Origin of the sequence: Paracoccus aerius (genome assembly GCF_014656455.1) — a bacterium.
Lineage (GTDB): Bacteria > Pseudomonadota > Alphaproteobacteria > Rhodobacterales > Rhodobacteraceae > Paracoccus > Paracoccus aerius.
In genome coordinates, this window is the sequence record NZ_BNCL01000004.1 from 278667 (window position 1) to 320483 (window position 41817).

43 protein-coding genes are annotated in these 41817 nt (G+C 67.7%); 25 read left to right on the forward strand and 18 right to left on the reverse strand.

Annotated features, from left to right (window positions below):
* Positions 1-38: 38 nt before the first annotated feature.
* Together IE224_RS07375 and IE224_RS07380 are read right to left on the reverse strand one after the other, a co-directional pair.
* Positions 39-1034, reverse strand: coding sequence for an NAD(P)H-quinone oxidoreductase (locus IE224_RS07375; RefSeq protein WP_191309107.1), 996 nt, complete (start codon positions 1032-1034; stop codon positions 39-41).
* A 9-nt stretch (positions 1035-1043) separates the two neighbouring features.
* Complete coding sequence (locus IE224_RS07380) at positions 1044-1700, reverse strand: COQ9 family protein (protein WP_167623082.1); 657 nt, start codon at positions 1698-1700, stop codon at positions 1044-1046.
* A gap of 96 nt (positions 1701-1796) precedes the next feature.
* Here IE224_RS07380 and rpsU point away from each other — a divergent pair, with 96 nt between their 5' ends.
* Positions 1797-2003 carry a 30S ribosomal protein S21 gene (rpsU, locus tag IE224_RS07385; RefSeq protein ID WP_103173489.1) on the forward strand — a complete coding sequence of 69 codons (207 nt, stop codon included), beginning with the start codon at positions 1797-1799 and terminating at the stop codon, positions 2001-2003.
* Between the two features lie 58 nt (positions 2004-2061).
* Here the strand turns inward: rpsU and IE224_RS07390 are convergent, their stop codons facing one another.
* Together IE224_RS07390 and IE224_RS07395 are read right to left on the reverse strand one after the other, a co-directional pair.
* Positions 2062-2913, reverse strand: coding sequence for an alpha/beta hydrolase (locus IE224_RS07390; RefSeq protein WP_191309109.1), 852 nt, complete (start codon positions 2911-2913; stop codon positions 2062-2064).
* A gap of 2 nt (positions 2914-2915) precedes the next feature.
* Positions 2916-3377 (reverse strand): Lrp/AsnC family transcriptional regulator, encoded by a 462-nt coding sequence (locus tag IE224_RS07395; RefSeq protein WP_103173147.1) that lies wholly within the window; start codon positions 3375-3377, stop codon positions 2916-2918.
* A gap of 130 nt (positions 3378-3507) precedes the next feature.
* Here IE224_RS07395 and ald point away from each other — a divergent pair, with 130 nt between their 5' ends.
* A complete protein-coding gene (gene ald, locus IE224_RS07400) occupies positions 3508-4626 on the forward strand; it encodes an alanine dehydrogenase (protein WP_191309111.1) in 1119 nt (372 codons plus the stop codon).
* A 36-nt stretch (positions 4627-4662) separates the two neighbouring features.
* Here the strand turns inward: ald and mscL are convergent, their stop codons facing one another.
* From mscL to IE224_RS07415, 3 genes are all read right to left on the reverse strand, one after another.
* Complete coding sequence (mscL, locus tag IE224_RS07405; protein WP_167623085.1) at positions 4663-5124, reverse strand: large conductance mechanosensitive channel protein MscL; 462 nt, start codon at positions 5122-5124, stop codon at positions 4663-4665.
* Positions 5125-5252: 128 nt separating this feature from the next.
* The gene (locus IE224_RS07410) at positions 5253-5879 is read right to left on the reverse strand and encodes a DsbA family protein (RefSeq protein ID WP_167623086.1); all 627 of its coding nucleotides are present in this window, start codon (positions 5877-5879) and stop codon (positions 5253-5255) included.
* The gene (locus IE224_RS07415; protein WP_229849285.1) at positions 5873-6427 is read right to left on the reverse strand and encodes a DUF721 domain-containing protein; all 555 of its coding nucleotides are present in this window, start codon (positions 6425-6427) and stop codon (positions 5873-5875) included. Before IE224_RS07415 ends, IE224_RS07410 begins: the two co-directional genes overlap by 7 nt.
* A gap of 99 nt (positions 6428-6526) precedes the next feature.
* Here IE224_RS07415 and IE224_RS07420 point away from each other — a divergent pair, with 99 nt between their 5' ends.
* The gene (locus tag IE224_RS07420; RefSeq protein ID WP_229849286.1) at positions 6527-7552 is read left to right on the forward strand and encodes an A/G-specific adenine glycosylase; all 1026 of its coding nucleotides are present in this window, start codon (positions 6527-6529) and stop codon (positions 7550-7552) included.
* A gap of 10 nt (positions 7553-7562) precedes the next feature.
* Entirely contained in the window at positions 7563-8702 is a 1140-nt protein-coding gene (locus IE224_RS07425; RefSeq protein WP_191309113.1) for an alkane 1-monooxygenase, read from the forward strand.
* On the opposite strand, the gene IE224_RS07430 is transcribed toward IE224_RS07425, so the two are convergent.
* On the reverse strand, positions 8699-9193 hold the full coding sequence (locus tag IE224_RS07430) for a L,D-transpeptidase family protein (RefSeq protein ID WP_191309115.1): 495 nt from the start codon (positions 9191-9193) through the stop codon (positions 8699-8701). The two genes, IE224_RS07425 and IE224_RS07430, sit on opposite strands and share 4 nt — an antisense overlap.
* Entirely contained in the window at positions 9190-10248 is a 1059-nt protein-coding gene (ribA, locus tag IE224_RS07435; RefSeq protein ID WP_191309117.1) for a GTP cyclohydrolase II, read from the reverse strand. The genes IE224_RS07430 and ribA overlap by 4 nt, the downstream gene beginning before the upstream one ends.
* 136 nt (positions 10249-10384) lie before the next feature.
* On the opposite strand from ribA, the gene IE224_RS07440 reads away from it, so the two are divergent.
* A complete protein-coding gene (locus IE224_RS07440; RefSeq protein ID WP_167623091.1) occupies positions 10385-11071 on the forward strand; it encodes a response regulator transcription factor in 687 nt (228 codons plus the stop codon).
* Positions 11072-11222: 151 nt separating this feature from the next.
* Positions 11223-11675, forward strand: a complete 453-nt coding sequence (locus tag IE224_RS07445; protein ID WP_308434854.1) for a DUF2267 domain-containing protein — start codon at positions 11223-11225, stop codon at positions 11673-11675.
* 183 nt (positions 11676-11858) lie between these two features.
* On the opposite strand, the gene IE224_RS07450 is transcribed toward IE224_RS07445, so the two are convergent.
* Together IE224_RS07450 and IE224_RS07455 are read right to left on the reverse strand one after the other, a co-directional pair.
* Positions 11859-12833 carry a glutathione S-transferase family protein gene (locus IE224_RS07450; protein WP_191309119.1) on the reverse strand — a complete coding sequence of 325 codons (975 nt, stop codon included), beginning with the start codon at positions 12831-12833 and terminating at the stop codon, positions 11859-11861.
* 54 nt (positions 12834-12887) lie between these two features.
* Positions 12888-14204 (reverse strand): MFS transporter, encoded by a 1317-nt coding sequence (locus IE224_RS07455; protein ID WP_191309121.1) that lies wholly within the window; start codon positions 14202-14204, stop codon positions 12888-12890.
* A gap of 149 nt (positions 14205-14353) precedes the next feature.
* Here IE224_RS07455 and IE224_RS07460 point away from each other — a divergent pair, with 149 nt between their 5' ends.
* From IE224_RS07460 to IE224_RS07480, 5 genes are all read left to right on the forward strand, one after another.
* On the forward strand, positions 14354-15139 hold the full coding sequence (locus IE224_RS07460) for an exodeoxyribonuclease III (protein WP_191309123.1): 786 nt from the start codon (positions 14354-14356) through the stop codon (positions 15137-15139).
* A gap of 155 nt (positions 15140-15294) precedes the next feature.
* Positions 15295-16203 carry a thioredoxin gene (gene trxA / locus IE224_RS07465; protein ID WP_191309207.1) on the forward strand — a complete coding sequence of 303 codons (909 nt, stop codon included), beginning with the start codon at positions 15295-15297 and terminating at the stop codon, positions 16201-16203.
* A gap of 4 nt (positions 16204-16207) precedes the next feature.
* Entirely contained in the window at positions 16208-16834 is a 627-nt protein-coding gene (locus IE224_RS07470) for an LON peptidase substrate-binding domain-containing protein (protein ID WP_167623095.1), read from the forward strand.
* The gene (locus IE224_RS07475; RefSeq protein ID WP_167623096.1) at positions 16831-17025 is read left to right on the forward strand and encodes a Trm112 family protein; all 195 of its coding nucleotides are present in this window, start codon (positions 16831-16833) and stop codon (positions 17023-17025) included. The genes IE224_RS07470 and IE224_RS07475 overlap by 4 nt, the downstream gene beginning before the upstream one ends.
* Complete coding sequence (locus tag IE224_RS07480; protein ID WP_191309125.1) at positions 17025-17696, forward strand: rhomboid family intramembrane serine protease; 672 nt, start codon at positions 17025-17027, stop codon at positions 17694-17696. The genes IE224_RS07475 and IE224_RS07480 overlap by 1 nt, the downstream gene beginning before the upstream one ends.
* On the opposite strand, the gene IE224_RS07485 is transcribed toward IE224_RS07480, so the two are convergent.
* Positions 17685-18365, reverse strand: coding sequence for a DUF2268 domain-containing putative Zn-dependent protease (locus tag IE224_RS07485; RefSeq protein ID WP_191309127.1), 681 nt, complete (start codon positions 18363-18365; stop codon positions 17685-17687). The genes IE224_RS07480 and IE224_RS07485 overlap by 12 nt on opposite strands.
* Before the next feature lie 138 nt (positions 18366-18503).
* Between IE224_RS07485 and IE224_RS07490 the strand changes: the two genes are divergently transcribed.
* Positions 18504-18971, forward strand: a complete 468-nt coding sequence (locus IE224_RS07490) for a GNAT family N-acetyltransferase (protein WP_191309129.1) — start codon at positions 18504-18506, stop codon at positions 18969-18971.
* Positions 18972-19040: 69 nt separating this feature from the next.
* On the opposite strand, the gene IE224_RS07495 is transcribed toward IE224_RS07490, so the two are convergent.
* The 4 genes from IE224_RS07495 to IE224_RS07510 all read right to left on the reverse strand — a co-directional run bounded on the left by IE224_RS07495 (position 19041) and on the right by IE224_RS07510 (position 24546).
* The gene (locus IE224_RS07495; protein WP_191309131.1) at positions 19041-21635 is read right to left on the reverse strand and encodes a DNA translocase FtsK; all 2595 of its coding nucleotides are present in this window, start codon (positions 21633-21635) and stop codon (positions 19041-19043) included.
* 5 nt (positions 21636-21640) lie between these two features.
* Positions 21641-22849, reverse strand: coding sequence for an aminotransferase class I/II-fold pyridoxal phosphate-dependent enzyme (locus tag IE224_RS07500; RefSeq protein WP_191309133.1), 1209 nt, complete (start codon positions 22847-22849; stop codon positions 21641-21643).
* Positions 22850-23019: 170 nt separating this feature from the next.
* Entirely contained in the window at positions 23020-24354 is a 1335-nt protein-coding gene (locus IE224_RS07505; protein WP_191309135.1) for an amidase, read from the reverse strand.
* The gene (locus tag IE224_RS07510) at positions 24355-24546 is read right to left on the reverse strand and encodes a DUF1674 domain-containing protein (RefSeq protein WP_167623103.1); all 192 of its coding nucleotides are present in this window, start codon (positions 24544-24546) and stop codon (positions 24355-24357) included. It lies immediately after the preceding gene.
* Positions 24547-24633: 87 nt separating this feature from the next.
* Between IE224_RS07510 and IE224_RS07515 the strand changes: the two genes are divergently transcribed.
* The 9 genes from IE224_RS07515 to IE224_RS07555 all read left to right on the forward strand — a co-directional run bounded on the left by IE224_RS07515 (position 24634) and on the right by IE224_RS07555 (position 35112).
* Complete coding sequence (locus IE224_RS07515) at positions 24634-25872, forward strand: RsmB/NOP family class I SAM-dependent RNA methyltransferase (protein WP_191309137.1); 1239 nt, start codon at positions 24634-24636, stop codon at positions 25870-25872.
* Between the two features lie 94 nt (positions 25873-25966).
* Complete coding sequence (gene purH, locus IE224_RS07520) at positions 25967-27556, forward strand: bifunctional phosphoribosylaminoimidazolecarboxamide formyltransferase/IMP cyclohydrolase (protein WP_191309139.1); 1590 nt, start codon at positions 25967-25969, stop codon at positions 27554-27556.
* Between the two features lie 110 nt (positions 27557-27666).
* Positions 27667-28203 (forward strand): signal peptidase II, encoded by a 537-nt coding sequence (gene lspA, locus IE224_RS07525; RefSeq protein WP_191309209.1) that lies wholly within the window; start codon positions 27667-27669, stop codon positions 28201-28203.
* Between the two features lie 30 nt (positions 28204-28233).
* A complete protein-coding gene (locus tag IE224_RS07530; RefSeq protein WP_167623106.1) occupies positions 28234-28752 on the forward strand; it encodes a DUF3035 domain-containing protein in 519 nt (172 codons plus the stop codon).
* Positions 28749-29963, forward strand: a complete 1215-nt coding sequence (locus tag IE224_RS07535; protein ID WP_191309141.1) for a cytochrome P450 — start codon at positions 28749-28751, stop codon at positions 29961-29963. Before IE224_RS07530 ends, IE224_RS07535 begins: the two co-directional genes overlap by 4 nt.
* A 69-nt stretch (positions 29964-30032) precedes the next feature.
* Positions 30033-31514 (forward strand): M16 family metallopeptidase, encoded by a 1482-nt coding sequence (locus IE224_RS07540; RefSeq protein ID WP_191309143.1) that lies wholly within the window; start codon positions 30033-30035, stop codon positions 31512-31514.
* Entirely contained in the window at positions 31511-32836 is a 1326-nt protein-coding gene (locus tag IE224_RS07545; RefSeq protein ID WP_191309145.1) for a M16 family metallopeptidase, read from the forward strand. Before IE224_RS07540 ends, IE224_RS07545 begins: the two co-directional genes overlap by 4 nt.
* Positions 32837-32878: 42 nt before the next feature.
* Positions 32879-34693 carry a DNA mismatch repair endonuclease MutL gene (gene mutL / locus IE224_RS07550; RefSeq protein WP_191309147.1) on the forward strand — a complete coding sequence of 605 codons (1815 nt, stop codon included), beginning with the start codon at positions 32879-32881 and terminating at the stop codon, positions 34691-34693.
* A 47-nt stretch (positions 34694-34740) separates the two neighbouring features.
* Positions 34741-35112 carry a DUF3775 domain-containing protein gene (locus IE224_RS07555; RefSeq protein WP_191309149.1) on the forward strand — a complete coding sequence of 124 codons (372 nt, stop codon included), beginning with the start codon at positions 34741-34743 and terminating at the stop codon, positions 35110-35112.
* A 7-nt stretch (positions 35113-35119) separates the two neighbouring features.
* Here IE224_RS07555 and IE224_RS07560 read toward each other — a convergent pair whose 3' ends face one another.
* Both IE224_RS07560 and IE224_RS07565 read right to left on the reverse strand, forming a co-directional pair.
* Complete coding sequence (locus tag IE224_RS07560) at positions 35120-36346, reverse strand: PQQ-dependent sugar dehydrogenase (RefSeq protein WP_191309151.1); 1227 nt, start codon at positions 36344-36346, stop codon at positions 35120-35122.
* A gap of 84 nt (positions 36347-36430) precedes the next feature.
* Entirely contained in the window at positions 36431-37495 is a 1065-nt protein-coding gene (locus IE224_RS07565) for a saccharopine dehydrogenase (RefSeq protein WP_191309153.1), read from the reverse strand.
* Positions 37496-37617: 122 nt separating this feature from the next.
* On the opposite strand from IE224_RS07565, the gene IE224_RS07570 reads away from it, so the two are divergent.
* Genes IE224_RS07570 through IE224_RS07585 form a run of 4 tightly spaced genes read left to right on the forward strand, consistent with a single transcriptional unit; the run spans position 37618 to position 41737 of the window.
* A complete protein-coding gene (locus IE224_RS07570) occupies positions 37618-38397 on the forward strand; it encodes an MBL fold metallo-hydrolase (protein ID WP_191309155.1) in 780 nt (259 codons plus the stop codon).
* 39 nt (positions 38398-38436) lie between these two features.
* Positions 38437-39378, forward strand: coding sequence for an ABC transporter permease (locus tag IE224_RS07575; protein WP_191309157.1), 942 nt, complete (start codon positions 38437-38439; stop codon positions 39376-39378).
* The gene (locus tag IE224_RS07580) at positions 39375-40187 is read left to right on the forward strand and encodes an ABC transporter permease (RefSeq protein ID WP_191309159.1); all 813 of its coding nucleotides are present in this window, start codon (positions 39375-39377) and stop codon (positions 40185-40187) included. The genes IE224_RS07575 and IE224_RS07580 overlap by 4 nt, the downstream gene beginning before the upstream one ends.
* The gene (locus tag IE224_RS07585; protein WP_191309160.1) at positions 40184-41737 is read left to right on the forward strand and encodes an ABC transporter ATP-binding protein; all 1554 of its coding nucleotides are present in this window, start codon (positions 40184-40186) and stop codon (positions 41735-41737) included. The genes IE224_RS07580 and IE224_RS07585 overlap by 4 nt, the downstream gene beginning before the upstream one ends.
* Positions 41738-41817 lie beyond the last annotated feature (80 nt).

Below are 41817 nucleotides of genomic sequence, written 5' to 3' on the forward strand. Positions count from 1 at the left end.
TGCGTCAAATATCCCCGCCCGAGGCACCTGCCCGCGCCTCAGGGGCCGTTACCCGCCACTTTCAGGACGATCTTGCCGATATGCTGGCTGCTTTCCATGCGGCGATGGGCCTCGGCCGCGTCGTCCAGGTCGAATTCGCTGTCGATGCTGACCCGGACCGACCCGGCCGAGATCAGCGGCCACAGTTGCTTGCGCAGGGCCTCGGCGATCTCGGCCTTGGCGGCGTCCGATTGCGGGCGCAGGGTCGAGCCGGTCACGGTCAGCCGCTTGGTCATGATGGGGGCGAAGTTCAGTTCGACCTTGGGGCCTTCAAGGAAGGCGATCATGACCAGCCTGCCGTCCGGCGCCAGCGCCTTAATGTTCCTGGCGATATAGCTGCCGCCCACCATGTCCAGGATCAGGTCGGCGCCGTCCTCGGCCGCCATGACCTTGGTGAAATCCTCGGCGCGGTAGTTGATCGGGGTCGCCCCAAGCGCCGCGATCGCTGCGCATTTCTCGGCGCTGCCGGCGGTCGCGAAGACCCGGGCGCCCAGGGCGCGGGCGATCTGGATCGCCATCATCCCGATCCCCGAGCTGCCGCCGTGGACCAGGAACTTCTCGCCCCCCGTCAGCCCCCCGCGGGTCACGACATTGGACCAGACCGTGAAGGCCGTTTCAGGCAGGCAGGCGCCTTCGCGCAAGCCCAGGCCATAGGGGATGCGCAGCGCGTGGTCGGCGTGGCAGACGGCATATTCCGCATAGCCGCCGCCCGGCAGCAGCGCGCAGACCTGTTCGCCCTTTCTCCAGCGGGTCACGCCCGCGCCCATGCCCACGATCTCGCCCGAAGCTTCAAGCCCCGGCAGGTCCGATGCGTCGGGCGGCGGCGCATAGCTGCCCTGGCGCTGCAGGACATCGGGGCGGTTCACCCCGGCATAAGCCACGCGGATCAGGATCTGGTCGTGGCGGGGCACCGGAACGGGGCGGCTGGCGGGCTTCAGCACGTCGGGACCGCCGGGGCCGGCGATCTCGATGGCCTTCATGGCGTCGGGGAACATCGTTTCTCCTTACGGGCGGGTGCGACCGGGCAGATCGCGCGAGCCGGGCGCCCGGATCCAGCCGAACGCCATCTGCGCCAGCTTTTCCGCCCCCGGCAGCTTGCGCAAGGTCGATTTCACCTGTTCGAACCGCATCACGCCGTCGATGCGCCGGTCGATGAAGGCGCGGGTTTCCCGGTGGTCGGGCGAATCGTCGCCCAGCCAGAACAGGACGGTGGCGCTGACCACGGCGGACAGGGTGGCGCGCTTGGAATACCAGTTCACGTCGCGCGACCCGTCGCCCAAGCCGGTCCAGATCACATCAGCCGTTTCCCAGACCAGCCGCGCCGCAAGGGCAGCGTTCTGCGGCAGCGACAGCGTGGCCGCGCCCGCGCGCACCAGTTCGGCATCGACCAGCATCAGGCGGCGCCAGATCGCCTCGGCCACGCGGTCCCGGAAGCGGCCCCCCGGGGGCGTCTGGGCCAGGCTGTCGCGCAGCATCGCATCGGCGCGGCGGTGATAGGCCGCGGCCAGACTTGCCCCGCCCTGGGGAAAATGAACCCGCGCCAGGTCGGGCGACATGGTCAGGTCGCGCGCCCCCGCCATCAGGGCGCGATCGTTCATCCCCTCGAACGGAACATGGGTCAGGGCGGCGTCAAGCAAGGCATCGCGGTCGGTTCGGGTCATGGGCGGCCTCCTGTCTGGACAAGTGCGCCCCGGCCTGATAGGGGGGGCGCATCCTGCAATCTTGCAACTCTAACCTAGGAAGGTGGTGACAACCACATGCAGGTCAATGTTCGCGACAACAACGTCGAACAGGCGCTCCGTGCCCTGAAGAAAAAACTTCAGCGCGAGGGTGTGTTCCGCGAAATGAAGCTTCGGCAGCATTTCGAGAAGCCGTCGGTCAAGAAGGCCCGGGAACAGGCCGAGGCCGTCCGCCGCGCCCGCAAGCTGGCCCGTAAAAAGGCACAGCGCGAAGGCGCACTGTAAGGCGACGCGATCCGCGTTTCCGTCAAACCCCCGCAGCGCAAGCCGCGGGGGTTTGCGTTTACCGCCACAGGTGCAGCTCCAACGCATCCCTGGTCGATGGTCCCATCAGCGATCCGTGGTCTTCCTGCGGATAGGGGCGGTAAAGAACCTCCATCCCCGGAACGCCCGACAGGATCCGCACCAGCGATGTGGGATCATGCGGATGGTTCTGCCGCGGACGCCCGGCCTGGGCGATCATCACCTGGATCGCCGGATCGACCGTCCCGCCCGCTGCCGCGACGCCGCCGGCGAAGGCCGCCGCCTCGCGCTGCGATTCGCCTGCGTTCCACCAGACCGAGGGATCGGCCGCGACGTAGCGCGCGAACAGGCGGGGGCGGGTAAACAGCGCGTGCAGCACGAACAGCCCGCCCAGCGAATGGCCGTAGATCGTCATGTCGCGCAGGTCCAGCGGGTGACGTCGGGCAAGTTCCGGCAGCAGTTCCTCTGCGATCATGGACAGAAAGGCCTCGCGCCCGCCGGTCGGCCGGTCCGCGGGCGGGGCGCGATAGAACAGGATCGGCGCCACCGGCGCCATCGCGCGCGAGGTCAGGTCGCGCCAGCGGCGGTTCGCGTTTTCATAGCTGATGCCGACCAGGATCACCGGCGCATCGCGCGCCCGGGTTTCGCGATGATGCCACAGATGCGGAAAGGTCGTGCCGCCGTCCAGCGAAAGGACCACCGAATAGCCCTCGCGCGGCGGCGGAACCTTCGGCAGGCCCACGAAGATACGCCACTGGTCGCCTGGCGGGCCAAAGGCGAAGTGGCTGGCGCGTGGATCGTCGATTGCAGGCGGCGGCTCGCGCCGGGGTTGCGCCAGTGCGGGTGTCGCCAGCGACGTGGCCAGCAGGGACAGCAGATGACGGCGCAGCATCCTCACACCGGGATCGCAGTGGTGCGGAACACCGTGCGCAGCGCGAAGGAGGAATGCATCTGCGCAACGCCCGGCAGGCGGGCCAGGTGCTGGCGGTGGATGCGGGCGAAGTCGTCGGTATCCTCGACCACGATCTTCAGCAGGTAATCGGCCGTTCCCGCCATCAGGTGGCATTCCAGCACGTCGGGAATCGCGCGCACGCCCTTCTCGAAGGCCTCCAGCACCTCGTCCGCCTGGCCCGACAGGGTGATTTCCACGAAGACGGTGGTCTGGCGGCGCAGCTTGCGCGCGTCCAGCAGCGCGACATAGCCGTGGATCACGCCCGTCTCCTCAAGCCGCTGAACCCGGCGATGGCAGGCCGAGGGCGACAGGTGGACGCGCAGCGCCAGTTCGGCATTGCTGATTCGCCCCTCTTTCTGAAGAAGGGCAAGGATTCGGCGGTCTATTGCATCAAGGTCCGACATGGCCGGATATTCTTCGCCGGAAGCGCCGATAGCCAGTGGTTTGTTTCACGACCATTGCCGAAACGGCTCCAGCTTCGCAGCATCTTGCAGCGGATCGGTGCGACACTTTCCCAAAGCATGGGAGGAATGCATGAAGATTGGTTGCCCGAAGGAAATCAAGCCGCAGGAGTTCCGCGTGGGCATGACCCCCGCCGCCGTCACCGAGGCGGTGGGACGCGGCCACGGCGTGCTGGTGGAAAGCGGCGCGGGGCTTGGGGCGGGCTTCACGGACGAAGACTATGCCGCTGCCGGGGCCAGCATCGCGCCGGATGCAAAGTCGGTCTTCGACAGGGCCGAGATGATCGTGAAGGTCAAGGAACCCCAACCCGCCGAACGCGCGATGCTGCGCGAGGGCCAGGTGTTGTTCACCTATCTGCACCTGGCGCCCGACCCCGACCAGACCCGCGACTTGTTGCGATCGGGCGTCACCGCCATCGCCTATGAGACGGTGACCGATGCGCGCGGCGGTCTGCCCCTGCTGGCGCCCATGTCAGAGGTGGCGGGGCGTCTGGCCCCGCAGGTCGGATCCTGGGCGCTGCAGAAGGCCAATGGCGGGCGCGGCGTGCTGATGGGAGGCGTGCCGGGCGTCAGGCCCGCCAATGTCGTCATCATCGGTGGCGGCGTGGTGGGCACGGCGGCGGCGCGCGTGGCGGTCGGCATGGGCGCCAATGTCACCGTCACCGACCGGTCGGTCGCGCGGCTTTCCTATCTGGACGACATCTTCATGGGGCGCCTGACCACGCAATATTCCAGCGCGGCGGCAACGGCCGATCTGATCCGCACGGCAGACATGGTGATCGGCGCGGTGCTGATCCCCGGCGCCGCGGCCCCCAAGCTGGTGACGCGGGACCAGTTGTTGACCATGCAGCCAGGATCGGTCCTGGTGGACGTGGCCATCGACCAAGGCGGCTGCTTCGAGACATCGCGCGCGACGACGCACCAGGATCCGATCTACGAGATCGACGGCGTGGTCCATTACTGCGTGGCGAACATGCCGGGGGCGGTGGCGCGCACCTCGACCCAGGCGCTTGGCAATGCCACCCTGCCCTTCCTGCTGGCCTTGGCGGACAAGGGCTGGCGGCAGGCGGTGCTGGAAGACCCGCATCTGCGCGCGGGCCTGTCGACGCATGGCGGGCGCCTGACCTCGCCCCCCGTGGGCGAGGCCCTGGGGCTTGAGGCGATCACGCCCGACCAGCTTCTGGCGGGATAAGGGACGGCCCGGCGCGATGCCCCGCGCCGGCACCCGTCACGGCCTTGGCAGCGGATAATCCGCCATCGTGGCACGGTCGGCCAGCAGGTCGCGGATCTGGGCCAGCAGTTCTTCCTGGGTGGGACCGGCTGGGGCGGGTTCTTCCACTTTCTGCCGAAGCGCCGCGCGTTGCAGGCGGTTCACCACCTTGACCAGCAGAAACACCGCCCAGGCAATGATGAGGAAGTTCAGCACCGCCATCAGGAAGGATCCATAGGCGAAGATGGCCGCCCCGGAATTGCGCGCCGCCGCAAGGCTTGCGCCGTCGGGGACGGTGCCGGACAGGACAATGTACTTGTTCGTGAAATCGATGCCGCCGGTCAGCAGGCCCAGGATCGGGTTGATCAGGTCCTCGACGACGGAATTCACGATGGATGTAAAGGCCGCGCCGATGATGATCCCGACCGCCAGGTCGATCACGTTGCCTCGGGCGATGAATTCACGGAACTCTTTGATCATGGGCAAGCATCCCTTGTGCCATGCGCCGCTTTGGCGCAGGCGAAGGATGCGGCCCGATTTGACAAAAAGCAATTCCCAGATGAACCGGGATCATGGCCCGCCCGTCCGGCGAGCCATGCGTCCAGGGCTTACTGGGCAGCCTCGGCCAGCTTGCCCTCGATCACCTGCTTCATGTCGTCCCAGGGCTGGTTCATGACCTTTTCGCCGCCGATGATGAAGGTCGGCGTGGCCTCGATCCCATCGGCGCTGGCATTCTGCTGGAAGGTCGCGATCAGCTGTTCGGCCTTGGCGGTGTCTTCCCAGCAGGCGGTCATCTGTTCCTCGGTCATGCCGGCCTTCAGGCCGATCTTGCGCAGGTTCGCGGCGATCTCCTCGCCCGTGCCGCCGGCCAGCCATTGCTCCTGTTCGTCAAAGAGCATGTCGGACACGGCATAATACTTGTCGTCGCCGCCGCAGCGCGCAAGCACTCCGGCCCACAGGCCGGGCTGGTCGAAATACACGTCGCGCTGGATGAACTTGACCTTGCCGGTATCGACATATTCGGCCTTCAGCCTGGGCCAGTTTTCCTCGTGGAAGTTGGCGCAATGCCCGCAGGTGAAGCTGGCATATTCCACGATGGTCAGCGGCGCGTCATCGGCGCCAAGCGCGATGTCGGGCAGGGCTTCCGCCTGGGCCGCGGGGGCGGCATCCTGGGCCATCGCGGCAGGGGCGGCGATGGCGATCGCCAGTGCGGCGGCGGCAGAACGGATCAGCATGGAAAATCCTTTCGGTGGTTCCGGTGTCGTTTGGTTGCGATGTTCAGGGCCAGCCGGGCAATGGCCTCGGCCAGCGCGGGATCGTCGAACTGGCTGGCGATCTGGTCGGCCTGCTGGCGGACATGCGGATCGGGCGCGGCGGGCTGGGCAGGGGCCGCGGCAAAGACGGCACGGCCTTCGGCAAAGCCCGTGGCAGCGGTCTGGGTCAGCATGATGCGTTGCACGGCATTGTAGCCATAGCAGGCGTTCACCCGTTCGCGCAGCTGCGGAAGCTGCATTTCCACCAGCGGCGCGGCGGGGCCGGTGGTCAGCAGCGTCAGCGTCGCGCCAAAGCCGCCCCGCTGATGGCTGATGCGGACCGGGCGGGTCATCGCGGAAAGCTGGGGGCCGGCGATCTCGGGCCAGTGGGTCAGCAGGCGGGCCACGGCGAAGCCCCGCCCCTCGGCCGCCTTCTGCACCCGGTCGGCCAGCAGGATCGAAGCCTGCTGGAAGCCGCGCCTGCGGCGTGCCATGGGGTTGCGGGTGCGGTCGGGCGGCTGCGCCTTCATTGCCTGTTGCCCATCTTTGCCTGATGCGATGTCACGCCCATATCCTTAATCAGGCCCGCGCCGGGATGAAAGCGCGGCGACAGGACAAGGGATTGATAATTGCGTGACATCCGGGTGATCGCCCCGCAGCTTCTGGATTGGTACGACCGCCACGCGCGCGTCCTGCCCTGGCGCGTGCCGCCCGGTGGGGACGCGCCCGACCCCTACCGCATCTGGCTGTCCGAGGTGATGCTGCAACAGACCACCGTCGCGGCAGTGAAGGCCTATTTCGAGCGTTTCACGACGCTGTGGCCGACGGTGCAGGATCTGGCGGCGGCGCCCGACACGCAGGTCATGGCCGAATGGGCCGGGCTTGGCTATTACGCCCGCGCCCGCAACCTGCTGGCCTGCGCCCGCGCGGTGGCGGCAGCGGGCGGGTTTCCGACGACGCGCGACGGGCTGCAGGCGCTGCCGGGGATCGGGGCCTATACCTCGGCCGCAATCGCGGCGATCGCCTATGACGCGCCAGAGACTGTGGTCGATGGCAACGTCGAACGCGTCGTGGCGCGGCTGTTCGCGGTGGAAACGCCCCTGCCCGCCGCCAAGCCCGAACTGGTGGCGCTTGCGGAAGGGCTGACGCCCCGGCAGCGGCCGGGTGACTATGCGCAGGCGATGATGGATCTGGGCGCGACCATCTGCACGCCGCGCAGCCCCGCCTGCGGCATCTGCCCGCTGATCCACGATTGCGACGCCCGCGCCCAGGGCATCGCCGCCAGCCTGCCGCGCAAGGCGCCGAAAGCCGCCAAGCCCGACCGGACCGGCATTGCCTGGGTCGCCCGCCAGGGCGACGCGGTGCTGTTCGAGGAACGCCCGGCCAAGGGCCTTCTGGGCGGCACGCTGGCCTTCCCCTCGGCCCTTTGGGACGGGCGCGACATGCCACCGCCGGGAAAGGCGAACTGGCGAGAGATCGGCCATGTCCGCCATGTCTTCACCCATTTCACCCTGTCGCTGCAGGTGATGCTGGGCGATTTGGACGCGGCCCCGGCGCGCGGCCACCTGGTGCCCCTGCGCCACGTCAACCGCGAGGCGCTGCCGGGCCTGATGCGCAAGGTCTGGGATATGGCGCGGGCCGAGATCGCCGCATAAGATCACGGGCATGAGCGAATCAACCCCAGGCAGATTGCCGCCCGCCGCGCCGTTCTGGATGTCCGTGGTCATGCTGCCGCTGGTCGTGCTGGCGGCAGGCAGGGGGGGCTTCTGGTGGATGCTGCTGCCCGCCTATGCCTGGTATCTGACAACGGCCCTTGACGGCGTGCTGGGGCTGAACGAGGCAAACCCTGATCCCCAGACCGAAACGCGCGCCCTGTTCTGGCACCGCGCCGTCACGGTTGTCTGGTTCCCGCTGCAATTCGCCGCGATCTTCGGCTGCATCTGGTATGCTAGCCGTGCCGGGCACTTGTCGGGGCCTGAAAAGCTGGGCCTGTTCTTCGGCCTGGGCGTTCTGTCCGGCACCATCGGCATGGTCTATGCGCACGAGCTTCTGCACCAGAAGACGGCGGTGGAACGCTGGATGGGCGACCTGCTGCTGGCCTCGACGCTGTATTCCCATTTCCGGACCGAGCATCTGCTGGTCCATCACGCCTGGGTATCCACCCCCCGCGATGCGGTATCGGCGCGCTATAACGAAGGGTTCTATCGCTTTTTCTGGCGCGTTCTCCTGCAGGGTCCGCGCAGCGCATGGCGGGCCGAACGGCGGTTGCTGGCCCGTGCCGGGCGCCGCCCCTGGGACCGGCGCAATCCGTTCTGGCGTTATGGGATGCTGCAAGGGGGGATGGTCCTGCTGGCCCTGGCCCTGGGCGGCCTGCAGGGGCTGGGGCTGTTCGTCTTCCAGGCCTTCGTGGCGATCTGGCAGTTGGAACTGACGAATTATGTCGAACACTATGGCCTAACGCGCAAGCATCTGGGCGACGGGCGGTATGAACATATCCTGCCGCGCCACAGCTGGAACGCCAGCCACAGGGTTTCGAACTGGCTGCTGATCAACCTGCAGCGCCATTCGGACCACCACTACAAGCCGGACCGGCGCTTTCCCCTGCTGCAAACCTATGGGCAGGACGAGGCGCCGCAACTGCCCCTGGGCTATCCGGCGATGACCTTTGTGGCCATGGTGCCGCCCTGGTGGCGGCGGCGCATGAACCCGCGCGTCCGCGCCTGGCGCAGGCAGTTCTATCCCGAGGTGACGGATTGGGGCCCCTATAACCGGGGCGATCTGCCGATGCCCAGGAACGCGCTTTAGGGCACGATCACCCGCGTGCCGGGCCGCGCATGGCGCGCGATCCAGAACAGGTGCGGACGCGCAAAGGCGATGCAGCCCTCGGTCCCGAACCCCGGCCTGCGCCACTGATGCAGGAAGATCGCGGAACCACGGCCCGGCACCGCATCGGGCCAGTTCCAGTCGGTCGTCAGGATCAGGTCGTAAAGCGGATCGGCCCGGCGCAGCCTTTCGTGGCTGGCGGGCAAGGGCGCACGGGCATGATGGTTGTAGGCCGGATGATCGGGCGCGTCGCACCACAGGTCGCCCGGCCCGATGGGCTGCGCCCAGGGGGCAGGCCGCGCCAGGCGGTCGGGGCGATACCACAGCCCGGTGATCCGCATCACCCCCGCGGGCGTGGCCTTGTCGCCCTCGCGCTTGTCCCGCGTCACGCCGCGCTTGCCGATGCTGCACGGAAAGACCCGCCCGCGATAGCGCACACCCTGCGGCGTCAGGACCAGATCGTCGGGCGTCACAGCAGGTGCCCCGACTTTTCGGCCTTGGTATCCAGATAGGCCTCGTTGAAGCGGTTGCGGCCGACGACCAGCGGCACGCGTTCGGTCACGGTGATGCCGTGGCTTTCCATCATCGCCACCTTGCGCGGGTTGTTGGTCATCAGCCGGGCCTGCTTGAACCCCATCCGCCGCAGCAGGGCCGCGCCAATGCGGAAGTCGCGCTCGTCATCCTCGAATCCCAGGCGGTGATTGGCCTGCACGGTGTCGAAGCCCTGGTTCTGCAATGCATAGGCGCGCATCTTGTTGGCAAGCCCGATGCCGCGCCCTTCCTGGTTCAGATACAGCAGCACCCCCTGCCCCGCCTGCCCCATCGCGGTCAGCGCGGCGTGCAGCTGCGGGCCGCAGTCGCATTTCAGGCTGCCCAGCACGTCGCCGGTGAAGCAGGCCGAATGCAGCCGGGCCAGCACCGGCGCGTCGCGGGGCGGATCGCCGATCTCGATGGCGTAATGCTCGGCCCCGCCATCGTCGGGACGGAAGATATGCAGCCGCGACCGTTCCGCCGCCAGCAACGGCAGGTTTGCGGCGGCAACCGGGGCCAGGGCCGCCTCGTGCGCAAGCTGCGCCAGAAGGGGGCCGGGCGCGACCTGGGTCAGGCCGGGCAGCGGCTCGGTCGGCACCACCAGCACGGCGGGCAGCAACTGCGCGGACTTCGCAAGCGCCAGCCCGGCCATATGCGCCGTCGCATCCCCTTCGCGTTCCGTGAACAGCGGTCCCTTCATCGGGGTCATCAGATCGCCCGAAGGATCGGCCAAGGCCCGCAGCCAGGCATGGTCCGCATCGGCCGGCACAATGACGCGGGCCAGCCCCTGGTCATAGGCCCGGGCCTTCAGCGTCTCGGCCCGCCGTCCGGTCAGCGCAAGGACCGGACGGCCCAGGGCGCGAATCGCGTCAAGCCGCGCGGGCGCCAGGGTTTCCACCGCCGCGACCAGATGATGGCCGATCATCACCGGCAATCCGGTGCGCAGGTCGCTGCGCGCGCGGGATACGGTTTCGGCCAGGGTGGGGATCAGGCTCATCGGCGATCCTGCGGAATTGAAACAAAGTGAAACATAAGCGCCCTGACCGACAACTCCATGTGAGATTTTCGACATGATGCTGGACGCATGGCCGGACGCACGCCACCTACTCGCCCAACAAGATTGAGGAGGCAACATGCCCGGACTGAAAAAGATCCTGCTTGTCGATGACGAGGAAGACCTGCGCGAGGCCCTGGCCGAACAGTTGATCGCCACCGACGATTTCGACGTGACCGAGGCCGGCACCGGGGCAGGCGCCGTAGACGCCGCCAAGGGCGCGATCTTCGACCTGGTGATCCTGGACGTGGGCCTGCCCGACACCGACGGGCGCGAATTGTGCAAGAAGCTGCGCAAGCTGAACGTGAAATGCCCCATCGTGATGTTGACCGGCCATGACACCGATGCCGACACGATCCTGGGCCTGGACGCGGGCGCCAACGACTATATCACCAAGCCCTTCAAGTTCCCGGTCCTGCTGGCCCGCCTGCGCGCGCAACTGCGCACGCATGAACAGTCCGAGGACGCGATCTTCCAGCTTGGGCCCTATACCTTCAAGCCGGCGATGAAGATGCTGATCGACGGGAAGGACCGCAAGATCCGCCTGACCGAGAAGGAGACCAATATCCTCAAGTTCCTGTATCGCGCGCAGGACGGGGTGGTGGCCCGCGACGTTCTGCTGCACGAGGTCTGGGGATACAATGCGGGCGTCACCACGCATACGCTGGAAACCCACATCTATCGCCTGCGCCAGAAGATCGAACCCGATCCCAGCAATGCGCGCCTGCTGGTGACGGAATCGGGCGGATACCGGCTGGTGGCGTGACACGCCACTGCGACACAAGAGACTGCGACACAAGAAAAGGTCCGGCCATGCCGGACCTTTTTGGTTCTGGCAAAGATGCGGACAAATCTGCCGTGACAGGTTAACCTTGCTGGTGTCGAGGGAAACAACTGGGCGGCCCCTGAAAATGCCTATGCCATGGACTTATCGGCATTCGTCCAAGGAGTGGCGGGCAATTCTGGATGACCTGAAGGACAGGATGGATCTGGTGTCTGACAACAGCGCCTACACCGCCTTGGATGCTGTTCTTCAAGTCTTCCGACGCCGCCTTACGGCCCAGGAAGGAATAGATTTTGCATCCGTGCTGCCATCCGTTCCCCGAGCCATTTTCGTGGCAGGGTGGAAAGTGGATAACCCCCCACTTCCCTTCGCCGATCGAGAGGCGCTGACCCTGGAGGCGAAACAGGTCAGGCCGCACCACAACCTGACCCCTTCCAATGCTATCGAGGCAACAGCCTGGACCCTTCGCAGATACATGAACGCGGCCGATCTGGAGCGGGTCCTGGCGCGTCTTCCACAAGAAGCCCGCGAGTTTTGGCACGCCCATGTCAGCAGTCCCGATGAGCTGAAACAACGGATCTTCTGACAAGAATGTCCAGAACCGCGGCGAAGGAGTGAACGCGAAAGACGGAATGCGTTCAGGCAGTCCGGTTCTGGAACCCGCGGCCTGGAAACGCGTTATCCGTCCGAAGCCCAGTGGCCGGAGGATGCGGCCACACTCTCCCTCCCCTCTCTGATGCCCCGGCGTTTTCCCGCGCCGGGGCTTCGTTCATCCGCGGCCATGTGGCGCGGTCCAATCCGCATCGGGACCGATGGGGATGATGCGGTGCGGGTTCACGGTGTCGTGGCTGAAGTAGTAGTGGCGCATGAAATGATCCGGCCGGACGGTCTGGGCCACGCCGGGCATCTGGTACAACTCGCGTGCCCAGGCCCACAGGTTCGAGTAATCGACGATCCGGCGGCGGTTGCACTTGAAATGCGTGTGATAGACCGCATCGAAGCGGACAACCGTGGTGAACAGGCGCCAGTCGGCCTCGGTCAGCCGGTCTCCGGCAAGATATCGGTTCCCGGACAGGATCCCCTCGATCCAGCCGAGGCTGTCGAACAAGGGGTGGACCGCCTTGTCATAGGCTTCCTGCGACGTGGCGAAGCCCGCCTTGTAGACGCCGTTGTTGACCGTGTCATAGATGCGGTCGTTCAGATGCTCGACCTGTTCTCGCAGGAATTCGGGCCAATAGTCGTCGGTGTTTCCGGTGATGCCGTCAAAGGCGCTGTTTAACATGCGGATGATGTCGCTGCTTTCGTTCGACACGATCCGATCCCCGTCGCGGTCCCACAGCACCGGCACCGTGACCCGGCCCGATGCCTTGGGATCCGCGCGCAGGTACAGCTTGTACAGATATGGCTCGCCGAACAGCCGGTCGCCGGTGGCGCCGTCGAAGTCGGTGCGGAACTCCCACCCGTTCCACAGCATGTCGGGATGCACGGCCGAGACGTCGATGTGATCCCCAAGCCCCTTCAGCGCGCGGAAGATCAGCGCACGATGCGCCCAGGGGCAGGCATACGAGACGTAAAGGTGATAGCGCCCGCTTTCCGCCTTGAAGCCCCCTCCTCCGGTCGGGCCGGGACTGCCATCGGCGGTCACCCAGTTGCGGTGCTTGGCCGTGTCGCGGACAAACTCGCCGCCGCTTGCCTCGGTGTCATACCATTCGTCCTTCCAGACCCCGTTGACCAGTTGGCCCATGTTCCCCGTCCTCCTGCTGATTGACAGGGGAACGGGCCAAAAGGGGATGCGGTTTCAGGCAATGGCCTGATCACGCGTCTCGGCCTTGACCAGCAGCAGGGCCAACGCGCCCAGCAGCAGCAGCGCGGCAAAGACGCCAATGGCGAAACCGAAGCCCTTGGCAAAGACGAAGGCCAGCAGGCTGGGGGCCAGGATCCCGCCCAACCGCGCCACCGCACTGGCGGTGCCCATGCCGGTGCCGCGCAGGTGGGTGGGGTAAAGTTCGGGCGTGAAGGCGTAAAGCGCGCCCCAGGTGCCCAGCAGCGCAAAGCTCATCAGGATCAGGGCAGCAGCGATCATGGCCGTTCCCGTCGCCACCGTGAACAGCGCGCAGCCCGCGGCGCTGAGCAGCAGGAAGCCGAGCAGCGTCGCCCGGCGACCCACCGCCTCGACCCCCCAGGCGGCCAGGGCATAGCCCGGCACTTGCGCCAGGGCCAGGATCACCAGAAAGCCATAGCCGTGCACGAAGCCGAAGCCCTCGGTCACAAGCTGGTTCGGCACCCAGACAAAGACGCCGTAATAGGACAGCGACACCAGGAACCACACCGCCAGCACGCCGATGGTCCGCGACCGCAGCATGTCGGAAAAGATCGAGGTCTCGGCCCCCGTGGGGACCTGCGCGGGAACCAGTTCCGCATCGCGCGGCAGCGCCTGCATCCCGTTCGTGACCAGCACCCGGTCGACCACCGCCTTGGCCCCCGCCTTGTCGCCCTTGCGGATCAGGAACATGGGCGATTCGGGCACCCAGAGCCGCAGGAAGATGCCGATCAGGGCCGGAACCGCCGCCACCGCGAAGATCCACCGCCAGGGCGCCACCGCCCCCTGCGCCACCGCGATCCAGGCGGTCAGGGCAACGACGATCGTTCCCACGGCCCAGAAACCCTCCAGCCAGACCAGCCAGCGGCCTCGGTTCCGGGGCGGCAGGAACTCGGCCATCATGGCATAGTCCACGGGCAGCGTGCCGCCCACGGCAACGCCGGTCAGGAAGCGCAGCACCAGAAGCAGCGTGAACTCCTGCGCAAACACGGACGCCAGCCCGAAGATCGCGTCCATGCCCACGGTCAGCACCAGGATGTTGCGGCGCCCGATCCGGTCCGCGATCCGGCCAAAGGCGAAGGCGCCCAGGAACATGCCCGCAAAGAACACCGTGCCGATCTGGAAGGCCGTCACGCGGTCGATCCCGAAGGTCGCAGCGACGGACGGTGCCGCAAAGCCCACCGCGATGACCTGCATCGCGTCTGCCGCCCAGACCAGTCCAAAGATCCCCAGAAGCCGCCATTGGAACCGCCCGGCCCCGCCGCGCGCCAAAGCCTCGTCCACCGTCAACTGCATCTCGCCCCCCTTTGCCCGATGGCATTGCTTAACGGCAGTCGCCGACATCACCAAGCCGTGATTGTGCCGGTGCAGCATTTTCCTGCCGTTGCGTCAACTCGACAGGGCGGATCGGCGCGGCTAGTGTCCGCCCGCCAAAGGAGACTGCCATGTTCACCATCGCCACCTGGAACATCAACTCGGTCCGACTGCGCGAAGGGCTGGTCGCGCGGTTCCTGACCGAGGAAGCGCCGGACGTGCTGTGCCTGCAGGAATGCAAGTCCCCGGTGGACAAGATCCCGCTCGACCAGTTCCGGGCGCTTGGCTACCACCACATCGTCGCGCGCGGGCAAAAGGGCTATAACGGCGTGGCGATCCTGTCGCGCCTGCCCATCACGGATGCGGGCGACCGCGACTATGCCAGCCTCGGCCATGCCCGCCATGTCGCGGCGCGGCTGGAAAACGGCGTGACGATCCACAACATCTACGTGCCCGCAGGCGGCGACATCCCCGACCGCGAACAGAACCTCAAGTTCGGCCAGAAGCTGGATTTCGTGGCCGAAATGCGCGACGTCTTCCATGCCGACAGGCCCGAAAAGGCGATCCTGGTGGGCGACCTGAACATCGCCCCGCGCGAGGATGACGTGTGGTCCCACAAGCAGATGCTCAAGATCGTCAGCCACACGCCCGTCGAGGTCGATCACCTGCTGTCGGCCCAGGATGCGGGCGACTGGGTGGACGTGACGCGCCAGGATATCCCGTCCGGGCTGCTCTATTCCTGGTGGAGCTATCGCGCCAAGGACTGGCACACCGCCGACAAGGGCCGCCGCCTGGACCACATCTGGGCCAGCCGCGACATTGCCAATGCCGCGCATGGCAGCCGCGTCCTGCGTCCCTGCCGGGGCTGGGAACAACCCAGCGACCATGTGCCCGTGCTGGCCTCCTTCGATCTTTGACGTCCCTTCACCTTGGCGCAAATATCCCACAGGGGGTCTGGGGGACGTGAAGTCCCCCAGCTTCGCCGCCCAAAACAACCCTTCCCCTTCACGGCCCCAGCCCCCATATTGCGCCCAACAGTTCAGACCCGAACCTTCTGGGGATCTTCATGACCATGCTCTTTGACGGCGCCACCGACGCACCCAAGCCCAGCGACTTCATCAAGGACGTGACCGAGGCGAACTTCATGGCGGAAGTCGTGCAGGCCTCGATGCAGGTGCCGGTGATCGTGGATTTCTGGGCGCCCTGGTGCGGCCCCTGCAAGACGCTTGGCCCGCAACTGGAAGCCGAGGTTGCGCGCCACAAGGGCCGGGTGCGCATGGCCAAGGTCAACGTGGACGAAAACCAGATGATCGCCGCGCAACTGCGGGTGCAGTCGATCCCGACGGTTTACGCCTTCTTCCAGGGCCAGCCGGTCGATGCCTTCCAGGGCGCCATCCCGCAAAGCCAGATCAAGCAGTTCGTGGACAAGCTGGCGGCGCTGTCGGGCGATGACGGCGGGCTGGCTGACGCCCTTGCCGCGGCCGAGCAGATGCTCGAGGAAGGCGCCTTCGCCGATGCCGCCGAAACCTTTGCTGCCATCGCGGCGGAAGATCCCGCCAGCAACGATGCCTGGGCAGGCCTGGTCCGCGCCCATCTGGCCTCGGGCGATGCGGATGCCGCGCAAGCGGCCCTGGACGAGATCCCTGCACCCGCCGCGACCAGTGCCCCGGTCGAGGCCGCGCGTGCCCAGTTGCACCTGGCCCGCCAGGCCGCGAAGGCCGGGCCGCTGGATGCCCTGCAATCCAGGGTGGACGCCGATCCCGACGACCAGCAGGCACGACTGGAATACGCCCAGGCCCTGCACGCCGCCGGCCGGGTCGACGAGGCCATCGACATCCTGCTGGACAGCTTCCGCCGCGACCGCGACTGGAATGAAGGGGCTGCCAAGGCCCAGCTTCTGACCATCTTCGACAGCCTCAAGCCCAACGACCCGCTGGTCCAGAAGGGCCGCCGGCGCCTGTCCTCGATGATCTTCGCCTGATCCGATGCGGTTCCGCTTCGATCTGCCCTCGCGAATCCCGCTGTTCCCCCTGGAGGGGGCCGTGCTGATGCCCCGGGCGCGGATCCCCTTGCATGTCTTCGAGCCGCGCTATCTGCAGATGCTGGACGACGCACTGAAGACCGAGCACCGGCTGATCGGCCTGATCCAGCCCGAAGGCGAGGGCCTGGCTACGATCGGCTGCGCGGGCCGGGTCGTGGCCTTTTCGGAAACCGACGACGGCCGGCAGATGATTTCGCTTCTGGCGGTGTCGCGCTTCCGCCTGACCGAGGTGCAGGAGGGATTCACCCCCTATCTGATGGCCGAGGTCGACTGGTCCAGCTTTGCCCGCGATCTGAAGGGCCCCGAGGAAGACAAGGGCATGGACCGCGACGCGCTGTTTCCGCTGCTGCGCCGCTACATGGACTCGCATGAACTGTCGACCGACTGGGACGCCGCCGCCGAGGCCCAGGACGAGGCCCTGATCAATTCGCTGTCGATGGTCCTGCCCTTTTCCTCGGGCGACCGGCAGGCGCTTCTGGAAAGCCCGACCCTGGCTGATCGTCGCGAACTGCTGCAAGGCCTGATCGAATTCGCGCTGCATGGCGGCGATACCGAGGACCGTTTGCAATGACCCAAAGCCCCCATCCAGGCTTCGACCGCCACATGCTCGAGGCGCTTGTCTGCCCCGTTACCCATGCCACCCTGTCCTATGACGCGGCGCGGCAGGAACTGGTTTCGCAGGCGGCCGGCCTTGCCTTCCCGATCCGCGCGGGCATTCCGATCATGCTGCTGTCCGAAGCCCGCCAGATCAAGGCGGACTGATGGTGGCCCACAGCGACCCCTTTGTCGCCATGCAGGACAGCCTGCGCCCGCGCCTGCCGATGTGGGTCAAGATCGTGATCGCCCTGTGCTGCGCGATCCAGGTCCTGACCATGGGCGCCGACCTGCTGGGCTATCCCATCGTGCAGCAGGCCCTGGTGATCTTTGGCGGCTTCTGGTCGCCGGTGGTCTGGGCGGGCCACGGAATCTTTCCCGGCCATGTGCTGACGATCTTCGTGACTTATGGCTTCCTGCACGCGGGGCTTTTGCACCTGGGCATGAACATGCTGTCGCTGGTGGCCCTTGCGCGCGAACTGAACCGGTTGATCGGCCCGGCCCGCATGGCCCTTGTCTATGCCCTGTCGCAGGTCGCGGCGGCCTTGCTGTTCGCGGTGATGACGCCCGATGGAGGGCCGATGATCGGCGCGTCGGGCGCGATCTTCGGCCTTGCCGGCGCGCTTGTGGGCTTTGCCGCCGTCACCGGCTGGCGCCGCCGGCGCCCCTTGGGGCAGCTTTGGCGAGGCGTTGCGGTGATGGTGGTGCTGAACGTGGCGCTGACCGTTCTGATGCCCTCGATCGCATGGGAGGCGCATCTGGGCGGCGCGCTGGCGGGCCTGCTGATGGGCGGCTGGATGGCGATGTCGCGCAGCCCCCGCGGATTTTCAGGCCTCTGACGGCGGCGCGTCCGGGGCCGGCCCCTCGGCCTGTCCTTCCGACGCCGCAAGCCGGCGCAGGGCCTGGCGGAAGGGATCGGCGGGCGCAAGCGCCAGAAGGGCCGCATTGTCGTTCGGATGATGGGCCAGATGTTCGGCGACCAGTCGATGGCCCAGGCTGTTGCCGGTCCCCCGCCGCAGGTCGCCCTTGCCCCCGAACCAGCGGCCATGATCGTAATCCTGCCGCGCCCATTCGTTCATCGCCTGCCGCATGGCCCCCTGCGCGGGCCGGACCGCATCCGTGGCATCCGGCTGCCCGCCCAGCACCTGCAGCACGAAATGCCCCGCCAGTCCTTCGCTGACCAAGGCCTCGCCCAGCGAACGGCCATAGCCGGGGCCGTTCCACCGAAGCAGATGGGCCAACTGGCGCACAAGGGCGCGACCAAAGGCGTCCGGGGCGAACCGGGCGGGATTCACCGCAACCTCGACCACGCCGGGGGAGGGGCAATGGCCCTGAACCGCCCCGTCGGCCGAACGATCCGACTGCGCGCGAAGGACCAGATCGAAATCCGGCAGATCGGCATGGATCGAAGCCCGCGCCACCGCATCCCGGCTGGCCTGCCGGATCTCGGACAGGACCGGCGTCAGGTTGTGGCGCGCATTCAGAAGATGGATGTGACAAGTGGTCATGGTCCGGGTATATCCGGTCGCAAGGGCGCCTGCCAGCGGGCGGAAGCAACGGCCAGAACCTGGCGGCAAAGGGCGTCTGCTGTTGACCATGCCCGGCCATGCCTTGCCGATCACCCATGCAACCCGACAGGTTTTTCCATGACCGCGCTTGATATCCGGCTCTGCTCTGGCAGCGACCTGAAGGGGCTGGGAAAGGTTCTGGACAGCATCGACCTGTTCCCGGCCGAGATGCTGCCCGAACTGATGTCCCCGTTCCTTGGCGGCGATCCGGCCGATCTCTGGCTGACCTGCCTGTCGGAGGAAACCCTCGCCGCGCTTTGCTTTGCCCGCGCCGAAAGGCTGACGCAAGGGACATGGAACATGCTCGCCCTTGGCGTGGATGCGGGCTTTCAGGGGCGGGGGATCGGCGCGGCACTTGTGGCGGCGCTCGAGGAACAGTTGCGCGCCAGGGGTGCGCGCATCGTCATCGTCGATACCTCGAGCACCGGGCCATATGAAATGGCCCGCACCTTCTATGCCCGCAACGGATATAGGGAAGAAGCGAGGATCCGGGATTTCTGGGCAGAAGGCGACCACAAGATCACCTTCCGCAAGGCGCTTCGCTGACGGTCAGGACAAAGGGCCGGGGGCGGTCCCGGCGCGGCGGGTGACCAAGGGGGCCTTGGCGCCCGTCTCCTATACCTCGGGCACCAGCACCTCGCGCTTGCCGACGTGGTTGGCTGCCGACACCACGCCCTGCTCCTCCATCTGCTCGACCAGGCGGGCGGCCTTGTTATAGCCGATGGCAAGCTTGCGCTGGATATAGCTGGTGGAACATTTGCGATCCTTGGCGACGATCATCACCGCCTGGTCATACAGCGCATCATCCCCGCCTTCGCCGCCGCCCAGACCCAGAACCGCGTCGATATCGGATGCGACCTCGTCCTCGGGGCCTTCGACCACGCCCGACTTGTAGGACGGCGGGCCGAAGGATTTCAGATGCGTCACGACCTCCTCGACTTCCTCGTCGGACACGAAGGGGCCGTGGATGCGGGTGATGCGGGCGCCGTTGCCCATATACAGCATGTCGCCCTGGCCCAGCAGCTGTTCGGCGCCCTGTTCGCCCAGGATGGTGCGGCTGTCGATCTTCGAGGTGACCTGGAAGCTGATCCGGGTCGGGAAGTTCGCCTTGATCGTGCCGGTGATGACATCGACGGACGGGCGCTGCGTCGCCATGATCAGGTGGATGCCCGATGCGCGGGCCATCTGCGCCAGGCGCTGGATGCAGGCCTCGATTTCCTTGCCCGCGACCATCATCAGGTCGGCCATCTCATCGACGATGACGACGATATAGGGGAAGGTCTCGGGCTTGAACTCCTCGGTCTCGAAGATCGGCTCTCCGGTATCCTCGTCAAAGCCCGTCTGGACGGTGCGCTTGAACATCTCGTTGCGGGACAGGGCCTCGCGGACGCGGCCGTTATAGCCCTCGATGTTCCTGACGCCCATCTTGGACATCTTGCGGTAACGCTCCTCCATCTCGCCCACGACCCATTTCAGGGCCACGACGGCCTTCTTGGGATCTGTGACGACGGGGGACAGCAGGTGCGGGATGCCGTCATAGACCGACAGTTCCAGCATCTTCGGGTCGATCATGATCAGCCGGCATTCGTCCGGCGTCAGCTTGTAGAGCAGCGACAGGATCATGGTGTTGATCGCCACCGACTTGCCCGACCCGGTGGTCCCGGCGATCAGCAGGTGGGGCATCTTGGCCAGGTTCGCCACAACCGGATCGCCGCCGATGTCCTTGCCAAGCGCCAGCGGCAGGGGCTGCGTGCCGTCGCCAAAGGCGCGGGATGCCAGGATTTCGCGCAACAGCACCTTTTCGCGGCGCGCGTTGGGCAGTTCGATCCCGATCACGGTGCGGCCAGGGACCGTGCTGACGCGGGCGGACAAGGCCGACATCGACCGGGCGATGTCGTCGGACAGGCCGATCACGCGGCTGGCCTTCAGGCCCGGCGCTGGCTCCAGTTCGTAAAGCGTGACCACCGGGCCGGGACGGACCTCGGTGATCTGGCCCTTGACGCCGTAGTCGTCCAGCACCGCTTCCAGCATCCGGGCGTTTTCGGTCAATACCTCTTCGGACACGGTCTGCTGGTCGCTGGCCGAGGGTGCGGTCAGAAGGTTCAGCGGCGGGCGTTCATAACTGTTCAGCACGTCTTCGAATTGCAGGTCCGGCGCGGCGACCGGGGCACGCGCGGGCGCAGGCTTGCGGGAAGGCGCCGGCACGGGGGGAAGGGCGTCGTCCGCATCAAGTCCGGTCACGGCAGGGGTGGGATCAGCGCGCCCCTCTCGCAGGCCTTCGCGGGTCAGGCGCGCGGCGACCACCGCCAGAACCGAGGATTTGCCCGACCGGGTGCGGATCGCGTCGTTGATCCGGCCGCTGACTTCCTCGGCCGAAGGGGCGTCGCCGTCGTAATCGGCATCCCGCTCGATCAGCTCGGGTTCGGGCAGGTCTTCCTCAAGCTCGAGGAAATCGGGCTGCGCTTGCTTGCGGCGCGACACGACCGGAGCGCGCGGGGCCGGACCTTCCGCCCTTGCCTCGCGCCGGGCGGCCAGCCGCGACTTCAGCCCCGCCGACGCAGCCGCCCCCTGCCCTGCCGCGCGCATCGACAGGTCGAAGGCGGTCAAAAGGCCGGTGACGAAGCGGCGCCACAGGTCGCGCAGTTCCGACCGCTCGAATCCCAAGGAAAAGGCGGTCATCGCCAGAACGGCAGCGGCGACCAGCAGCCCGGCAAGCCGGATGCCGATCTGCGCCTTGACCGGCAGCAGGTTCAGCATCGCGCCCATCACCATGTCGCCGAAATGGCCGCCCAGGCCATAGGTCTGCTCCCAGCCCTCGCCCGGAACAAGCGTGCTGCAATAAACGGATGCAAGCGCCACCGCGATGGGGGTGAACAGCGCGCGCATGAAGCGGTCCTCGCCCCGGTGCAGCATGAAGCGCAAGCCCCAGACGGCGGCCGCCACGACCAGCATCCAGGCGCCATAGCCCGCGATCATCATCAGCGGAGAGGCGACATAGGCGCCAAAGCTGCCCAAGATGTTCTGCGCGGGTTCATCGGTGGCCGACAGGAAGCTGGGATCCTCGGGCGACCAGCTGGACAGCATCAGGGCGATCATGATGCCGGCAAAGACCAGCAGCGCCCCCAGCAGTTCCTTGCCGCGCCGTTCAAGCGCGGCCTGCGTGGACTGGTCGAACAGCGGATCGCGGTGTTTTGCCTGCCAGCTTGCCATCGGTCCTAACCTTCCCCGCCCGTCGTTTCGTCATAAAGCACCGCACGCAGCCGTTGCAGTGCGGGTTCGGTCGCATCGGCATCGGCGACCAGGGCCACCCGGATGAAGCCACGGCCGGGATTGTGGCCGTCCACCTCTCGCGACAGATAGGCGCCGGGCAGGACCTGGATCCCGGCCCGCGCCCACAGCGTCCGCGCCGCTTCCTCGCCATCCTCTACGGGCAGCCACAGGAAGAAGCCGCCCTGGATCGGCCGGTATCCGGGCACGTTGCCCAGCACCCGGTCGGCGATCCGGTATTTCTGCTGATACAGTGCGCGGCTTGCCGCCACATGCGATTCGTCGCGCCAGGCAGCCTCGCTGACGGCTTGGGCGGGCAGCGACAGGGGGGCGCCGGCATAGGCGCGCAGGCGACGGATCTGGGCCATGCTTGCGGCAGATCCCGCCGCAAAGCCCGACCTCAGGCCCGGCAGGTTCGAGCGTTTCGACAGCGAATTGAAGATCACCACCCGGTCGGCCAGGCCCATCTCGGTCGCCACGGCCAGGGCGCCGGGCGGCGGGGCGTCGCGCCAGATTTCGGAATAGCATTCATCGGCGAAGATCAGGAAGTCGTGCCGGTCGGCAAGCGCGATCAGCTGTTCCAGATAGTCGCGGTCCGCAATGGCGCCCTGCGGGTTCGCGGGCGAACAAAGGTAAGCGATGGCCGTGCGGTCCAGCAGGTCGGGCGGCAGGGCCATGTAGTCGGGCAGGTTGCCGGTTTCCGGCGTGGCCGGCACGAAGACGGGATCGGCCTGCACGGCGGCGGCGGCCACGGCATAGACCTGGTAGAAGGGATTGGGAATCAGGATCGCCGGACGCTGCCCCTTCTTCCGTTCCGGGCACAGCGCCAGGGCAGCGTTGAACAGCCCCTCGCGCGTCCCGTTCAGCGCCATGATCCGGTCGGGCGCGACATCCAGGCCATAGCGGCTGCCCAGCCAGTCGCCGATGGCCGACAAAAGCCCGGGCGTGCCCTCGTTCGCGGGATATTTCGCGAATCCCCCGATATTCGCGGCCATCACCTCGGCCAAGAAATCCGGCATGGGGTGGCGCGGCTCTCCGATCGTCAGAACCACCGGCGCTTCACCTGCGGCCAAGCCCGGCTCGATGCCGGACAGCAACGCCCGCAGACGCGGGAATGCGTATTCCGGCAGGTTCGAAAACCGCTCGGGGATTGCCATCTCTGCCTCGCTTTCAGGGTCTTTGGCCCCGTTTATTACAGGAAACATTAGCGTGATCGGCCGCTTGCGTCCAGCGAAAGGGCAGCCCGTCCGGCCGTGACGAACACAACCCGCGCGGGTGTCCCAAGCCGGCCCTGGATTCCGCGCCCTTGAAAAAGGGCGCAGGTGGGTCAGGCAACCGCCAAGGCAGCCTCGACCCCCGCCGCCACATGCAGCAGATGGCAGTCGCGCCCGGCATGGCCCATGACCGAGATCCCGCAGGCGGGACTGCCGGTGGGCAGGGTGCAGACGGGCAGGCCCAGCAGGTTGCCGATACGGGTGTTGCGCAGCGTCAGCAGGTTGGCGCGCACGAATTCCGCACCGTCATCCAGCAGGGTCTGGGCATTGGGGGGCATGATCGGCACCGTCGGCAGCAGGATGGCGTCAAAGCCCGAGGCGACCTCCTTGATCCACTTGCGCCGGATCCGCACAAGGCTTTCCCAGGCGGCAATGTAATCGGGCGCGCTGACCGCCGCGCCGCTGCGGAAGCGGTCCAGGATCGGGCCCCACATCAATTCCGGCGCATCCTCGATCTGCGCGCGCCAGATGCCATAGGCCTCGGGGGCGAACAGTGCGGCCGACAGCGGCATGGCCTTTGCGATCCAGTCCGAAGATTGCCTCACGATCTGCGCCCCCGCGCGGGCCAGCCGGTCCACCGCATCCTCGAAGGCGGTGACGGGGCCTTCCTCGGCATCGGCGAAGGGCAGGCCTTCCAGCACCATCAGGCGACGCCCGACCAGGTTGGCCCCGCGCAGGTCGGCGGTCTTCTGGCAGGCCATCAGCGCGAACAGCTCGGCGCAATCCTCGACCGTGCGGGCAATGGGACCGGGCACGTCGAAGCGGCGGCAGAGGGGCACGACGCCCTTTTCCGGCACTGAATCACGGGTGGGGATAAAGCCCACGAGGTCGTTCCAGGCCGCAGGCACCCGCACCGACCCGCCGGTATCCGTGCCGATCGCCGCCGCAGCCAGCCCCAGGGCCACCGACACCGCAGCCCCCGAGGAAGACCCGCCGGGCGCAAGGTCGGGGTCAAGCGCGTTGGGCGGCGTCGCGGTGCGCGGGTTCAGGCCCAGCCCGGAAAAGGCCAGTTCTGTCATATGGGTCTTGCCCAGGCAGATCGTGCCCTGCCGCGCCGCGCGGGCCAGCACGATCGCGTCCTTGCGCGGCACCCGGCCTTCCAGCAGCTTCGACCCGGCTTCGGTCACGGTGCCGCCGCTGTCGATATTGTCCTTCCAGCTGATCGCCACGCCGTCCAGAAGACCGCGCCGCAGTTCCAGCTTGGCGCGATCATGGGCGGCCACCGCCTCGGACCGGGCGCGGGTTTCGCTGACGCGGGCATAGATGCGCCGTGCGTCGGGATGGTTCCTGATCGCGGCCAGGTAGGCCTCGGTCTGGTCCAGCGGGTCCAGAAGCCCGGCCATGATCGCACGGCCCTGCTGGGCGGCGGACGCGCGCAGCCAATCCATTCAGAAATCCACCGCGAGGCCGTTCTTTTCGTAATCGCCGTAACGCACGGGTTCCGGGCCGTCGCGGCCGCCGTATTCCTTGGGCAGGGCTTCGGCCTCTGCCGCGGCCTTGCGACGCTCGGCGGCCTCGGCCAGGGCGCGTTGGGCTTCGGGCGGCAGGTCTGCCGGTTCCATCGGGGGCTGTTCGCTCATGGAAAGATCTCCCATCTGGGCGTAAGGGGTCGGGATCAGTCTTCCAACAAGACTTAGGTGAAGGAAAGCGATTTGGCAAAGCGGGGCATGGATATGGCACGTGGGGGCGCGTTGCGCCTGCTGGCGGGGGTGCGGGACGGGCTGTCCCTGTCGGATCAGGCCGGCGCGCTGAAGGCCCTGGCGCCGCCCGACCAGGCCCGCGCCGCGCGCCTTGCGGCCGAGGTGCTGCGACACCAGTCGCGCGCCGATGCGGTGATCGGGGCCTATGTCAGCCGCAGGCCCAGCCCGCAGGTCGCCGACATCCTGCGCCTGGCCACGGTCGAACTGCTGCAGCTTGACGGGGCTGCCCATGGCGTTGTCGATGCCGCCGTCACGCTGACCCGTGGCCTGGGTCAGAAGGGCCAGGCCGCCGCGGGCATGGTCAACGCGGTGCTGCGCAAGGTCGCCGCGCATCGGGGCTGGACGGACCTTCCGCCCCAGCCGATGCCCCACTGGCTGCGCGACCCCGTCGCCGCCGCCTATGGAGAAGAGGCCGCACGCGCCATCGAGGCCGCGCATCAGGCCGGGGCACCGCTGGATCTGACCCCGAAGCCCGGCGCTGTGGTCGAGGGGGCCGAGACGCTGCCCACCGGATCGCTGCGCGTCCATGGGCCCGCGCAGGTGTCGGCCCTGCCGGGCTTTGCCGCGGGCGACTGGTGGGTGCAGGATGCGGCCGCCGCCCTGCCGGTGCGGCTGCTGGACCCGCAAGCGGGGGAACGAATCGCGGATCTCTGTGCCGCGCCGGGCGGCAAGACGCTGCAACTGGCCGCGGCCGGCGCGCAGGTGACGGCGGTGGATATCAGCCCCGCCCGCCTCAGGCGCGTGGCCGAGAACCTGAACCGCTGCGCTCTGTCGGCCGATCTTGTCGCGGCGGATGCGCTTGAATGGCGGCCCGATACGGCGCTGGAGGCGGTGCTGCTGGATGCGCCCTGTTCCGCCACCGGCACGATCCGCCGCCACCCGGACCTGTCCTTCCTGCGCGACGGGTCGGGGATTCCTGGTCTTGTCGATCTCCAGGCGCGGCTGATCGACCACGCGCTGTCGCTGATCCGGCCCGGCGGGCGGCTGGTTTATGCCGTCTGTTCGCTGCTGCCGGACGAGGGCGAGGTGCAGGTCGCCGCCGCCCTGGCCCGGCATCCGGGCTTGGCGGTCGAGACCCCGGATCTGCCCGGGGTTACGCCAGGCTGGATCACGGCGGAAGGCGGGTTGCGCACGCGGCCGGACTTCTGGGCGGATCGGGGCGGAATGGACGGCTTCTTCATGGCCCGCCTGCGCAAGGCGGAATGACGGCAGGATTGTTCGCACAACGACGAAGCGCAGGTGGTTCTGGACCTTGGGCCGCGGGACGGGTAGTTGGGCGCAAACCAGATGCGAGGCCCCCATGTCCCGTCCCGTGCCGATCCGACGCGCGCTGATTTCCGTTTCCGACAAGACCGGGCTGATCGACTTTGCCCGCAAGCTCGAGGCGCGAGGGATCGAGATCCTGTCCACAGGCGGCAGCGCCAAGTCGCTGCGCGAGGCGGGGCTGACGGTGGTGGACGTGGCCGACGTGACCGGCTTTCCGGAAATGATGGACGGCCGCGTCAAGACTCTGCATCCGGTGGTCCACGGTGGCCTGCTGGCCCTGCGCGACAACGCCGAGCACCAGGCCGCGATGGAGGCCCATGGCATCGGGCCCATCGACCTGCTGGTGGTGAACCTTTACCCCTTCGAGGAAACCGTTGCCAAGGGCGCGGACCATGATGACTGTATCGAGAATATCGACATCGGCGGCCCGGCGATGATCCGCGCCGCCGCCAAGAACCACGGCTTCGTCACCGTGATCGTGGACGTGCAGGATTATGACGCGCTGCTGGCGGAACTGGACGCCAATGACGACCGTACCACGCTGGCCTTCCGCCAGCGCCAGGCGCAGATCGCCTATGCTCGCACCGCCGCCTATGACGCAGCCGTCAGCACTTGGCTAGCCGATGCCATCGGCGAGGAGACGCCCCGCCGCCGCGCCTTTGCGGGCACGCTGGCCCAGCCCCTGCGCTATGGCGAGAACCCGCACCAGTCTGCGGCTTTCTATGTCACCGGCGAGAACCGCCCCGGCGTCGCCACCGCGAAGCAGTGGCAGGGCAAGGAACTGTCCTACAACAACATCAACGACACCGACGCGGCCTTTGAACTGGTGGCCGAGTTCGATCCCGCCGAAGGCCCGGCCTGCGCGATCATCAAGCACGCCAATCCCTGCGGCGTGGCACGGGGCGAAACGGCGCTGGAAGCCTACAAGCGGGCCTTCGACTGCGACCGGACCTCGGCCTTCGGGGGGATCATCGCGCTGAACCAGGTGCTGGACGGCCCCACCGCCGAGGAGATTGCCAGGATCTTCACCGAGGTCGTCATCGCACCCGATGCGGACGAGGACGCCAAGCGCGTCTTCGCCGCCAAGAAGAACCTGCGCCTGCTGACCACCGGCGGGCTGCCCGATCCGCAGGCGCCCGGCCTGTCCTTCCGCCAGGTCGCGGGCGGTTTCCTGGTGCAGGGGCGCGACAACGGCCATGTGGGCCTGTCCGACCTGAAGGTCGTCAGCGACCGCCAGCCGGATGACGCCGAACTGCGCGACATGCTGTTCGCCTGGACCGTTGCCAAGCACGTCAAGTCGAACGCCATCGTCTATGCGAAGGATATGGCCACCGTCGGCATCGGCGCCGGCCAGATGAGCCGCGTGGACAGCACCCGCATCGGTCGCCGCAAGTCCGAGGACATGGCCGAGGCGCTTGGCCTGGGCCAGCCCCTGACCATTGGCGCGGCTGTCGCATCCGACGCCTTCTTCCCCTTTGCCGACGGGATCGAGGCCCTGGCCGAGGCCGGCGCCCGCGCCGTCATCCAGCCCGGAGGATCCATGCGCGACGACGAGGTGATCGCGGCGGCCAACCGCCTGGGCCTGGCGATGGTCTTCACCGGCCAGCGGCACTTCCGGCACTGATGCAGCAGGAACTGCCCCTCGATCCGCCGCCGCCCGCGCCATCCAGACCGGCGCCGAAGCCGCGCACCCCGCGTGCGCCGAAGAAGCCCGCGCCTCCGCCCCGCAGCGACATGCGGCTGCTGATCTGGGTCGCGACGACGATCTTCGTGCTGGACCAGGTGCTGAAATACTGGGTGGTTCATGTGCTGCAACTGGACCGCGTGCGGGAAATCGACGTGCTGCCGCCCTGGCTGAACCTGCGCATGGCCTGGAACCAGGGCGTGAACTTCGGGCTGATGGCCTCGGACACAGACGTCACGAAATGGATCCTGATCGCGGTGGCGCTTGGCATCGTGGCCTGGGTCTGGGTCTGGATCTGGCGGTCTAACGCGGGCGTGATGGCGCGCATTGCGGGCGGGCTGTTGATCGGCGGGGCGATCGGCAACGTGATCGACCGGCTACTTTACGGGGCGGTCGCGGATTTCCTGAACATGTCGCTGCCGGGCTGGCAAAACCCCTACAGCTTCAACGTGGCCGACATTGCCATCTTCGCGGGCGCAATCGGGCTGGTCCTGGTCCCGCAGAAGAAGGAACCGGAAAAGCCCGGGCGCAAGCCGCGCCCCAAGGGGGCCGACAAGACCCGTGACGGGACGGGCAAATCCGGCTAGAACGGGCGCAACAAGACAAGGGGCAGGTTCATGCAGGGTTTCGTCAAGGGCATCGCGGCAGCGGCCGTCATGGGGCTTTCGGCCTGCGGCAGCAACCAGCTGATGAATATCGAGACAGGCCAGAACAGCCCGGATGAATTCGCCATCCTGCCGACCCGGCCCCTGTCCATGCCGGCGGATCTGGCGCTGCTGCCGGCGCCCACGCCGGGCGGGGCGAATATCACCGATCCCAATCCGAATGCCGATGCGGTCGCAGCCCTTGGCGGCAATCCGGCGCGGCTGCAGGACCAGGGCATCGCCGCAGCCGACGGGGCGCTTGTGGCCCATGCCACGCGGCGGGGCACCGATCCCGCGATCCGCGAGCGGCTGGCCGAATCGGATGCTGACTGGCGATCGCGCAACAAGCGCCGCCCGCTCGAGGCGCTGTTCGGCTCGACCGTCTATCAGCGCGCCTATCGCCCGCTGGCGCTTGATTCGCGGGCCGAACAGCAGCGGTGGCAACGCGCGGGCGCGATCACCCAGACATCCCCGGCCCCGATCGAGGAATGACGGCGGGCTTTGACCCGTCGCAGCCCGGTTTCGGAAGCGATCCCTGGCCACAATACGCAAGGCTGCGCGCGACGCCCGGCCTGCCCGACTGGCAGGGCTTCCGGCTGGCCTCGCGTTTCCAGGATGTGCAGGCCATTGCCCTTGACCGGCGGATGGTGCGCGGCACCGCGCTGTTCGGGGCGGATGAACAGCGCCGGATGCAGCGTGCCGAGAATTTTCACGACATGCCGTTCCATGAACGCTTCGTACAGACCTCGATGCTGGAACTGGACGGGCCGGACCATGACCGGCTGCGGCGGGCGGTCTTTCCGTTCTTCACCAAGACCCGGCTGGAAGGCCTGCGGCCCTTCGTCACGCAGTGGGTGGACAAGGCGCTTGACCGCCTGATCCCGCAGGGGCGCTTCGACTTCATCGCCGATCTGGCCGCAGACCTGCCCGGCCAGGTGATCGGGCACCTGATCGGGACTGATCCCGCGCTTGCCCCGCAGATGACACGCTGGACCGAGGATACCGTCGGCTATTTCGATGTCAGCCGCCGCACCGCCGACCGCAAGGCCCGGGCCGAGGAAGCGGTGCGCCTGTTCCACGACGCTCTGCAGGATCTCTATGCGGAACGAAAGGCCCGGCCGCGCGACGACCTGATGTCGGCGATGATCGGGGCTGAAGGCGCGGGCCTTCTGGCCCATGACGAACTGATCGCGACCATCATGCAGATCCTCCATGCCGGGCACGGATCGACCATCGACGTGATGGGCAGCGGGCTTCATGCGCTGCTGACCCATCCGGGGCAGATGGCCCGGCTGCGCGCCGAACCCGGATTGATGCCCTTGGCCGTGCAGGAGATGTTCCGCTTCGCCCCGCCGCTGGTCTTCTTCCACCGCTATGCGTCCGAGGATCTGTCCGTTGCAGGCCAGGACTGGCCGCGCGGCACGCGCTTTGGACTGCTTTACGCCAGCGCCAACCGCGACCCCGCGGCCTTTGCCGATCCCGACCGCTTCGACATTGCGCGCAGGCCGAACGTCCACCTGGCCTTCGGGGCGGGGCCGCATGTCTGCCTGGGCAACAACCTGGCCCGGCTGAACATGGAGGTGCTGTTTGCCCGCCTGATGGCACGCGCGCCCTCGATCGGGCTGGACGGCCCCGTCGCCTGGCGCATCGGGCTTCAGGCGCATGGCCCGGAAACGCTGCCCATCACCCTTGCGACACAATAGCGTCAGGCCGGTTGCGCAAGCCTTGGGATCGGGCCAGATTTCCGCCAGGACCAAGGAGGTTTCGCCCCCATGCTGCGACAGACCCTGCCCGCATTTCTGGCCCTGATGGTCAGCGCGGTTCCCGTTTGGGCCGACCTGTCCGAAGGCGTCACCCATTTCACGCTGCCCAACGGGCTGGAGACCGTGGTGATCCAGGACCACCGCGCCCCGGTCGTGGTGCAGATGGTCTGGTATCGGATCGGATCGGCGGACGAGCCGCCGGGCAAGTCGGGGATCGCCCATTACCTCGAACACCTGATGTTCAAGGGCACCGAAAAGCTGGAGCCGGGCGAACTGTCCAAGACCGTCACCGCCAATGGCGGCATGGACAACGCCTTCACCTCCTATGACTTCACCGCCTATTTCCAGCGGATCGCATCCGACCGCCTGCCCCTGGTGATGGAGATGGAGGCCGACCGCATGGCCAACCTGCGCATCGGCGAGGATGACTGGCAGGCCGAACGCCAGGTCGTGCTGGAGGAACGGGCCCAGCGGGTGGACAGCGACCCGGCATCCCTCTTCGCCGAGGAACGCAACGCCACGCTGTTCTACAACCACCCCTATGGCCGCCCCGTGATCGGCTGGCGCGCCGAGATGGAGGGGCTGACCCGCGCCGATGCCCTGGAGTGGTATGACAACCATTATTCCCCGAACGAGGCCGTGCTGATCCTTGCGGGCGACGTGACCCCCGAACAGGCCCGCGAACTGGCCGAGCAATATTACGGCCCGATCCCCGCGAAGGGAGAGGCCGAGCCGCGCATCCGTCCCCAGGAACCCGTCCAGCGGTCCGCCCGGCGGATGGAGATGACCGATCCCCGCGTGCCCCAGCCGGTGATGACGCGCAGCTACATCGCGCCCGAACGCAACCCCGGCGACCAGAAGGACGCCGCCGCCCTGACGGTGCTGGCGGAACTGCTGGGCGGGTCCATGCAGACCTCGGTCCTGGGGCGCGAACTGGCGATGAAGGGCAAGGCCTTGTGGGTCAATGCGGGCTATGACGGCTTTTCCGTCGATCCGACCAGCTTCGCGATCTCGCTTGTCCCGGCGGCCGACATGGAGCCAGAGGAGGCCGAGGCCGAACTGGACAAGGTCCTGGCCCGCTTCCTGGAAACCGGTCCCGACGCCGCCGATCTGGACCGCGTGAAGACCCAGATCGAGGCCGCGCGGGTTTATGCCCTCGATTCCGCGCATGGGCGGGCCTATGACTATGGGCAGGGCCTGGCGACCGGGCTGTCGGTCGAGGATGTGGCGGCATGGCCCGACATCCTGGCGGCAGTCACGGCCGAGGACGTAATGGCTGCCGCGCGCAAGGTGCTGGGCAACGAGGCCTCGGTCACCGGCTGGCTGCTGCCCCCGCCCCCGACCGAAGGCGAGGCGCCCGCGCCCACCCCGGCCGCCGCCGAGGCGCAGCCGACGCCCGCGCCCGTTCCCGCGCCCATTCCGGCGCCCATTCCGGCGGACGATGCCGCGCCCGCCCCTGCCGAAGCCCCCAACCCCGAGGTGCAAGGATGATCCGCGCCGCCATCGCCCTCTTCCTGGCCGCCCTGGCCGTTCCCGCCCATGCCATCGACATCCAGGAGGTCACCTCGCCCGGCGGGATCAAGGCCTGGCTGGTCGAGGACGAGACGATCCCCTTTGTCGCCATCCAGTTTTCCTTCAAGGGCGGCGCCAGCCTGGATGCCGAAGGCAAGCGCGGCGCGATCAACCTGATGACGGCCACGCTGGAGGAAGGCGCGGGCAGCCGCGATTCAGTGGCCTTCGCCCAAGCGGTCGAGAATCTGGGCGCGCAGTATTCCTTTGATGTGGGCGACGATTCCCTGACCGTCGGGATGCGCGCGCTGACCGAGAACCGCGACGAGGCCGCGGCCCTTCTGGCCGAGGCGCTGACCAAGCCCCGTTTCGACGACGCCGCCATCGAACGCGTCCGCGCGCAGGTCCAGTCTATCATCCGGGCCGAGGCAACCGATCCGCAAGCCATCGCCGCCAAGGAAATGTCGCGCCAGGCCTGGGGCGACCATCCCTACGCGACCTCGATCAACGGAACGCAGGAATCGGTGGCCGGTCTGACGCGGCAGGATCTGGTCGCGGCCAAGAACCGCGTTCTGGCCCGCGACCGCGTGGTGGTGGGTGCCGCGGGCGACATCACGCCCGAGGAACTGGGCCTGCTTCTGGACGCCGTGCTGGGGGGCCTGCCGGAACAGGGCACCGCGCCCCTGCCGGAACCGGCGGACCTGCAACTGACCGGCGGCGTCACCGTGATCGACTGGGACAGCCCGCAGACCGTGGTCAGCTTTGCCGGACCGGGCATCGCGATCAACGATCCCGATTACTTCGCGGCCTTTGTCGCCAACCACATCCTGGGCGGCGGCGGCTTCAGTTCCCGCCTGATGGAGGAGATCCGCGAAAAGCGCGGGCTGACCTATGGCGTCGGCACCTCGCTGGCGACGGGTGTCTATGGCCAGACCTGGCAAGGCGGCATGGCGGGATCGAACGCCACGACCGGCCAGGCGGTGGACCTGATCCGGGCCGAATGGGACCGCATGGCCCAAGGCGGCGTGACCGACCGGGAACTGACGGATGCCAAGACCTACCTGACGGGCGAATATCCGCTGCGCTTCGACGGCAACGGCAGCATCGCGGGCATCCTGGCGGGGATGCAGTTGATCGGCTTTCCCATCGACTATGTGAACACCCGCAACGCCAAGGTCGAGGCCGTCACCGCCGAGGACGTGAAGCGCGTCGCAGAACGCTTGCTGGATGCGGACGACCTGCGCTTCGTGCTGGTCGGCCGCCCGGAAGGAATCACCGCGACCGAGCCCGCCCCCATCAACTAGAATCGCTGGCGAGGCAGGACTGCGGATGCTAGATTTGGGTGCATGAACAGCCATGCCCCCAATATCCGGCCTGTGATCCGCCAACTGGACGAGGCCACGGCAAACCGCATCGCGGCGGGCGAGGTGGTCGAGCGCCCGGCATCCGCCGTCAAGGAGCTGGTGGAAAACGCGCTTGATGCCGGGGCCAGCCGCATCGACATCGCCATCCAGGACGGCGGCAGGCGGCTGATCCGGGTCTGCGACGACGGCTGCGGCATGGCGCCCGAGGATCTGCCCTTGGCCCTGTCGCGCCATGCCACCAGCAAGATCGACGGGACCGATCTTCTGGCGATCCGCTCCTTCGGTTTCCGGGGCGAGGCGTTGCCGTCGCTGGGGGCTGTGGGGCGGCTGACGATCACCTCGCGGATGCGGGGGGGCGAGGGCGCGGTGATCGCGGTGGCGGGCGGCAAGCTGGCGCCGGTGCGGCCCTCCGCTTCCAATCCCGGCACGGTGGTGGAACTGCGCGACCTGTTCTTCGCCACCCCTGCGCGTCTTAAATTCCTGCGCGGCGACCGGGCCGAGACGATGGCCGTGGCGGAATGCGTCCGCCGCCTGGCGATGGCCGAACCCTTCGTGGGCTTCACCCTGATTGCCGACGGCAAGGAAATCTTCCGGGCCGATGCCGAACAGGGCGAATTGTTCGATGCCCTGCAGATCCGCCTGTCCCGCGTGATGGGCCGCGACTTCATCGACAACTGCATTTCCCTCGATGCGGAACGCGACGGGCTGGGGCTGGCAGGCTTTGCCGCCCTTCCCACCTATTCGCGCGGAACTGCGGTGGCACAGCATGTCTATGTCAATGGCCGCCCGGTCCGGGACAAGCTGCTGACCGGCGCGCTGCGGGCGGGCTATATGGACGTGCTGGCATCCGGGCGCCATCCGGCGGCGGTCCTGTATCTGTCCTGCGACCCGCAGCTTGTCGATGTGAACGTCCATCCCGCCAAGGCCGAGGTCCGCTTCCGCGATCCGCAGGGGGCGCGCGGGCTGGTGGTCAGCGCGCTGCGGCACGGTCTGGCGGGGGCGGGACATCGCGCGTCATCGACCCTGGGCGATGCCACGATGGCGGCCTTCCGCGCCGAACCCGCCGCGCCCGTCGTTGCCTCGCCTGCCTACCAGATGGACTATCGCCCCTCGGGGGCCGCGATCCGCGCCAGCCTGGATCTGCAGGCCCCTGTTCCGGGCTTCGCCGAAGCGCCTTCGGCCCGGGCCGAGGAACCGGCAGACGCCCCTGCCGAGGCCCCCTTGGGTGCCGCGCGGGCGCAGATCCATGAAAACTACATCATCGCCCAGACTGCGGACGGGCTGGTGATCGTCGATCAGCACGCAGCGCATGAACGGCTGGTCTATGAACGGCTGAAGGCGCAGGCCGCGGCGACCGGCATCGCGCGCCAGGCCCTGCTGATCCCCGAGATCCTGGACCTGCCCGAAGCGGATGCCGCCCGGATCCTGTCCGTCGCGAATGACCTGGCCGACCTGGGCCTGGTCATCGAGCCGTTCGGCGGCGGCGCAGTCGCCGTGCGCGAAGTCCCGGCCATGCTGGTGAAGCTGGACCTTCGCGCGCTGATCCGCGACATCCTGGACGACCTGTCCGACCAAGGCATGTCCGACCGCCTGCGGGGCCGGCTGGATGCGGTCCTGTCGTCCATGGCCTGCCATGGATCGGTGCGGTCGGGACGGCGCATGACGGCTGACGAAATGAACGCCCTGCTGCGCGACATGGAACGCACCCCCAGGTCCGGGCAGTGCAACCATGGCCGCCCGACCTGGGTGAAGCTGCGGCTGTCCGACATCGAGCGGCTGTTCGGACGCAAGGATTGACCGGCACCCTGAACGGCGCGACAGTCGCGTCAACCCAGGAGCCCGCCATGCTGCAGATCAGCCCCGACAAGATCGCCCATATCATCATCCGGGTCCGCGAATACGGAAGCGGCCTGGACCCTTGGGCGCATTCGGGCGGCAGGGTCCAGCACGGCATCCGGTCTGAACTGCACGACTTCGTCGCCAACCTGAACGAGGACGAGCAGGCATCCTTGGTCGCCGTGATGTGGATCGGCCGCGAAAGCTTCGAGCCCGAGGAACTTGAGGAAGCCATCGAGACCGCCCGGATCGAACGGACCACGCCCACCGAGGATTACCTGCTGGGCGAGCCACGTTTGGCCGACATGCTGGAAGCCGGGCTTGAAGCCCTCGGCATCTCTCCCGAGGATGCCGAGGACGATGTGATCCGCCCGGTCTAGAACCGGCTCACGAATCGCTCTGCGCGGGGGTCACGCGGATCAGGCGGCCGTTGTCTTCGTCCGTCAGCAGCATCAGGGCGCCGTCGCTGGCGACCTCGACCTCTCGCACGCGGCCGATGCCTTGCAGATGGCGCGCCTCGCCCGTCACGCGGTCGCCGTCCAGTTCCAGGCGCACGAGGTCGTTCGACTTCAATCCGCCGATCAGCAGGTCGCCCTGCCAGTCGGGGAACATCTCGCCGTCATAGAAGGTCATCTGGCCGGGCGCGATCACCGGATCCCAGTAATAGACGGGCTGCTCGGTGCCCTCCATCTGGGTCACGCCCTGCCCGACCGGGTCGCCGCTGTATTCGACGCCATAGGTCACGCGCGGCCAGCCATAGTTGCGGCCCGCCTGAGGCAGGTTCAATTCATCCCCGCCCTTGGGACCATGCTCGATGGTCCAGAGCCTGCCCTGGTCGTCAAGCGCCGCGCCCTGGATGTTGCGATGGCCCCAGGACCAGATCTCGGGCAGGGCCTCGGCCACGCCCGGATCGCCCATCGGTGCGCCCGTCTCGGGGTCGATGCGGACAACCTTGCCCAGCGTTGTGGTCACGTTCTGGGAATAGACGCGCGCATCGGGAACCGAGCGTTCGCCGGTTGTCACGAACAAGCCGCCCTGCCCGTCATGGATCAGAACGGATCCGTAATGCTTGGTCGAATCCCAGGCGGGCTGCTGCTGCCAGATGACCTCGGTCCCTTCCAGGCTGCTGCCGTCGGCCGACAAGGTGCCGGTGGCGACGGCGGTTGCCGTCTTGCCGTTCTCGCGCGGTTGGGCGAAGCTGACCCAGACGCGGCGTGTGTCGGCGAAATCATCCGCCACCGTCACGTCCAGAAGCCCGCCCTGGTCGCGGGTGTCGATCTCGGGCAGGCCACTGATCGGGTCCGACAGCGACCCGTCCGCACCGACCATCCGCAGATTGCCACCGCGCTCGGTCACAAGCCAGGCGCCGTCCGGCAGTTCTGCCAACCCCCAGGGATGGTCCAGCCCATCGGCAAGAACGGTCTGGTTCAGGCTTACGTCATCGGCCAGCACCGGGGCGCGGGTCTGGTTTTCGAAGGCGGGCTGCTGATCGGGTGCATTGGGCGGCGCGGCATTGAAATCCTGCGCCAGGGCCGTTCCGGCCAGCAGGCTGGCGGCGACGGTCAGGCAGGTCAGTCGGGTGGCGGGACGGATGGCGGAACGGGTCGGGGTCATCGGTGCCTCTCGATTGCTGGAATGGATCGCGGGCGGAACATCGCCCCGCCCGCCCGCGTTCCGCCCGGTCCCATCACAGCCGCATCACGTCTGTGTCAGACCCTTGGCGTGCTTGTCGAAAAGACCGCCCGCGCGGCCCCATGCGCCATCATCGATGCGATCCAGATCCGACAGCACCGGCAGCAGTTGCCCGGCATAATCCTCGGAACTTTCGCGCGGCAGCATCGAGGGAAGGTTGTCGATGGCCACCACGTCCAGGGGCGGATTGTCCGCCACGCGCAGGGCGGGCTGGTCCCAGGTCGTCGTGCGGTCATAAACCTTGATGGGGGAAAAGTTGCTGCTGGGATCGCAGGCCACGTCCCCGATCACCGTCAGCCGCCGTCCTGGGGCCACGGCACTTGCCGGGACAAAGACCGGCGCTCCGGGCTGGGCCAGGATCGCGTTGATGAACAGGTCATGCGCCAGAACCTCGGGGAAGGGGCCGCCATGCGCGGTTTCGGCCATGTCCCAGCGGGTGACGGGCACGCCCATCGCGACAAGCAGGTCGGCCGCGCCGGTACCGACCCGGCCCATTGCGCCGATGACCAGGGCATGGGGGCGCGGCTGGCCGGTCGCGTCCAGTTGGGCTCGCAACTCATCCTGCAGCAGGGTCTTGTCGGGATAGGCATGGACCGGCCCGCAAAGGCCGCCCCGCTGCTGGGCCGCCCATGCCTTCAGCGAAACCGCCGCCCCCGCATAGCCCGCCCAATAGCCAAAGGCCGCAAGGCGGCGGCCCGTATCGTCCGTCAGGTATTCCAGGTCATACAAGCGCCCGCCCCCGGCAAGAAAGCGGCGCAGCAGCGCCTGGCCCGCTGGCTGTCCCTTGTAGGCATGGCCGAACATGACGTGGCGGTGGCGCAGGGGGGTGCCGTCCTCGGGCAGTTCCTTCAGGCCGAAGATGATCGCGTCGTCGGGCGCGGTGGGCCAGCTTCCCTCGGGCACGATGGTGGCGCCGGCCCTGGCATAGGCATCGGTGGGCAACACGCGGCGGGGGCTGTCCTCGACCGTGACGGTCATGCCCCGGGCGATCAGAGCGGCCACGCCTTCGGGGGTGATGCCCACCCGATCCTCGTTCGCGCGGCTTTCCGCCCGCACCCACAGATGTGTCATAGTTCCCCCGATTCCGGATTACCCCGCCATCCTGCCTGCACCCGACAGGGGCGGCAAGGGAACCGCCCAGGCGAGGATGGTGTTCAACCCGCGTTCCCCTTTTCGTGTTCCGGAGAATCCTCATGATCCTCAGCCGCCGCACCAGCCTGATCCTGGGCCTTGCCGCAAGCGCCGCCACCATCATGCCGCGCCTGTCCCTGGCCCAGACCCAGACGCCGACCTCGTTTTCCTTTCCGGTCGAGGGGGGCCAGGTCGTCTTTCACCCGGTCGATCACGCCTCGATGGTGGTCGAGACGCCGGGCGGCGTGATCTATGTCGATCCGGTGGGCGGCGCGGAAGCGTATCAAGGCAAGCCGCAGCCGTCGCTGATCCTGATCACGCATGAACATGGCGACCATTTCGACCTGCCCACCCTGCAGGCCCTGCCCGCCGTGGCGATCATCGCCAACCCGGCCGTCCACGCGATGCTGCCCGCCGAGATGCAGTCGCGCGCAACCGCGATGGCGAATGGCGACCAGGCCCAGGCCATCGGGATGCTGATCGAGGCCGTGCCCGCCTATAACACAAGCGCGGACAAGCAGCAGTATCACCCCCAGGGCCGCGACAACGGCTATGTCCTGACCATCGGCGACAAGCGATTCTACATCGCGGGCGACACCGAGGACACGCCCGAGATGCGCGCCCTGGAAAACATCGAGGTCGCCTTCCTGCCGATGAACCTGCCCTACACGATGACCGTGCAGCAGGCGGCGGATGCGGTGGGGGATTTCCGGCCCGTTTCGGTCTTTCCCTATCACCACCGGGGCAGCGACGTGCAGGAATTCGCCCGCCTGGTCGAGGCATCCGACGCCGGCAGCGTGGTCGTGATCGCCAACTGGTATCCGCAGGGCGAAGCCGGCTGACTGCTTTACCGGCCCCGCGCGGCAAGGTAGCAAGGCGGGATGCTGCGATACCTTCTGCGCCGGATGTTCGTGATGGGGGCAAGCCTTCTGGCGGCCTCGGTCCTGATCTTTTCGGTTGTTGAACTGGTGCCGGGCGATCCGGCCAGCTTCATGCTGGGCACCGGCGCCCAGCCCGAAACCCTTGCGGCCCTACGCACCCAGCTTGGTCTGGACCAGCCCCTGCCGCTGCGATACGCGGCATGGGCGGGGGCGATCCTTCAGGGGGATTTCGGCACCAGCTTCACCTACAAGACGCCGGTCGCGGGCATGATCCTGGACCGCTTGCAGGTGTCGCTGCCCCTGGCGGTGCTGGCGCTGCTGCTGGCGGTGGCGATAGCGCTGCCGGTCGGGCTGTTTGCAGCGGGCCGCCACCGCCGGGCCGGCGATGCGCTGGCGATGGGCGCGGCGCATCTGGGCGTGGCGCTGCCCAACTTCTGGCTGGCGATGCTGCTGGTCCTGGTCTTTGCCGTGAACCTGCAATGGCTGCCCGCCGGCGGCTTTCTGGGATGGTCCGACCCCGTCCCCGCGCTGCGGTCGTTGATCCTGCCCGCCGTGGCCCTGGCCCTGCCCCAGGCCGCGATCCTGGCCCGCGTCCTGCGGTCCGCGCTGATCGAGACGATGGGCCAGGACTATGTCCGCACCGCCCGCGCCAAGGGTCTGAGCGCGTCGCAGGCCCTGCGCCGCCACGCGTTGCGCAATGCGCTGATCCCGGTCCTGACGATCCTGGGAATGCAGTTCAGCTTTCTGCTGGCGGGCGCGATCATCATAGAGAATGTCTTCTACTTGCCGGGCCTGGGGCGGATGATCTTCCAGGCCATCACGCAGCGAGACCTGATCGTGGTGCAGTCGGCGGTGCTGGTCCTGGTCGCGGCGGTCATGGCTGTGACCTTCCTGGTGGACCTGGCCTATGCCGCCGTGGACCCCCGGCTGCGCCGCGCATGAGGATCGGCCTGATCCTGGGCTGCGCCCTTGCGGGGCTTGCGTTGCTGGCGGCCCTCGTCTCGTCCTTCTGGACGCCCCATGACGTCACCCGGCTGGACATCGCGCAGAAGCTGATGCCGCCATCGGGCGTGCATTGGTTCGGCACCGACCAGTTGGGCCGCGACATCCTGTCCATGGCGATGCTGGGGGCGCAGACCTCGCTGGCGGTGGCGCTTGTCGCGGTGGCGGTCGGCATGGCCGCTGGCGTGCCGCTGGGACTGCTGGCGGCGGCCCGACGCGGCGGCTGGGTGGACGAGATCGTGATGCGCGGCAACGACCTGATCTTCGCCTTTCCGTCGCTGGTGATCGCGATCCTGATGACGGCCGTTCTGGGGCCGTCTGCCACAAATGCGATGATCGCCATCGGCATCTTCAACATCCCGGTCTTTGCCCGCGTGACGCGCGGCGCGGCGCTGCCGATCTGGGTGCTGGACTATATACGCGCGGCGCGGGTGGCGGGCAAGGGCGCGGTCCTGATCAGCGTCCAGCATGTCCTGCCCAACATCGCCAGCCTGCTGATCGTGCAGGCCACCATCCAGTTCAGCCTTGCCATCCTGGCCGAGGCCGGGCTGTCCTATGTGGGCCTTGGCGCCCAGCCCCCCACGCCAAGCTGGGGGCGGATGCTGGCCGAGGCGCAGACCATGGTGTCGCTGGCCCCGCATGCGGCGATCATTCCCGGCCTTTGCATCGTGCTGACCGTGCTGGGGCTGAACCTGCTGGGCGACGGCTTGCGCGACAGGCTTGACCCCCGGCTGCGGGTGCTGCGGTGATTCGGGTCGCGGATCTGTCCGTGGTCCTTGACGGGCGGAGGGTGCTGGACCGCGTGTCGCTGGATCTGGTGCCGGGCCAAGTGACCGGCCTGGTGGGCGAATCGGGCAGCGGCAAGTCGATGACCGCGCTTGCGGTGATGGGCCTTCTGCCGCAGCGGGCGCGGGCTTCGGGGCAGGTCGCGCTTGACGGGCGGAACCTGCTGGCCCTGCCGGAACGCGAACTGTGCCGGATCAGGGGCGCGCGCATCGGCATGATCTTCCAGGAACCGATGACCGCGCTGAACCCGCTGATGACCATCGGCGACCAGGTGGCCGAGGTGCTGCGCCTGCATCAAGGCCTTAACCGCCGCGCCGCCCTGGGGCAGGCGCGGGAACGGCTGGATCGCGTGGGCCTGCCCGCACCCCGGTTTCCGCTGAGCCTATACCCGCATGAACTGTCGGGCGGGCAACGCCAGCGGGTGGCAATCGCCCTTGCCATCGCGCTTCGCCCCGACCTGCTGATCGCCGACGAACCCACGACCGCGCTTGATGTGACCACCCAAGCGCGGATCCTGGATCTGCTGAAGGACCTGGTGCGGGACGAGGGGATGGCCCTGCTGCTGATCACGCATGACCTCGCCGTCGTGGCGGGAATGGCCGACCGGGTGGCCGTGATGCAAAACGGACGGATCGCCGAGGAAGGCCCGACCGGATCGCTGTTCCGCGGCCCTCGCCACCCTTATACCCGTCAGCTTCTCGACGCCTCGCGCCCTGCGCCGGCACGGCCTGCGAGCGATTTCCCGACACCCCTTGTGCAGGTGGAGGGGGCGGTCCGCGACTACCGCACCGCGGATGGCGGCCTTCGCGCCCTGGACGGAATCAGCATGACCATCGGGCGCGGCGAAAGCGTCGGGCTGGTGGGGGAATCGGGCTGCGGCAAGTCCACCCTGGCCCGCGCGATCCTGGGGCTGGAACCGTTGCAAGCCGGGCGCATCACGCTTGACGGGCAGGTCGTGGATGCGGGACGGCTCATGCCGCGCGGCCTGCGCGCGCGGATGCAGGTGGTGTTCCAGGATCCCTTCGGCAGCTTCGATCCCCGCTGGCGGGTGGACCGCCTGCTGGCCGAGCCCTTCCACCTGACCGGCCGCCCGCCCGACTGGCGCAAACGCGTTGCCGAAGCCCTGGCCGAGGTCGGGCTGCAGCCCACGGACGCCCGCAAGTTCATCCACCAGTTCAGCGGCGGCCAGCGCCAGCGCCTGGCCATCGCGCGCGCGCTGATCATCCGCCCTGCCCTGATCGTCCTGGACGAGGCCGTCAGCGCGCTTGACGTGCGGGTCCGCGCCCAGGTGCTGGACCTGCTGGCCCGGCTGCAAAGGGATCACGGGCTGTCCTACCTGTTCATCAGCCACGACCTGTCGGTCGTGCGCGGCATCACCGACCGCGTCCTGGTCATGCAGGCGGGCCGCGTCGTCGAGGAGGGGCCGACCCAACAGATCCTGGACGCGCCCCGGAACGACCACAGCCGGTCGCTGGTCGCAGCCATTCCCGCGATCCCGATCGACTGGTCCTAGCTGAAGTAGCCGCCGTCGGCGTCGTCGCCCGATTCCTCGACCAGCCGGCCGAAATCGGGCAGGACGATGGTGCGCTTGCC

Coding starts and splice junctions, on each gene's coding strand:
- IE224_RS07510 (WP_167623103.1), bottom strand. CDS start 24,546: ATGAGCGAACAGCCCCCGATGGAACCGGCAGACCTGCCGCCCGAAGCC.
- IE224_RS07380 (WP_167623082.1), bottom strand. CDS start 1,700: ATGACCCGAACCGACCGCGATGCCTTGCTTGACGCCGCCCTGACCCAT.
- IE224_RS07490 (WP_191309129.1), top strand. CDS start 18,504: ATGACCGCGCTTGATATCCGGCTCTGCTCTGGCAGCGACCTGAAGGGG.
- IE224_RS07480 (WP_191309125.1), top strand. CDS start 17,025: ATGGTGGCCCACAGCGACCCCTTTGTCGCCATGCAGGACAGCCTGCGC.
- IE224_RS07410 (WP_167623086.1), bottom strand. CDS start 5,879: ATGCTGATCCGTTCTGCCGCCGCCGCACTGGCGATCGCCATCGCCGCC.
- trxA (WP_191309207.1), top strand. CDS start 15,295: ATGCTCTTTGACGGCGCCACCGACGCACCCAAGCCCAGCGACTTCATC.
- IE224_RS07495 (WP_191309131.1), bottom strand. CDS start 21,635: ATGGCAAGCTGGCAGGCAAAACACCGCGATCCGCTGTTCGACCAGTCC.
- IE224_RS07565 (WP_191309153.1), bottom strand. CDS start 37,495: ATGACACATCTGTGGGTGCGGGCGGAAAGCCGCGCGAACGAGGATCGG.
- IE224_RS07375 (WP_191309107.1), bottom strand. CDS start 1,034: ATGTTCCCCGACGCCATGAAGGCCATCGAGATCGCCGGCCCCGGCGGT.
- ald (WP_191309111.1), top strand. CDS start 3,508: ATGAAGATTGGTTGCCCGAAGGAAATCAAGCCGCAGGAGTTCCGCGTG.
- IE224_RS07395 (WP_103173147.1), bottom strand. CDS start 3,377: ATGTCGGACCTTGATGCAATAGACCGCCGAATCCTTGCCCTTCTTCAG.
- IE224_RS07545 (WP_191309145.1), top strand. CDS start 31,511: ATGATCCGCGCCGCCATCGCCCTCTTCCTGGCCGCCCTGGCCGTTCCC.
- IE224_RS07470 (WP_167623095.1), top strand. CDS start 16,208: ATGCGGTTCCGCTTCGATCTGCCCTCGCGAATCCCGCTGTTCCCCCTG.
- IE224_RS07460 (WP_191309123.1), top strand. CDS start 14,354: ATGTTCACCATCGCCACCTGGAACATCAACTCGGTCCGACTGCGCGAA.
- IE224_RS07575 (WP_191309157.1), top strand. CDS start 38,437: ATGCTGCGATACCTTCTGCGCCGGATGTTCGTGATGGGGGCAAGCCTT.
- IE224_RS07555 (WP_191309149.1), top strand. CDS start 34,741: ATGCTGCAGATCAGCCCCGACAAGATCGCCCATATCATCATCCGGGTC.
- IE224_RS07455 (WP_191309121.1), bottom strand. CDS start 14,204: ATGCAGTTGACGGTGGACGAGGCTTTGGCGCGCGGCGGGGCCGGGCGG.
- IE224_RS07450 (WP_191309119.1), bottom strand. CDS start 12,833: ATGGGCCAACTGGTCAACGGGGTCTGGAAGGACGAATGGTATGACACC.
- IE224_RS07515 (WP_191309137.1), top strand. CDS start 24,634: ATGGATATGGCACGTGGGGGCGCGTTGCGCCTGCTGGCGGGGGTGCGG.
- IE224_RS07440 (WP_167623091.1), top strand. CDS start 10,385: ATGCCCGGACTGAAAAAGATCCTGCTTGTCGATGACGAGGAAGACCTG.
- IE224_RS07475 (WP_167623096.1), top strand. CDS start 16,831: ATGACCCAAAGCCCCCATCCAGGCTTCGACCGCCACATGCTCGAGGCG.
- rpsU (WP_103173489.1), top strand. CDS start 1,797: ATGCAGGTCAATGTTCGCGACAACAACGTCGAACAGGCGCTCCGTGCC.
- IE224_RS07570 (WP_191309155.1), top strand. CDS start 37,618: ATGATCCTCAGCCGCCGCACCAGCCTGATCCTGGGCCTTGCCGCAAGC.
- purH (WP_191309139.1), top strand. CDS start 25,967: ATGTCCCGTCCCGTGCCGATCCGACGCGCGCTGATTTCCGTTTCCGAC.
- IE224_RS07540 (WP_191309143.1), top strand. CDS start 30,033: ATGCTGCGACAGACCCTGCCCGCATTTCTGGCCCTGATGGTCAGCGCG.
- IE224_RS07505 (WP_191309135.1), bottom strand. CDS start 24,354: ATGGATTGGCTGCGCGCGTCCGCCGCCCAGCAGGGCCGTGCGATCATG.
- mutL (WP_191309147.1), top strand. CDS start 32,879: ATGAACAGCCATGCCCCCAATATCCGGCCTGTGATCCGCCAACTGGAC.
- IE224_RS07500 (WP_191309133.1), bottom strand. CDS start 22,849: ATGGCAATCCCCGAGCGGTTTTCGAACCTGCCGGAATACGCATTCCCG.
- IE224_RS07580 (WP_191309159.1), top strand. CDS start 39,375: ATGAGGATCGGCCTGATCCTGGGCTGCGCCCTTGCGGGGCTTGCGTTG.
- mscL (WP_167623085.1), bottom strand. CDS start 5,124: ATGATCAAAGAGTTCCGTGAATTCATCGCCCGAGGCAACGTGATCGAC.
- lspA (WP_191309209.1), top strand. CDS start 27,667: ATGCGGCTGCTGATCTGGGTCGCGACGACGATCTTCGTGCTGGACCAG.
- IE224_RS07530 (WP_167623106.1), top strand. CDS start 28,234: ATGCAGGGTTTCGTCAAGGGCATCGCGGCAGCGGCCGTCATGGGGCTT.
- IE224_RS07390 (WP_191309109.1), bottom strand. CDS start 2,913: ATGCTGCGCCGTCATCTGCTGTCCCTGCTGGCCACGTCGCTGGCGACA.
- IE224_RS07415 (WP_229849285.1), bottom strand. CDS start 6,427: ATGAAGGCGCAGCCGCCCGACCGCACCCGCAACCCCATGGCACGCCGC.
- IE224_RS07535 (WP_191309141.1), top strand. CDS start 28,749: ATGACGGCGGGCTTTGACCCGTCGCAGCCCGGTTTCGGAAGCGATCCC.
- IE224_RS07560 (WP_191309151.1), bottom strand. CDS start 36,346: ATGACCCCGACCCGTTCCGCCATCCGTCCCGCCACCCGACTGACCTGC.
- IE224_RS07485 (WP_191309127.1), bottom strand. CDS start 18,365: ATGACCACTTGTCACATCCATCTTCTGAATGCGCGCCACAACCTGACG.
- ribA (WP_191309117.1), bottom strand. CDS start 10,248: ATGAGCCTGATCCCCACCCTGGCCGAAACCGTATCCCGCGCGCGCAGC.
- IE224_RS07425 (WP_191309113.1), top strand. CDS start 7,563: ATGAGCGAATCAACCCCAGGCAGATTGCCGCCCGCCGCGCCGTTCTGG.
- IE224_RS07445 (WP_308434854.1), top strand. CDS start 11,223: ATGCCATGGACTTATCGGCATTCGTCCAAGGAGTGGCGGGCAATTCTG.